Source organism: [Actinomadura] parvosata subsp. kistnae, from assembly GCF_900323885.1.
GTDB classification, from domain to species: domain Bacteria; phylum Actinomycetota; class Actinomycetes; order Streptosporangiales; family Streptosporangiaceae; genus Nonomuraea; species Nonomuraea composti.
Map to the genome: position 1 here is coordinate 168,578 of NZ_OOHJ01000005.1, position 56,049 is coordinate 224,626.

The following is a 56,049-nucleotide window of genomic DNA, read 5'->3' on the forward strand; positions in this document are numbered from 1 at the left end:
TGAAGGTGAGGAAGTCGCGCAGGTCCCGCCGGGACTCGACGGGGATCATGGGCGCCGCACCGCGGGGCCGCCGCCCGGCTCGGTGGACAGCGGCGTGAACGTCTCGATGTGCGCCATCTCGCCGCCCTCGGCCCGCCAGATCCCGTTGCTGTAGCCCTCGGGCTCGGCGTTGTAGAGCCGGATGTAGCCGCCGGTCGCGTTCTTCGTGCCGTCCGTCACCCACCGCATGAGCCTGCGGTGGTGCCGGGTGCGGGCGAAGCGCAGCAGCGCGTCGCGGTCCTCGAAGAAGGCCAGCGTGCCCAGCGTGTACGGGAACTCCCAGTAGATCTTGTGCCAGCGGTAGCCGCGCATGCGCTTCATGTCGCGCACCATCCGGAACCACGTCAGCGTGAGCGTCAGGATCGACAGCGGCCCCCGGTAGCGGGTCGCCCCGACGAACATCGCCGTCGCCTGCCCCTGCGGCGGTGTCCTGCTGAAATCGGTGGTCCTCATGCGTCCTTCACCAGATAGACGTTCTTCATCTTCGTCAGCCCCGCGAACGGCCCCTCGCCCGGCCCGAACACCCTGATCCGCAGGTCGGCGGCCGTCGGGTCCTCCTTCAGCGACTCGGCGAAGTCGCGCGAGACCGCGCTCAGGTGCGCCACGACGCCCTTGCGGCAGATCTCGGCCAGCGCCCGCTCGTCCACCTCGCCGCGTACCTCCAGGTTGATCACCGGCCGGTACTCCAGGCCGGGCAGCTCCTCCAGCGACAGGCAGAAGCGGTGGATCGCGGCGGCGTACGGGTTGCCCTGGTAGAGGCCGTACTCGACGTCCTGCGGGTAGAGGTTCGCCCCCATGTAGGAGATCGTCGAGTCCTTGCGGCCGAACAGGAACAGCAGCGGCAGGTTCATCCGCTCGTCGGTCCACATGCGCGCGTACTCGTCGTCGCCGAGGGCCCGCCGCACGTCGGCGAGCGTCCGCAGCCGCGCCTCGTCGCCGACGTTGTAGCGCAGCTTGGGCTGCAGGCAGCTCTTGGTGTTGATCGTGCACAGCAGCTCGCCGTCGGCGTTCACCTCCAGGAACGTCTCCAGCGGGTTGTAGTGGAAGATCATCGGCAGCCGCTGCTCGCCCGGCCCGAGCAGCAGGTCGCGCAGCCGCTGGTCGGTGGCCAGGCGCTTGCGCAGCCGTACGCTGAAGCCGCTCTCCGCCCCCATCCCGATCGTCAGGTCGCTGGCGCCGTAACCCGAGCGGACCTCCTCGAAGCGCTCCTCCAGGTAGTCGCGCAGCGCCTCCGTCATGCCCTCGCCGCCGACCATGCCCCGGATGCGGTACTCCCGCCACGGGAAGCCCGCCTCGTCGAGGCGGTCGCGCAGATGCTTCAGGAACGGCGGGTACGCCGCCACCACGTAGTCGTAGCCGGGCCCGAAGTGCTCCAGCGTGTCGGCGATCTTGTCCAGGTCGGGGCCGGTGTTCTTGACCATCGCGATGCGGGCCATGGCGGCGCCGGTGGTCGTGCCGGTGGCCCAGGCCCCCATCGAGTACGCGTTGATCACGAACAGCCGCTTCCCCGGGAAGACCAGCTCGATGTAGCCGGCGGCGTTGCGGTAGATGCCCTTCAGCTCGCGCGGCCCGCGCACCCAGTTGTACGGCTTGCCGCTCGACCCCGACGACTCGTCCACGATCACGCCGGGACGGTGCAGCCGGCCCTCCTGGCAGCGGCTGGCCTCGTCGTAGGCGCCGGCGTAGTTCTGCTTCGTCGTCTCGGGGAAGTCGGCCAGCCCGCGCGCCCGCTCGGCGCCGTGCGCGCGCAGGAAGTGGCGGTAGGCGGGCACGTCCACCGCCGCGAACTGGCAGGCCACCCGGGCGTGGCGGGCCGCCACCCAGTCGAGCGCGGGATGGTAGCCACGGGCGACCATCCGCCAGATGGCGGGATGCAGGGCGCCCAGCCGGTACGCGCCGGTGAGGGTCCAGGAGTAGGCCTGGAGCCGGGCTCGTCGCCAGCGCTGGCGGGGGGTGAGCGGCCCAAGAGCAGGGCTGAGGCGGATCATGACCCGTGAGACTAGTGGGATCGACTGAAAAATCACTTGTCGTCCACTTTCACGGTGGGATCCTTCGAGGAAAGAACCTTTCCGCATTGCCTTCTACCGTGGTTGTCGTCGGACGGAAGAAAGGCACCACCCGTGATCGAACTGTCGTGGCCCCAGGTCAGCGCGCGGCGGCTGCAGCGCGCCGGGCTCCTCACCGCGCAGGGCGGCGGCCCGGAGGAGACCGTCGCCGCCATGTGCGGCGCGCACGCCCAGGTCATGTCCGCCGCCGAGCTGTCGGTCGGGCTGCGCCTCAACGGCTTCACCCGGGCCCACGTCCGGGAGGCGCTGTGGAAGGAGCGCGGCCTGGTCAAGACGCACGGGCCGCGCGGCACCGTCCACCTGCTGCCCGCCCGCGACCTGCCCAACTGGGTGAACGCCCTGTCGTCGATCCCCGTCAAGCCCGGTCCCGCGTACATGCGGATGACCGACGAGCAGACCGACCAGGTGGTGGCCGCCGTCCGCGACGCGCTCAAGGGCGCCGAGCTGACGATGGACGAGCTGAGCGAGGCGGTCGTCGCCGCCACCGGGCCGTGGGCGGGCGACCTCGTCATGCCCGCGTTCCAGACGTACTGGCCGCGGTGGCGGCAGGTCATGCACCTGGCGGCGCACCGGGGCGCGTTCGTGTTCGGCGCGGGCCGCGGGCGCAAGGTCACCTACACCGCCGCCCCCGACGCGCCCCCGGCCACCGGCGGCCCCGCCTGGCTCGCCAGAAGCTTTCTGTGGGCGTACGGGCCCGCCACACCCGCCGAGTTCGCCCAGTGGGCGGGCGGCCCCGTCGGCTGGGCGAACGCGGCGTTCCAGGGCGTCGAGCTGGAGGAGGTGCGGCTGGCGGGCCGGCGCGCCTTCGTGCTCGCGGGCGACACCGCGATGCCCGCCGAGCCGCCCAGAGGCGTGCGGCTCCTGCCGTACTTCGACGCTTACGTGGTCGCCGGCCGGCCCCGCGAGCTCCTGTACGCCGGGGACGCGGCCCGGCGGGCGCTGGCCGGCGGTCAGGCGGGCAACTTCCCCGTGCTGCTCGTCGACGGGAACGTGGCCGGCGTCTGGCACCAGCGGCGCTCCGGCAGCCGGATCGACATCACGGTGGAGCCGCTGCGCGACCTCACGCGGGCTCAGGAGGAGGAGCTGCAGGAGCAGGTGCTGCGGGTGGGCCAGGTGCTGGAAGGCCGCCCGCGCCTCACCATCGGCCCCGTCACCGTCGGGCCGCACGCCTGAACCTTCCCTATCGCTCCCTTTCATCGGGCATAATAGGGAGCGTTATGGAGCATTACACCGTGGAGCAGGTGGCGGAACTGCTCGGGCTGCACGTCAAGACCGTGCGCAACTACGTACGGGACGGGCGGCTGCCCGCCGTACGGATCGGCAAGCAGTACCGCATCACGAAACAGGACCTCGCTTCCTTCACCGGCCTGCCCGTCGCCGCCGCGCCCGCCACCCGGCCCCGGCACGCCGAGGTGTCGAGCATCGTCCAGATCGACGGCATCGGCCGGGGCGACATGGACCGCGTCAGCACCATGGTCACCGGGGCTCTGGGAGGCGAGCCGCACGGTGTGCGCGTGCAGTTCGTCTACGACGAGGAACGCGAACACCTGAAGATCATCGTGCTGGGCGGGCTGGAGACCAGTGCCCAGGTGCTGCGCCTCATCGACGCACTGGTACGGGCCTGATGGGCGGCGTCTACTCCGCGCCGGAAGGCAGGCAGGCCGTCGAGCACCGCTACCGGGAACTGCTCGGGCACTGGCCGGTGCCGCACGAGCAGGTGCGCGTGCCGACCGCGCTGGGGGAGACGTTCGCCGTGACGTGCGGGCCGTCCGGGGCGCCGCCGCTGCTGCTCCTGCACGGCTCGGCCGCCAACAGCGCCATGTGGCTGGGCGACGTCGCCACCTGGGCGCGCCGCTTCCGCGTCCACGCGGTGGACCTCCTCGGCGAGCCGGGTCTGAGCGCGCTATCCCGCCCGCCCCTCCACCCGGACATCCACGCGGGCTGGCTCGACGAGGTGCTGACCGGGCTCGGCGTGCAGCGCACCTCCATCGCCGCCGTGTCGCTCGGCGGCTGGATCGCCCTCGCCTACGCCACCCAGCGGCCCGAGCGGGTCGAACGGCTCGTCCTCATGTGCCCGAGCGGCATCGGCAGGCAACGCGTCCTGCCCCTGCTGCGGGCACTCCCGCTGGCGGCGCTGGGCGGCGAGGCAGGCCGCCGCCGCACCCTGCACCTGCTCCTCGGCCCCCACGCCGCCACGCTTGGGGAGACCGCCGGCGGGCTGGGCGGTGAGCTGGGGGCGTTCGTGTTGCTGGTGCATCGGCACTTTCGGCCGCGCCGGGGCAAGGTGCCCCTCTTCGCCGACGAGGAGCTGCGCCGACTGGCCATGCCGGTGCTGGTCATCGCCGGCGAGCGCGACAGCCTGCTCGACTCCCGCGACACCGGGCGCCGCCTGGCCCGCACCGTGCCCGGGGCCGACGTGCGCGTCCTGCCCCGCACCGGGCACCTCCTGCCCCCGCAAACCCAAGAGATCATGACCTTCCTGGAGGACCCCCATGCCTGACGGCTACCACTACGCGGACGGCGAGCCCCTGAAGAACACCGCCGACGTGCTCGACCTCATCGGCGACGCCTGGGGCAGCGGGGCCCGCTGGGTGGCCGTGCCGATCGAGCGGCTGCCCGCCGACTTCTTCAAGCTGAGCACCGGCGTGGCCGGCGAGATCACGCAGAAGTTCGCCAACTACCGGATCGGCCTCGCCATCGTGGGCGACACCACCCGGCACGCCGCCGCCAGCGACGCGGTGCGCGCCTGGATGATCGAGGCCAACCGGGGCGAGCACCTGTGGTTCGTACGCGACGAGGCCGAGCTGGCGACCCGCCTGGCAGCCCGCCAGTGATCTTCTCGCGGAGGCTCAGCCCTTCACCCCCGTGCGCCCGTCCTCGCAGAGAGGTCCTTCGCCGCCGTGCGCCCGGTGACGCCCGTCGGAGGGGCGGCTCTTAGCCCCGTACGCCCGGTGACGCCCGCCCTCGCGGAGGGACGGCCCGTCGCAGGCGTGCGGCTGGCCGGTGAGCTCCGGTCGTCAGTCGAGCGGCCACACCTTGCGGCCCTTGGTGAGGATCCGGCCCATGACCGAGCGGGCCTGGACGAGCTTGCCCGCGACGTCACCGAGCACGGTGTTACGGCGGCCGACCTGGACGACGTTCTCGCCCTCAGCGATGTCGCCGACCACGTCGTTGCGGTAGCCGATCTGGACCACATACTGGGCCTTCCCGATGAAGGTGGCGTTGTCCACCATCACCGCCGTGCCGGACACCTGGCCCACCAGGGTGCCGCCCCGGATGACGACGTCGCCGTCCACGTCGCCGACCCTGACCTCGCCCGGGCCGACGACCTCGGTCTTCGCCTGCCCCACGGGCGCGACCGGTGCGGCGCCGGCGCTGTGCAGGCGCCAGGCGTAGAAGCCGGTGGCGGTCAGGCCGAGGGCGCAGGCGAGAGCGGCGGCGGCCGCGGGGACGGACTGGTCGCAGTTCAGTGCGGGGAACTTCTTCTCGGGCTCAGCGGGAGCCGGGTCGGCCTGGCGCTGCTCGTACGTGATGCTGCCGCAGCCGGCCGCCGCCGGTGAGGCGCCCAGCAGCAGGACCCACGCCGCTGCCATGGCGGTGAGCAGGCATCGCGCCAGCAGCCGCGGCGCGCACTCGTTCATCGGCAAGTCCTTCGGGCCTGGAGGTCGGTGGTGGAGGCGCTCACGGGCCGGCTCCGGCGAGGGCGGCCCTGACCGCCTGGACGCGGGCTCGTGACGTCGCCTCGTCCGGCGCGAGCGGGTCGGCTTCGCCGCGCAGCCGGTGCCAGTGGTCGGTGGCGAGGTCGAGCTGGGCCGCGTGCAGGCGGGCCAGACGGCGGTAGGCGGCGATGCCGTGGCGCGGGCTGCCGGCGGCGCGCAGGGCGTCCACCTTGAGCCGGAAGCGCCGGGCGGGGGAGAGCAGCACGGCCGCCTCCGGCTCGGTGATCGCGGCGCGGGCGGCGTCCGGCAGGTTGGCCAGCGCCACTCGCAGGCCGCCCTCCTGGCTGCGCAGCCCGCGGCGCAGCAGCAGCACGTACAGGACCACCAGCGGGCCCTGGAACAGCAGGAACTGGGCGGGCGTCAGCACCAGGGCGTGCACGGTGTCGTTGACGGTGAACCACTTGTGGGACTCTTTGCCGACGTAGTCGAGCATGCTGTTGTTGCAGAAGTGCGCGCCGGCCGCCACGCAGAAGCCGAGGGCGATCGTGGTGACCTGCTGCGAGCGGCTGTGCAGCTGGCGGGCGATGCCGAAGCCGGCGCCGACGACGGCGGTGAACGCGGTGTGCGCGGCCATGAGCCCGGCCACCTGCCGGCCCCAGAAGTGGAAGCCCGCGCTCGCGCCGTCGAAGTACGCCATGTAGGTGAGGCTCTCGCCGAAGTTGAAGCCGAGACCGACGGCGGCGCCGAGCACGATGCCGGAGACGACGGAGTCGACGTGCCGCCGGTACAGCAGGAAGAGGATCGCGACCCCCGCTCCCTTGCCGAGCTCCTCGAAGAACCCGGAGATCATCGGCAGGCCGATGTTCTTCAGGTACGTGACGTCCAGGACGTTGTCGGGGAGCGGGAAGTGCAGGAGGGAGAAGTCCGACCACCACTCGTTCATCGTCGCGCCGAACCCGCCGGCGACGATCGCCCCCCATCCCGCGCCGCCCAGCAGCAGGGGCACCGGCATCCGGCGGAAACGCTGCGCGCAGTGCACGAGCCCCAGCGCGTAGACGGTCGTGGGCACGCACACCAGGAAGGCCGTCGCCCAGGCCCCCGGCCACATGATCAGGTCGACGATGAGCGGGGACTTCAGGGCCGGCACCGCCAGCAGCACCGCGAGGAGTGCCCGACGGTAGCGCCGAGCCAGCACCGCACGACGGTCCGCCGGGACCTGCCGGCGCTTCGCGTACCGCAAGTGCCCCCATGCCACGGCGGACAGGACCGCGAGCAGCGCCCACCCGGGCGGGTACGGCCAGTGCACGTACAGGCCGGCCAGCGTCACCAGCTCCTCCAGCCCCGGGATGTCCAGGGCCGTCATGTCCACCTGCCGGGGCCGGACCAGGCTGATCACCATGGTCAGCGCGACCACCATGTGCAGCGACACGAGGACGAGCAGCGCCGCGCGCTGACGCCGGCAGGCCGGCAGAAGGCGGGGGTCCTCGGTCATGCGTTACCTGCCGGAGGCGGGGGTGGCGGCGCGGGCGCGGACGGCTGGCCAGGGAGGCGCGGCAGATCCTCCACGGTCGTGTGCCGGTCGATCACACAGCTCACGGCCAGCCCGAGCGTGAGCAGGCCGCCGGCGGTCATCGACGCGAACGTCCGGAAGAAGCGCAGGTGCGGCCGGGCTTCGAACCCGGCGGGCTCTTTGATGTGCGTGGGTGCGGGCGGGCCGGCGGTGTGCGGGCGTCGATCGCGCCTGAGCCTCTCCGGCCTGTTCGTGTAGATGAAGACGCCGGCCGCCACGATGACGAGGGCCATCATGAGGCGCTGGATCACCGCCACGAGGGTGTCGTGGCTCTCGCCGCCGGCCGGGGCGCGGCCCGGCTGCATGAAGAACTCGCCGACAGGCTCGGTGTCGCTGACCCGGCAAGGTCCGGCGGAAGGGACGGAGATGGCCAGGTTCGTGGCGTGGAGTTGATACATGCCCGGAGCGGCTTTCCCGGGGTCCAGCGTTCCGTGGCCGGTCATGAAAATGCGATCGCCCGCCGCCGTCCCGCTGAGAGGGACCGTTATTTCCGGTTTTTCGCCGGGCTGCAGAAACAATGTCACGTTGCCGGTGACCTGAGTGGGTATGCCGTGAATTTCCCCGCCGGGAAAAGTCTGCCGCGCGGCGGGGACGTTGCTGATGTCGAGCCGCACATGAAACCGGGCCGCGCCGGGCGAATCCGCCATGACGACCGATGGCGACTGGACGGTCAGCTCTCCCGTGGCCCCTCTGTCGCAGGTCACCAGGGCGCTGGGTGCCTGGAAGGTGGCGAAGATTCCCAGGACGCCGATCACAAATGGGGCGTATCCCATGAATACACCTCCCGGAAGTGCTCGGCGGCGGGGGCTGCTATTTCACGGGAGAATATACCGGCTGTTCAAGAAGCTCAGTGAATTTTTTGCGGGGGGCATAATTCAGCCCTTGGCGATGGTCGCCTCGAGGCCGTCGAGCAGCACGTTCAGGCCCATCGTGAACGTGTCGTCCTCGCCCGCCTCGTCGTCCTGCGACTCCACCCACGCCACCATCGGATAACGCTCCGCGAACCCGGGCGCGACCTCCTCCAGCAGGTGCGAGCGCGTCCGCCACCACTCCTCGTCCGACACCCCGGTGGCCGAGGGCGCCAGGCGCGACTCCGTGACGGTCCTCGCCGCGCCCCGGACGAAGTCGAACAGCAGCGCCACCACCCCGCGCGTCCGGCGCGGCCCCAGCCCCGTGCCGCGCAGGATCGCCACCACGCTCTCCAGCGCCGCGAACTCGTTCGGCCCCAGCACCGGCCGCGCCTGCGACACCTGCAGCACCCAGGGGTGACGCAGGTAGAAGTCCAGCGTGTGCCCGGCCCACGAGGCCACGGCCGGGCGCCAGCCGGCGCTCACGTCGTACTTCGTGGGCAGCTCGGCCAGCACCCGGTCGTACATGAGGTCGATCAGCTCGCCCTTGTTCGGCACGTACGTGTACAGCGCCATGCCGGTGCGGCCCAGCCGCTCGCCGACCTTGCGCATGGACAGCGCGGCCATGCCCTCGCGGTCGGCCACCTCGATCGCGGCCTCGACGATCACGTCGACGCTCAGGGCCGGCTTGGGGCCGGGACGCACCTCTTCCGGCTGCTCGCCGCCGCGCCACAACAACGCCATCGACCGTCGCGCATCACCCTGACCTGCGAAGACGGTCAACGCGGGACTCCCGGGGGCGGACAATGCCTTACGGCATAAGGCTATCAGCCGCGTGGATCATGCGAGCGTACGCTCACTGTGCGGCGCGACACGAACGGCCCGGCGTGCGGCCGGGCGACGAGCCGGAAGGCGGGATCAGGCGGGCCGGCGGGCGGCCACGGCGGCCAGCATCTCCCAGGCCGCCTCCGGGCGGAGCGTCTCCGCCGGATCCTCGTGGAACGGGTCCAGCACCACCGTCTCCGCGCCCAGCAGGCGCAGCTCCTCCAGGTCCTCCACGACCTGCTCGATCGTGCCCTCCCCGGCCCGCCGCTCCGCGCCCGTCACCGGCTTGGGTGTGATCCGCAGCAGGATGCGCGGGGCCAGCGCGGGCGCCGGCCGTTCCTGCTCGGCCGCGATGTCCTGAAGGCGTGACCACGTCTCGCGCAGCCAGGGCAGGGTGTTCCTGAGCGGATGCCACGCCTGGCCGAAGCGCACCGCCCGGCGCAGCGCGGCCGGGCTGCCGCCGCCGATCCACAGCGGCACGCCGCCCCGGGCCCGGTAGTCGCGCTCGTCGGCCCACGCGTCGCGCATGGCGGCCAGGTACTCGTCGGTGAGTTTGCCGCGCCGCTCGTGCGCCACCCCCAGCGCCTCGAACTCCTGCCGCGCCCACCCCGCCCCGACGCCCAGCACCAGCCGGCCGCCGCTGAGGTCGTGCAGGTTGGCCGCCATCCGGGCGACGAGCAGCGGGTGACGATAAGGGACGATCAGCACCGTCGTGCCGAGCGTGATGCCGGTGGTCGCGCCGGCCAGCCAGGAAAGGGTGGTGAACGGCTCGTAGAACGGCGGGGGGTACTGCTCGGCGACGTCGGGGGTGATCACGACGTGGTCGGAGACCATGAGCAGGTCGAAACCGAGGCCCTCGACGGTCAGGGCCCAGCGCCGCAGCACGTCCGGGGTGGTGCCGGGGCCGAAGTTGGGGACATTCACACCGAGTCGCATCCGATCAGGCTATCCACCCCCCACCCCACCGGGGAAAGCGGCCCACGGCCGCTCTGTGATCGGGCCATGCCCCGCATCGGGCCGGAAACGGCGGCTGTCCCGGCCCCGCGCGAGGCGGGTACCGGGACAGCCGTACGCCGAAAGCTCAGCTTTCGTCAGTCGACGGTGACATCGCTGTCGTCGTCGTCATCGTCATCATCGTCGTCGTCGTCGCCCGCCCAGTTTTCCCTGTAGTTCTTGGACTCGAAGGCCTTGCAGACGTCGGCGTCGCGGGTGCCGGCGAAGACACCGTGCTTGGTGACGTGCTGGTAGGTCGAGTCGTCGTTCATGCCCAGACCGCAGTGGTGCGGGTGCTTGGCCCAGAACTCGGACCAGACGTAGTCCTTGCCGTCGTCGGCGGCCGCGGAGCCGGCCGTGCCGAACAGTACGGCCGCGGCGAGCAGCGCCCCGCCGGTGGCGGTGAGGCTCTTTCTCATGATCTCCCCCTGTAATCACGGAGTGCCATCGGCCATCACTATACGTAGCGATCTTGGCGCTTCCAGTAGCGCCACACCGACTTTTCCCTCAATAGACCACCGGGGAAGGACGAGCACCCCTCGCGGCCGTCACCCCGCCTTGCCGAAGAACTCGATCAGCGCCGGCCCCATCACCCCCGCCTCGACGTCGTGGAACCCGCCCGGCAGGCTCCGCCGCACCGCCCCCGGCACCGCCTCCGCCATGTCCCTGCACGCCGTACGCAGGAGGCCGGGGCTGGCCTCGCTGTCGAGCACCAGGACCGGCGCGGTGACGCCGGCGTACCGGGCGGGATCCCCGCCGTTCGCCACCGCCGTGTCGTACGCGAGCGTCGGCGCGATGCCCTCCAGCACCGCCCGGAACGGCGACTCGCGCATCCCGGCGATCATCTCCTGCGGCAGCCCGATCGCCGCCTGGAACGCCTCGACGGCCTCGCCCCTGCGGCCCGCACGCACCAGCTCGCGCAGCCGTTCCAGCAGCTCCGCGTCCGCGTCGCCCCCGGCGGGCGGCGGCTCGAACAACGCCAGCCCCGTGATCCCCGCGCCCCGCAGGCTCGCCTCCAGCGCGAGGATCGCCCCCGAGGAGTGGCCGAACACATGAGCGTTGCCGCCGGCGTGCCCGACGAGGGCCACCAGGTCGTCGACCTCCGCCTCGACACTCGCCCGCGCCCACTCCTCGGCCGTGCCGCCCGTGTCGGGATGGCGGGCGTCGGTGCTCTCGCCCCGGCCGCGCCGGTCGTAGGTGTAGACGGTGAAGGCGCTGGCCAGCTCCGCCGCCAGCGCGTCGGAGGGGCCGGCGCCGCGCACGCACATGGCCCCGTCCACCAGGATCATCGCGGGCCCCTCGCCCGTCCGGGTGAAGGCGATGCGGGTGCCGTCGCGGGAAGTCACGGTGTTCATGGTGATCCTTTCGTCCGGAGGCCCTACCGACGAAGGGAACAGCACCGCACCGACATTTTCCGCCTCACTCGGCGGGGCAGCCTGTGCCCGGCCGCGGGAGGGTCAGGTCGGTCAGGTACGCGGTGGCGTACCGGATCGGGCACTTCTTGCCCGACAGGTACATGACGTGGCCGGGCCCGTCGTAGGGGACGGTCACCGATCCCGGGATCATGCTGGTGAAGCTGTCGGTCGAGGTGTGGTCGACCCACGTGGTGCCCACCCCGAGGAAGGGCGGCAGACCTCGGGTGGGCAGGGGGCGGGACGGGTTGGCGACCGGCAGCGGCCAGCCCGCGCAGCCGAGCGCGTCGATGGCCGCTCCCGCGTACTCGGGCGCGATCTTCCGCGCCTTCCTGCGGAAGTCCTCAAGCTGCGCGTAACCGGTGTAGCCGCGGTCGTCCCCGCAGCTCATCACCTGCGCTCCGGGCGTCGCCGCGTGACGCGCGGTGAACAGGGCCTGGTCGGCGAATCCTGACCCGTCCCCGCGCCGCGCCCTGTCCATCGCGTCCGCGACGGCGAGCCAGTCGGCGTTCCGCGGCCCGGGATCGAGGGGGACGATGGAGGTCAGCAGCCAGCCGGTCAGCTTCCCCTCGCCGTAGGAGGACGAGGTGACCGGGATGGGATGGCGATCGGCGTCCCGCAGCAGCTTGAGCCACACCGCCTCGGCGTCCTGGCCGTGCAGCGCGCAGGCGGGAGTGCGCGCGCACCAGGCGGCGAACCTGCCGAGCATCCCGCGCAGCACGGGCAGGCCGCGCAGTCGTTGCGCGGGCCAGCCCTCGACCTGGTTGTTGACGCCGTCGACGTACATGGCCCGGATCCGCTGCGGGAACAGCCTGGCATACGCGGCGGCCGCCGTCCCGCCGATGCCGCCGGCCATGAAGCTCACCCGCTCCTCGCCCAGCGCCTCACGGATCGCCTCGGTGTCCCGGGCGATCGACAGGCCGTCCAGGTGTGCGAACAGGCCCGTCGTGTCCGCCTTCCGGCACTGCTCGAACGCGTCGCTCATCGCCGCCGCCAGCGCCGCGAAGTCCTTCGCGTCGCGCGGGTCGTGCAGGGACGCTCCGGGCTGCGTGCACGCCTGGGGCATGTGCGCGATCCACGTGGTGGTACGCGTGTCGAAACCGACCAGATCGAACCTGCGCCGCAGCTCGGCGAGGTCCGCCGCGGAACGGGCCGGCTCCTGGATCCCGTAGCCGCTGGAGATGCCCACGACGCTGCCGATGCGGCGGGCGGGCTCGGTGGCCGGCAGGCGGGCCACGTCCAGCGTGATCTTCTGCCCCTGCGGCCTCGACCAGTCGGCCGGCACCTCGATCGAGGCACACCGCATCTGCGCGGGCACGCCTTCGCCCGCGCAGTCCCGCCACGCCAGTCGTCCGTCGTCTTGGTCGATCCCGGCAGCAGAAGCCGCCGGGGCCGTCGCCGCCAGCACCGCCGCCATGACGGCGATGACCGGCCACGTGCGCCTGCCGCTACGGCGTCTCCTCAGGGGCACCGCCCGAATCTTGATCATGATCCAAGCGTGCCGTCGCGGCCCGGCGGTTTCTTCCTCCCCCGAAACGATTCCGCCGGAGGCGATTCAGGATCCTCGTCCTAATCCGCAGGGTGGACCTCGGGGAACGGGAGACCTTCCCCAGGAACGTCGTCCCCCGCCCTGAGGAGGCGGTGGGGTCAGCCGGTCGCGTAGTCCGGGGTCATGACGGCGGCCAGGGTCAGGTGGGAGGCGGCCTCCTCGTGGCGGCCCTGGCGCTGGAGGGTGCGGCCCAGCAGGTGGCGGGCGTAGGAGTCGTCCGGTGACTCGGCCACCAGGGACTCCAGTGCCGTGCGCGCCCGGTTGAGCTGGGCCGAGGCGAAGTACGCGCGGGCCGCCAGCAGCCGCACCCCGCGGTCGTCGCCGTGCGCGGCCATCAGGGGGCGCAGCAGCGTCAAAGACCCGAGGGGGTCGCGCTGGTCGAGCAGCGACTCGGCGTACCGGAGCCGCTCGACCTCGTCGGGCAGCCGCCGGGGCGTGTGCCGCGCGGCGTCCTCAAGGAACTCGCGCAGCGTCGCGGGCGGTTGCGCGCCCTCCAGTGCGAGCCCGTTCGCCACGATCGTCGGGGACGTGCGCACGCCCTTGGCCTTGCCGACGAGCAGCAGCTCGCGCACCAGCTCGGCCCCGGGCAGGGTGCCGAGGGTGGGCCGGCCGGTGTAGCCGGCCTCCTCGGCCAGGCCCGCCTCGGCGGCGATGGCCGTCAGGACGGTGAGGTCGCTGATGTCCTGGACGTCGACGAAGTGGGCGCGCAGCACCCGCTCCACCACGCGGTCCTGCAGCTCGGCGCCGCCCTTCTCGTACGCCAGCGCGATCAGCCGGTGCGCCTCCAGCGTGCCGGCCCGCCACCCGGACCCCCACTGCTCCCCGAGCCCTTCGTCGGCGGCCACCTGGGCCACCCGCGCCCGGTTCTCGGCGGGGGAGAGGCCGGGCGCGCAGGCCCGCAACGCCTCGTCGGCCACGGGGTCGGCGAGCAGCTCGGCCATGGGGACGGCGCGCACGGGCGCGGACGGGTCGATCTGGTACGGCCGCCAGACCACCTCGACCGGCTCCCCTTCCCAGGAGGCCAGCGCCTTCTCCATGCGGCGCTTCCCGATGTGAGCCCATCCGCAGACGACGTCCGCCCAAATCTCCACTCTCATGCCGCCCAAGATAAGCGACAAATGTTGAATAGTCAACACATGTCGCGTAAGCGATGAATGTCGTATAGTGAAGGGCGTGAACCCCGACGATCCACGCGCCCAGCGCACCCGCGCCCGCCTCAAGGCGGCCATGCTGGAGCTGGCCCTGCAGCAGGAGCTCACCTCCATCACGATGTCCGCGTTGGCCAAGCGCGCCGAGGTGAACCGGGCGACGGTCTACCTGCACTACCCCGACGTCGACGCGCTGGTCACCGACGCCATGGAGGACGCCGTCGCCGCCGTGGCCAGGGCCGCCGCCCTGTGCCCGCTCGACGCGCCGCGCGAGCGGGCGCCGGGGCCGCTGGTGGAGCTGTTCGAGCACGTGGCCGTCAACGCCGCCCTCTACCGGCGCATGCTCGGGGCGCACGGCAGCGCCCGCTTCGCCGCCCGGATGCGCGAGCGGCTGACCGACGAGCTGGCGCGCCGCTTCGCCGACGGCCGGCGCCCCGCCGGGTGGGAGGACGTGCCGGTGGGCATGCACGCCGCGTACCTGGCGGGCGCGCTCGTCGGCGTGATCGCCCACTGGGTCGCGGACGGCGGCACCAGCGAGGAGGCGGCGCTGGCGTTCTGGCGGCTCTTCCGCACCGGCTGCCAGGCCGCCGCAGGACAGTAAGCCCAGGCCCCATGCCTGGCCACCAAGGGTGAGTGCCTGCCCAGGTGGTGCGAAAGGTCGGAGGGGGCGATACCGCAGCCGGCCCGGCATGGCCGATAATGTCCACGGTTGTCTTCGCGCGATTGATGGGGGTCCGTATGCGCCTCGCCAAGGTCCGTGCCGCCGCTTCCCGGCGAGGGCGCGCCACGCTGTAGCCGGTCGCCGTCGGGCTCGTGCCGGCGGGCGAATGCTCCTCGTCCGAAGCGGTCGCTCGCATAACCAACCGACCGTTTCCCTCTTCGCTCCGAGGAGCCCTTCAGCATGCCTTCATGCCCCCGTTCCCCGCAGTCCCGCCCCTCCCCGCACGTCAGGTGACCGTCCGCCATGCTCCCCGATGACCTCAGAACCGCCCTCGACCAGGCCCTGGCCCGCTTCACACCCCAGGAGCTGTCGGACGCGGTGACCCGCCTCACCGAGCGTTACCGCGTGGCGGGCGTCTCCCAGGGCGGCAACCACCTGCGGACGCGCGCCGACGTCGCCGCCTACGCGGCCTACCGCATGCCCGCCACGTACGCCGCCGCCGCGGCCGCCCTGCGCCAGGCCGCCATGCTGACCCCCGGCTTCGAGCCCTGCAGCCATCTCGACGCCGGCGGCGGCACCGGGGCGGCGATCTGGGCGGCGGCCGGCATCTGGCCGTCCGTCGAGCGGGTCACCGTCGTCGAGCACGACGCGCACGTCATCGACCTGGGCCGCCGCCTGGCCCGTGGCGGCCCGCGCCCGCTGCCCGCCACGACCTGGCGCCAGGCGCCCATCACCGCGGGCCTCGACCGGCCGCCCGCCGACCTGGTCACCATGTCGTACGCCCTGGGCGAGCTCCCCGAGCGGGACCGCCCGGGGGTCGTGAAGTGGCTGGCGGAGGGCGCCGCCATGGTGGTGATCATCGAGCCCGGCACCCCGGCCGGGCACGCCACGGTCGCCGCCGCCAGGGATGTGCTCGCCGCGCAGGGCCGGACGATCGTCGCCCCCTGCCCGCACGACGGCGCCTGCCCGATCCGGCAGGGCCGGCACTGGTGCCACTTCTCCGTGCGCCTGCCCCGGACGTCCCTGCACCGCCGCATCAAGGCGGGCACGCTCAGCTTCGAGGACGAGAAGTTCTCGTACGTGGCCGCCACGACCGGCACGTGGCCGCGCCCGGCCGCCCGCGTCCTGCGCCATCCGCAGAAACGCAAGGGCGTGGTCGCGCTGCGCCTGTGCACGGAGGGCGACGGGCTGTGCGACGTGATCGTCTCCAAGCGGCAGGGCGACCTCTACCGCGAGGCCCGCGACGTGGACTGGGGCGACGCCTGGCCTCACTAAAACCAATAGATGTTGACATAGAGTCGGAGGAATGGTTGGCTCCCGGGGGACACCAACCCCCGGGAAGGCCGCCGTCCGTGAGCATCGAGTTCCTGCTGACCTCGCTCGTCATCGTCGTCACCCCCGGCACGGGCGTGCTCTACACGCTCGCCGCCGGCCTGTCCCGCGGCGGCCGGGCCGGCGTCGTGGCCGCCGCCGGCTGCACGCTCGGCATCGTCCCGCACATGGCCGCCGCCATCACCGGTCTGGCCGCGCTGCTGCACGCCAGCGCCGTCGCCTTCGAGATCATCAAGTACGCGGGCGTGGCGTACCTGCTCTACATGGCCTGGAACACCCTGCGCGAGCGCGGCGCCCTCGACGTCGAGCGGGCGGCCGAGCCGCGCACCCCGCTGCGCGTGATCGCCGACGGCGTGCTCGTCAACATCCTCAACCCCAAGCTGTCGATCTTCTTCTTCGCGTTCCTGCCGCAGTTCGTCAGCGCCGGGGAGCCCGCCGCGCTGGCCCGCATGCTGGAGCTGAGCGCCGTGTTCATGCTCCTGACCTTCGTGGTCTTCGCCGGGTACGGCCTGTGCGCCGCCGCCGTCAGGAACCACGTCGTCTCCCGCCCCGGCGTGCTGACCTGGATGCGGCGCGGCTTCGGGGCCGCGTTCGTCGCACTCGGGGTCAAGCTGGCACTCACCGAGCAATAAGCCGGGATCCCTTCATCGGCGCCGGTAGCGAACACCGCCCGGCGCGCTCGCCGGACGTCCGGCGGACCATGGCTTCGGCATTATGGTTTGCCGTATGAATACGGATACGGAGAGTAGCGTCATGCGGACTCTCAGACACGATCTTCCGGCGTCACTCGTCGTCTTCCTCGTCGCGGTGCCCCTGTCGCTGGGCATCGCCATGGCCGCCGGCGCGCCCCTCGCGGCCGGCCTGATCGCCGCCGTGGCGGGCGGCATCGTCGCGGGCTGGCTGGGCGGCTCGCCCGTGCAGGTGAGCGGCCCGACGGCGAGCCTCACCGTGGTGATCGCCGGCCTGGTGCACACCTACGGCTGGCGCGCCACCTGCGTGATCACCATCCTCGCCGGCACCGTGCAGGTGCTGCTCGGCGTGTTCAAGGCGGCCCGCGCCGCGCTGGCCGTCTCGCCCGCGGTCGTCCACGGCATGCTGGCCGGCGTCGGCATCATCATCGCCCTCTCGCAGCTCCACGTCGTGCTCGGCGGCAGCTCCCAGCACTCGGCGCTGGCCAACATCACGCAGCTCCCCGGCCAGCTGATGAACCTGCACGGCCACAAGGTCATGGTCGGCGTGCTCACCATCCTGGTGCTGCTGGTCTGGGGCCGGCTGCCCAAGCACATCCGGGCGATCCCGGCCCCTCTCGCGGCGCTGCTCGTGGCCGCCGGCACCGCGTGGCTGTTCGGCTGGAACGTCACCCGCATCGACCTGACCGGCGCCATCGCCTCCTGGGCGCCGCCGGAGCTGCCGCAGGGCGACTGGCACCACGTCGCCGGAGCCGTCCTGCTGATCGCCCTGCTGGCCGGGGCTGAGTCGCTGCTGTGCTGCGTGGCCACCGACAGCATGCACGGCGGCCCCCGCGCCGACCTCGACCGCGAGCTGTCCGGGCAGGGCGTCGCCAACGTGGTCAGCGGCCTGCTCGGCGGGCTGCCCGTGGCCGGCGTGATCGTGCGCAGCACCACCAACATCCGGGCCGGCGCGCGCACCCGCTGGTCGGCCATCCTGCACGGCGTGTGGGTCCTGCTGTTCGCGCTCTGCCTCGGTGGAACGATCCAACTCATCCCGATGGAGGCCCTGGCGGCCCTGCTCGTCTTCATCGGCATCAGGACGATCAGCCTCGGCCACATCCGGAAGGTGCACGGCCACAACGAGGTGCCCGTCTACGTGATCACCATGGCCGGCGTGATCCTGGTCGGCCTGGCCGAAGGCGTGCTGGCCGGGCTCGCGCTGGCCGCGCTGCTGGCGCTGCGCCGCCTGACCCGGGTCACCATCGACAAGCGCGAGGAGCCCGACGGGCGCCTGCACACCACCGTCTCCGGCTCGCTCACCTTCCTCGGTGTGCCCCGCCTCACCCAGGAGCTGCGCGAGATCCCGGCCGGCGCCGCCGTCGACCTCGACCTCAACATCGACTTCATGGACAACGCGGCCTTCGAGGCCATCCACAACTGGCGTCAGGACCACGAGCGCCTCGGCGGCACGGTCACCATCGACGAGCTGCACGACGAGTGGTACACGATCGCCGCCAGCGGCGCCCGCATGTCCCCGGCCAAGAGCCCGCCCAAGGCGGCCGGCCGCTGGTGGCTGCCGTGGACGCACCGCGACTCCGACGCCTCCACGAGCGTGGAGTGCCGGCTCACGTGGGGCGCCGACGAGTTCCACCGGCGCACGGCGCCGCTGGTGCGGCCCATCTTCACCGAGCTGGCCGCCAAGCAGCAGCCCACCCACCTGTTCATCACCTGCGCCGACTCCCGGCTCATGCCCAGCCTGATCACCTCCAGCGGGCCCGGTGACCTGTTCACCGTGCGCAACATCGGCAACCTCGTGCCGCGCGCGGGCGCCGCGCCGAGCGACGACTCGGTGGCCGCCGCCATCGAGTACGCCACCCGCGTCCTCGGCGTGCACACCATCACGGTCTGCGGGCACTCGGGCTGCGGCGCGATGGCCGCCCTGCTTGCCGGGCCGGCCGCCACCGCCGAGCTGCCGCAGCTCAGCCGCTGGCTCCAGCACGGCGACCTCAGCCTCACCGGGCTCGGCGGCGACGACGCCGGCGACCGGCTCGACGTGCTGTGCCGGCTGAACGTGCAGCAGCAGCTCGAGAACCTCAGAACCTACCCCGGGGTGGACGAGCAGGTCGCGGCGGGCCGGCTGAAGCTGGTCGGGCTCTACTTCGACATCGCCTCCGCGCGGGTGGACATCGTGCCGCCACGCTCGCCCGACCTGCCGGTGGCCACCACCACGTCCCTGCCTCCTGAGCCGAGCCAGCGCTGAGAAGCGGGCCGGGTGCCGGGCGCGGCACCCGGCCCGCCAGGCGCTCGACATCGGGGATGATCGTCACCAGAATGGCGGAAAACGCCACACGGGGGATTGTCGGATGCCGGAGCCCGAGGAGACACGTCCGGACGACCCGGAGCGGATCGCCGGCCACACCGTGATCGGCCGCCTCGGGGAGGGCGGGCAGGGCACCGTCTACCTCGCCACCACCGCCGGCGGCGCGCGGGTGGCGGTGAAGCTGCTGCGCGCCGACCTGGCGGGCGACGCCGAGGCGGCGCAGCGGTTCGTCCGCGAGGTGGAGCTGGCGCGCCGGGTGGCGCCGTTCTGCACCGCGCAGGTCCTGGAGACCGGATTGGTGGAGGGTGGGCGGCCCTACATCGTCAGCGAGTACGTCGACGGCCCCACCCTGGCCGAGGTGGTGCGGGCGGAGGGGCCGCGCACGGGAGCGGCCCTGCACCGCCTGGCGATCAGCACCGTTACCGCGCTGGCGGCCATCCACCAGGCCGGCATCGTGCACCGCGACTTCAAGCCGGCCAACATCCTGCTGGCCGCCGACGGCCCCCGCGTGATCGACTTCGGCATCGCCAGGGCGCTCGACCTCACCTCGACGCTGACCGGGAGCGTGGTCGGCACGCCCGCGTTCATGGCGCCCGAGCAGTTCGGCCAGGCCACTCCCGGGCCGCCCGCCGACCTGTTCGCCTGGGCCGGCACGATGGTGTTCGCCGCGTCGGGCCGCTACCCGTTCGGGCAGGACCAGCTCCCGGCGGTGATCGGCCGCATCCTGACCGCCGAGCCGGACGTCGGCGAGATCGACGACCCGGCCCTGCGCGCGCTGGTGACGGACTGCCTGGCCAAGGACCCGGCCCGGCGACCCACGGCGGGCGAGGCACTGGCCCGGCTGCTGGGCATGTCACCCGGCACCACCCCGCCCGGCACCACCCCGCCCGGCACCACCCCGCCCGGAACCCCAGGCACCGCCCCGCAGGAGGCATCCGGCATCGTCCTGGCGGCTCCGAAGGCCCGAAAGGTCCGTGTCCGGGTGGTAGCGGTCGCCGTCACGGTCGCGGCGGCGCTCACGGCGCTCGCCCTGGCGCTCGGCCCCTTCGCCGCCCCGCAAGGCAAGCCGTCGGCCCCGGCATCCGCCGCTCCCCGGAACGGCGAGCCTTCGGGGCCGACCGCCGCCGCCACCTTCGCCCAGTCGGAGGAGAGCTTCCGGGTCCCGTCCACGACGATGCGGGTCTACGAGGACGACGACGACCCCGTCAAGCTCGTCTCGTACTACGGCGGCAACGGCGTCTACATCCGCGAGAAGGGCTCGCGGACCTTCAAGCGCCACAAGGAGTACAGCTACCCATATGTCCTGTCGCCCGACGGGAGCACGGCGCTGGCGCTCAACAACTACAACCCGGACGAAGGCCCCAAGACCGTCGCGATCATCGACCGCACGACCGGGGTGAAGGAGGTCGTCACCCTCTCCTCCCAGCCGGGCGTGTGGGCGTACGCGCCCCGGTGGTCCCCGGACGGGAAGTACGGCCTGGTGACGCTGGACCTGCCGAAGGCGCAGGACGAGGCGCGGCCGAGGCCGGGTTTCGCGATCATCGACGTCGAGCGGGCCACAGCCCGCGTGGTGCGGATCGAGGACTCGCCGGAGAGGGTCCAGCGCCTGTTCTGGGCAGGCGGCTCCGTCGGGCTGTGGGCCTCCGACGGCACCGTCCGCCTCTACGACCTGAACGGCCTCTTCCAGCGGAGCCTGCCCGACGCCCACGCCCCCGATCAGATCTACGACGACCCCGTCTCGCCGGACGGCACGCGGCTGGTCGCCCGGTGCACTGCCGACGGCACCGACCTGTGCGTGCGGCCCGTCTCCGGGCGGGGCGCGACGGTGACCGTGCCGTTCACGGGGGACCGGGTGATGGGCTGGTGGGACGACGACCACCTGTCCGTCTGGCGGCCCAACGGCAAGGGGTACGACGTCGTCGTGGTCGATCTGTCCGGCCGGCCGGTCCGGCTGCTGGCCACCACCACCGACAGGACGGCCGGCCTGTTCCACTTCGCCAGGGCGGGCGTCTGACTCCCGGCGCCCCCGGCGCGGGCGAGCCGGGGGCGCGTGTGGTTGCATGATCCCCGCCGTCCACGCGGCCTGCCCCCAGCCCTGCCGTGACGGCGAGAAAGGACACGTCGCAGGTGAAGCCCCCGTCCCATGTCGTCGATCTGATCGACGGCGCCCACCCGGCCCGGTCCGTCGTCCGCCTGCTCGCGCGCCGTCCCGGCCGCATGTCGCTCGCGCTGCTGGCGTTCGCGTTCAAGGAGGTCCCGCTCTGGTTCCTGCCGGTCATCACCGCCGCGATCATCGACGTCGTCGCCGGGCGCGGGTCGCTGACCGGCGTGCTGGGGTGGTTCGCGCTCGCGGGCGTCCTGCTGCTGCAGAACTATCCGAACCACCTCCTCTACACGCGCAACTTCATGACGGTGGTGCGCGACATCGGCGCCGACCTGCGCAACGCCCTGGCGGCGCGGCTGCAGAGCCTGTCCATCGGCTACCACACCCGCATGAGCTCCTCGATCGTGCAGAACAAGGTCGTGCGGGACGTCGAGAACGTCGAGCTGATGCTGCAGCAGGTGACCCATCCGCTGCTGTCGTCCACGATGGTCCTCATCGGCGCGGTCTCCATGACGGCGATCGCCGTGCCCGAGTTCCTGCCCGTCTACGCGCTGACCGTGCCGATCTCGCTCGTGCTGCGGGCCGCGCTCGGCCGGCGCTCCCGCCGCCGCAACGAGGCGCTGCGCCGCGAGATGGAGGGGCTGGCCGCCCGGGTCGGCGAGATGGCGTCGCTGATCCCCGTCACCCGCGCGCACGGCCTGGAGGAGACCGCGGTCACCAGGGTCGCCTACGGCGCCGACGGCGTGCGCCGGGCGGGCCTGCACCTCGACATGCTCAACGGGCACGTCGCCTCCCTGTCGTGGGTGACGATGCAGCTGCTGGGCGTCTGCTGCCTGGTGCTGGCCGCGACGTTCTCCCTCACGGGCCTGCTGCCGATCACGCCGGGCGAGGTGGTCCTGCTGTCGAGCTACTTCGCGCTGCTCACGCAGGGGCTCACCCAGCTGCTCATGCTCATCCCGGTCGGCGCGCGCGGCCTGGAGTCGATCCGCTCGATCGCCGAGGTCATCCAGGAGCCGGACCTGGAGCAGAACGAGGGCAAGCGGCCCGTCACCGCCGTGGACGGCGCGATCCGGCTCGAACGCGCCTCCCACCGCTACCCGGGAGCCGACGAGGACGCCCTGCACGCCATCGACCTCGACATCCCCTCCGGCACGACCGTCGCGTTCGTCGGCTCGTCAGGCTCCGGCAAGTCCACCCTGCTCAACCTGGTGCTCGGCTTCGTGCGCCCGACCGGCGGCCGCATCCTGCTCGACGGCGCCGACCTCCAGGAGCTCGACCTGCGGACCGTGCGCCGCTTCGTCTCCGTCGTGCCGCAGGAGTCCGTGCTGTTCGAGGGCACCATCCGCGAGAACGTCGCCTACGGCCTGCCGGAGGTCTCCGACGAGCGCATCGCCCAGGCGCTGCGCGACGCGAACGCGTGGGCGTTCGTCCAGGACCAGCCGCAGGGCTGGGACACGGTGGTGGGGGAGCGGGGCGCCCGCCTGTCGGGCGGGCAGCGGCAGCGCCTCGCGATCGCCCGCGCGCTGGTGCGCGACCCGCGCGTCCTGCTGCTGGACGAGGCCACCTCGGCGCTCGATTCCGAGTCGGAGGAGCTGGTCAAGGAGGCGCTGGCCCGCCTCATGCGCGGCCGCACCACCCTCGTCGTCGCGCACCGGCTCTCGACGGTACGCCAGGCCGACCGGATCGTCGTGCTGCACCGTGACCGCGTCGTCGAGCAGGGCACCCACGACGACCTCCTCGCCGCCGACGGCCGCTACGCCCGGCTCCACCTCACCCAGGCCGGCCACGCCTGACCCCGCTCAGCCCGCCCCTGCCCGGCTCGCCCCCGCTCGGCCGCCCGCTCGACTGGCCCGCTCCCGCTCAGCCGCCCGCTCGACCGGCCCGCTCCCGCTCGGCCCGCTCAGCTCGCCAGCCGGGCCAGCAGCAGCTCCAGCGGTCGCGGCACCTGGCCCGGGTCGAGCGCCGCGGCCAGCAGGCGCGAGTAGCGGATCTTGCGGCCGGAGCCCGCCCCCATGAAGCGGCGCAACTGGTCGTGCGTGGCCCTGCCCCGCCACACGGGCTGCTTCTGCAGGGTACGGAAGGAGCCCAGCTCGCCCTCGGCCTCGACGATCCGCTCCACACCGTCGGTGCCGAGGGCGCGGATCAGCTCGTCCTCCAGGTCGGCCACGCACACGTAGAACCCGAGCGCCTCCAGCCCGCCCCGGTCGAGCCCGGAGCCGAGCCCGGCTCGTTCGAGCGCCTTGCGGTAGTCGCCTTCCTCGCCGGCGTCGCACAGCCCGGCCAGCCGCAGGCCGTGCCCGGCCGGGCCGAACCTGGCCACGTACGCCCCGATGTTGGTGGCGCCGCCCATCGCCTCGACGCGGACGCCTTCCTTCTCCAGGTCCAGGCCGCGGCGCTCGGCCAGCGCCTCGACGGCCGACTTGTCGCTGGTGCCCTCGACCAGGACCACGGTTCGCGTGTCGATCACGTGCCCAGCCTGGCACCGAATCCCGGAGGGTTCATCTCCTTTAGGCCGCGCGGCCCAGGTTCTCGCCGAAGAAGGCGGCGATGCGCTCGACGGCGGGGTCCACGTACTGCTTCCTGTCGTACAGGTCGACGTGGCTGGCCCCGTCGATCCAGCACAGCTCCTTGGGGCCGGTGGCCCGCTGGAAGGCGTCGACGCTCATCCAGGACGTCACGGCGCGGCTGCCGACGACCATGAGCAGCGGCCGGGAGCCGATCAGCGGGATCGGGGCGAAGGCGTCGAAGGAGGCCATCTTGTCGACGCTCTCCCAGGTGAGCGAGCCCGGCGAGCGCGGGTGCCGGCCGCGCTCGGTGCGGTAGTACTCGAAGCCTTCGGCGCCGTGCTCGCCGCCGATCGCGTACGCCTGCTCGACGGTGTCGGGGAAGAGGGCCAGCGCCGCAGGGTCCTCGCCGCGGGCCGCGGCGGTACGGGCGTGCGCGGCGGCGTCCAGCAGGCCGAGGAACACGGCCGGGTCCTGGGCGCCGTCGGCCCCCAGGCGGAACTGGCGGGCGACGTCCACCGCGCTGACCGTGGCGACCGCCTTGACGCGGCGGTCGCCGGCGGTGGCGGACAGGGCGTAGCCGCCGGAGGCGCAGATGCCGAGCAGGCCGATGCGGTCGGGGTCGACCTCGTCCCGCGTCGTCAGGAAGGACACGGCGGCCTTGAGGTCCTCGACGCGCTGGGCGGGGTCCTCCAGGCCGCGCGGCTCGCCGCCGCTCTCGCCCTGGTAGGCCGCGTCGTAGGCGAGCGCGACGAACCCCCGTTCGGCCAGGTGCGCGGCGTAGAGGCCGGCGGCCTGCTCCTTGACGCCGGTGCCGGGGTGGCCGACGACGATCGCCGGGCGCGGCTGCTCGGCGGGCCGTCGGGGAGGTGGAGGTGACCGGCGACGGGGATGCCGGCGCTGGGGAAGGTGACGTCGATCCTGGCCATGGGAGGCTCCGTTCCGTGGTTCGCGGCCCGGCTCGGTGCCGGGCACGGGTCCACCTTCGTCCTCTCCCCGGGCAGGCAAAAGCGGCGGGTTTCTGCCTGGGAAAGAACCTGCCCCCTCACGCGTACCGGCTCAGGCCGGACAATGGACGGCATGAGCAGCACAACCGGCCCCGGCGAGCTCGGCGCCTTCCTCAAGGCCCGCCGGGCGCAACTGGCCCCGCAGGACCTCGGCCTGCCCGAGCACGACTCCCGGCGCAAGGTCGCGGGGCTGCGCCGCGAGGAGGTCGCCCAGCTCGCCGCGATCAGCGTCGACTACTACACGCGGCTGGAGCAGGGCCGCGTCCGGGCCTCCGCCGCGGTGCTCGCCACGCTGGCCCGCGCGCTGCGCCTCGACGACGACCAGCAGCGCTACCTGTACGAGCTGGCCGGCAAGGCCGACGCCCGGCCCCGCAGGCGCCGCCCGGCGCAGCGCGTGCGCCCCGCCATGCGCCGCCTGCTCGACCAGCTCACCGCGACCCCCGCCCTCGTCCTGGGCCGGCGCCTCGACGTCCTGGAGTGGAACGCCGGCGCCGCCGCCCTCTACACCGACTTCGGACAGCTGCCCGCCGACCGGCGCAACTACCTGTACCTGCTGTTCACCGACCCCGTCATCCGGGACATGCACCTGGAGTGGCAGCACGACGCCCGCGACGCCGTCGCCGCCCTGCGCATGGAGTCCGCGGCGAACCCCGACGATCCCGAGCTGGCCCGGCTCGTCGGCGAGCTGTCGGTGCGCGACGCCGACTTCCGTACGTGGTGGGCCGAGCACCGCGTCAACAACGCCGCCTACGGCACCAAGCGCTACCGGCACCGCCTGGTCGGCGAGCTGACCCTCGACTGCGACACGTGGAGCAGCCCCGACGGCTCGGGGCAGCGCCTCATGGTGCTCACCGCCGAGCCCGGCTCGCCGTCGCACGACGCGCTGCGCATCCTCACCTCGTGGACGGCGGACGAGGCGGCCGGCAGCCGCGCCCGCTGACGCGTCAGAGGATGAACGTGAACAGCGGCGAGCCCGGCGGGATGCGCTCGACCGTGAGCGGGCTCGCCTTCATCCTGGCCAGCAGGCTCTCGAGGTCGCCGGCCCGTTCGAGCTCGATGCCGACGAGCGCCGGGCCGGTCTCGCGGTTGTTCTTCTTGATGTACTCGAAGGCGATGATGTCCTGGCCCTCGCCCAGCACCTCGTCGAGGAAGTGGCGCAGGGCGCCGGGGCGCTGCGGGAAGGTGACCAGGAAGTAGTGCCGCAGCCCGATGTGCACGAGCGAGCGCTCCAGCACCTCGTTGTAGCGGCTGACGTCGTTGTTGCCGCCCGAGACCACGCACACCACCGGCCCCTCCGGGCCGTAGGCGAGGACCTCGCGGGCCGCGGCGCCCGCGAGAGCGCCGGCGGGCTCGGCGATGATGCCGTCGGTCTGGTAGAGATCGAGCATCTCGGTGCACACCGCGCCCTCGTCGACCGCGACGATCTCGTCCACCAGATCCTTCACCAGCGGGAACGTGCTGTCTCCCACCGTGCCTACGGCGGCGCCGTCGACGAACGTGTCCAGCTCCGGCAGCGCGACGGGGCCCCCGTGGTCGAGGGCGGCGCGCATGCTGGCCGCCCCGGCCGGCTCCGCGCCGATGAGGCGGGTGCCGGGGGAGTGCTCGCGCAGCCACACGGCCACGCCGCTGATCAGGCCGCCGCCGCCGACCGGCACGACCACCGTGCCGGGCGCCTGCCCGCACTGCTCCAGGATCTCCAGGCCGACCGTGCCCTGCCCGGCCATCGTGCGGACATCGTCGAACGGGTGCACGTAGACCGCGCCGCCCGCCTCGCTGTCGGCGTGCGCGGCGGCGCTCGCCTCGTCGTACGTGCCGCCGCCGACCACGATCTCCACCCGGTCGCCGCCGAGCGCCGCGATGCGCTCGCGCTTCTGCCGGGGCGTGGTGGACGGGACGTACACGCGGCCGCTGATCCCCAGGCGCGCGCACGCGAACGCGACGCCCTGCCCGTGGTTGCCCGCGCTCGCGCAGACCACGCCGCGCCGCCGCTCCTCCTCGGTGAGCGAGGCGATCAGGTTGAACGCGCCGCGCACCTTGTACGAGCGGCACACCTGCGCGTCCTCGCGCTTGAGCAGCACCTGGCCGCCGAGCAGGCCGGACAGGCGCTCGTTCGGCTCCAGCGCGGTACGGCGGACCACCGGCCGCAACCGTTCGGCCGCCTGATCGATCATCGTGGCGGTGAGGCGGTTGCTCATGCACACTCCTGGGCGCTGTGGCGGATCAGGGAATACGCCATCCTATTCGCGCCCCGCCACTTCCTCGGCCGGACGAGCGAACGGCGGCCCTCTTCTCCTACGCCGCATAGTGGATGCCGCGCCCCGGGCTCCTGCGCCGCTCCCGGGCTCCTGCGGCTCGTCAGTGGGTGAGCAGGGAGTGGCAGTGGTGGGCCAGGAACGCCGCCACGACCGGCGCCAGCGCCAGCGCGGCGGGGCCGGCGAGCAGGGCCGCGACGGCCAGGCGCCCGGCGGCGCGCTCGCGGCGCCCGAGCGGGACCTGCGGGTGCAGCATCCGCCGGACCCGGGTCAGCGCCGTCTCGCCGCCCGCGCCCAGCGCGAACGCGGGGACGCGCCCGGTCGCGAGGCCGACCAGGGCCGCCGCGATGTGGACGCGCGGGTGCCGGCGGGCCGCCACGTCGTCGGCCAGCAGCTCGACCAGCCGCGCGACCTCGGCCCGCGCCTGCTCGAACAGCGGAAGGCGCGGGAAGGCCCGGGCCAGGGCCTCGGCGCCGGCCAGCACCAGGTGGTGCCGCCCGCGCAGATGCGCCCGCTCGTGGGCGAGCACGGCGGCGACCTGCTCGGGCGCCAGCGAGTGCAGCGCCCCGGTGGTGATGACCGCGTGCCCCTTGCGGCCCGGCAGACAGTAGGCCAGGCGCTCCTCGTAGTCGACCACCACCGCGTCGAGGTCGTGGTCGTGCTGCCCGAGCAGGGCCAGCGCGTCGGCGTGCCGGCGGCGTTCGCGGCGGGCGCGCAGCAGGACCGCCGCCCCCACGGTGGTGACCCGGGCCAGGACCAGGGCGCCGGCGGCCAGCCCCGCCCAGGTGCCGGTGGAGCTGAGCGCGGCCTCGTCGTGCAGCAGCGCGGCGCACGCCTCGAACAGCTCGGCCAGGCCATGCCCGACCACGGCGGCGGGCACGGCGGCGGCGAACGCCGACAGCAGCGCGGCGGCCACCACCGACACGCTGGCCGCCTGCCACATCGCGATGGCCAGCCGGGGCGCGCGGTCGGCCCAGGTGCCCCGCCTGAGCAGCCGCGGCAGCGCGAGGGCGGCGAACAGGCCGTACAGGGCGAGGACGATCGCCACCGTCATGCGCCGCGGCCCCCCGGCGGGTAGACCTGCAGCGCCGCCTCAAGGGCGCTGGCCTCCTCGGGGGTGAGCCGCTCGAGGAAGTGCACCAGCGTGGCCGCCCTGTTGCCGCTGCCGGCCAGCGACTCGCGCATCACCTCGGCTGTGTACGCCTCCTTCGACGACACCGCTTCGTAGATGTAGGCCCGGCCGGCCGACTTCCGCTTGAGCATGCCCTTGGTGTGCAGTTTGTCCATCACGGTCATGACCGTCGTGTAGGCGATGGTGCGGTCTTGCCTCAGGTGCTCCAGCACGGCCCGCACCGAGGCCGGCTGCCTGATCGCCCACATGTGCTCCATGATCGTGGACTCGAGCTCTCCCAGGCCACGCACCATCTGTACAGCCCCTCCCGCCTCGGTCCCTCCCATGTTACCGGCGATCACGTACGTCCGGGTGAGTCAGTTACTACGATGTTCGTTAGTAGGCGTTGCGATGGTACCGATAGGGGGTATACGTTTGGCCGCAACCAATGTGGCCGAATCGCCTGGAAGGTAGGCAATGTCCGAATCTATGCACCACGCCGGACATGGACAGCATGACCATGGCGGTCACGAGGGCGGGCAGCACGGGGCCGATCACGGCGCCGAGCATGGTGCCGAGCATGGTGCCGAGCATGGCCATCACGGGCCGATGAAGGCCACGTGGGGAGTCGCGGCGTCCGCGACGCTGCACTGCCTCACCGGGTGCGCCATCGGCGAGGTGCTCGGCATGGTGATCGCGACCGCACTCGGCTGGCACAACCTGCCCAGCATCCTCCTGGCCATCGCCCTGGCGTTCGTCTTCGGCTACGCGCTCACCCTGCGCGGCCTGTTCCGCGCGGGCGTCAAGTGGCGTCAGGCGCTGCGGCTCGCGCTGGCCGCCGACACGCTGTCGATCCTCGTCATGGAGATCGTCGACAACGGCGTCATGCTGATCATCCCGGGTGCCATGGACGCCGGTCTGGCCAGCGTGCTGTTCTGGGGCGCGCTGGCGTTCTCGCTGCTCGTGGCCTTCCTCGTCACCACGCCCATCAACAAGTGGATCATCGGCCGGGGCAAGGGGCACGCGGTGGTGCACGCGTACCACCACTGACCGCACCGCTCTCACGGGGGGCGTCGCCGCACCGCGGCGGCGCCCCTCTTTTTCGTGTCATGAAGCGCGCCGTGGAACCCAAACCGGACTTACGACCGTCCCTTCGTTAGAAGGGATCAGCCGAACGCCTACCCCCCGCCCCCGTCCCGTGACAACCCGCAGCCAAACTCCGCTTGGTCCACCACCGTTCGACACAAGGAGTACGACTCGGTGAATCCGCGCGCACTCGCCCATCGGGCACACCGGCACGGCTGGGACGTCCAGACCGTCCCCCGAACCTCAGGCCCCGTCGTCATCCTCCGGCGCGACGGCTGGCGCCTGGAGATCGCGTTCGACGGCCACGCACCCCAGAAGGCCACCGCCAACGGGCCCGGGCAGAACACCGGCAAGCAGCTCAATCTCCGCTCGATCAACGACTTCGTGCACCGGCCCGGCACGGAGCGCTTAATCCACCCGGGCCACGGCCGGCGGGCCCGCCGCGACGGCGAGGCGGGCGAGCGCCACAGTGGCGGGCCCAACGGCGGGCCCAGCAGTGGACGGGGCGTCCCGCAGAAGGCCGAGAAGTAGCGCCCCCACCCGTGTCCCCGCTACGGGCTCAGGCGACCCGCAGGGCCCACTCGACGCCGGGGCAGCGGTCCATCACGACGTCGAGGCCGGCGTCCAGCGCTCGCTGGGCGGCCGCCTCGTCGATCACGCCCAGGGGCAGCCAGACCGCCCCGGCGCCGATCGCGATGGCCTGGTCGATCACTTCCCCGGCGTGCTCCGAGCGGCGGTAGACGGCCACCACGTCCACCTTGTCCGGGATCTCGGCCAGCGTCGCGTAGCCCGGCTCACCCAGCACGGTCTCGGCGGCCGGATGGACGGGAATGATCCGCCGGCCGCGCCCCTTGAGCAGGCCCGCCTGGTCGTAGGCCGTGCGGTCGGGGTTGGCGGACAGGCCGACGAACGCCCACGTGCGGGCCTCGGTGAGCAGGCGGCGGATGACGTCCTCGGCCGCGTAACGGTTCCCCATGCTCCGGCCAACACCCGGATCGCGTCACGCATTTCCCTCGTACAAAAACGTCACCCCCGTCACGGACCGGCATACCTCGCGTCTGACGGGAAGGAGGACGGAGGCCGCCGGTCACGCCGGCGGGCAGGGGGATCTGACCGTCGAGAGGCTAGGAGGAGACACATGGATCCGTCAGGCCAGGAGACTGGCAAGGTCACCGGCACTCAGGACAAGGACTACAACCTGATCTGGTTCGTGGAGCAGTGCCTGAGCAACGTGCTGCGCCTGGAGAACTACATCGCCGACGCCGAGCGCGCCGGCGACGGGGAGCTGGCGAGCTTCTTCCGCCGCGCCCAGGCCGAGAGCCGCAAGGGTGCCGAGCAGGGCAAGGAACTGCTCAGCAAGCGCCTGCTCAAGTAGCCGCCCGCTCACGTAACTGCCCGTGATCCAAGGAGCGGCCGCCCCGTCCGGGGCGGCCGCTCGCACATGCCGCTCGCACATGCCGCTCGCACATGCCGCTCGCACATGCCGCTCGCACATGCCGCTCGCACATGCCGCTCGCACATGCCGCTCGCACATGCCGCTCGCCCGTGCCGCTCCCTCCCGCCGTCAGTGGGCAGGCAGCTCCCGCGCCCGCTGCTCCGCCCTGCTCGGCGTGGTGACCGAGGTGAGGGTGGCGGAGGTCTCGGCGCGGAACCAGACGTGCTTGTCCTCGCGCTGCATGCGCTGGATGCGCGGGTCCTCCACCACGCACACCTTGCGCACCGACTTGCCCGGCGCCAGGCGCCCCACGGACACGCGGCAGGTGCCGACCTTGTCGGTGATCCGGTCGGGCATCCAGAAGTCGCCGCCGTACAGGGTGACGTCGATCCGTTCGCCGATAGTGAGCTTCTCCGAGTCGTTCGTCAGGCGCAGGCCCACCGCGACCGGCCCGCAGACCCCAGGAGCGCACGGCGTGATCTGCGACACCTCCTGGTCGAGAAGGGCGGTGGTGTTGACGGTCACCGTGCGGGGGATGCCGCGCAGCCGGGCGGCGAGGTCGGCGTAGGCGTCCGCGGCCTCCTGGGCGGTGCCGGTGCGGACGGTCAGCCGGGCGGCCGCCTCCGGGGCGAGGCCCAGGTTGGTCAGCAGCTCGACCCCCGAGTAGCCGAGCAGCCGGTGCGGCGCCTCGGGGGAGAACCAGTACGTGCCGTTGCGGACCGCGTCCGTGCTGGAGGTGTCGAGCCGGGTCAGGTCCAGGTGCGGCGCTCCGGCGGGGACGCCGTCGGGCGGTGGGTAGGCGACCGGGCGGTCGGTCGGCGGGGCCACCCAGGTGGGGACCGCCGGCATCGGGGGCGCGGCGGTGCCGGTGGCGGCGGGAGTCTCGATCTCGGCCAGGTCCGCGGCGACCCGCTGCGGGCTCAGGCGGGCCAGGTCCAGCCCGTACAGCAGGTGGTTCCACTCGGCCACCCACTGGCCTGCGAAGTCGCGGAGGGGTAGCGCCGCGTGCCCCACGAGGCGCCAGTAGCGGGCGTCCGCCTTGACGAACTGGGTCTTGTCGTCGAGGCGCAGGACGGTCGCGGTGGCGCCGTCGATGGTGACGGTGCCGAAGACGGCGCCGTTGCCCATGGCGCGCAGGTCGGCCTCGACCCGGTTGTCCGGTGCGGGCCTTTTGACGGGGTCGAAGCTCTCGATGGGGCCCCGCCAGGAGCCCGTCCAGTGCAGCAGCGGCGCCGCGCGGACCGGCGCCGCCAGGTCGGCCGCCTTCAGCGCGGGCCGCTCGGGCGGTGGCTGGGCGGAGGTGCAGCCCGCCGCGAGGGCGAGCGCCGTCACCAAGCAGAGGGCGGGGCGCATCGAGCGCTTATCACTTACGGTGACCGTTCGTTGCCGTCTTTCGCGCATTGGGCATCAGGGTAGCGCGCGATCACCTTGTGAACGAGGCGCAGCCGGTACCACCACGAAGGCCCGCACGACCGCCGGAGACCTGCGCACTCGCGTCGCCTTTCCCGCAGCCGGCGAGCGGGCCCTGTTCGAGGCCGTCCACGCGGACGCGCCGTGCGCGCACGAGGCGTCCCCGCGCCTTGCGGACGGGACCTTGCGGACGGGGCCTTGCGGACGAGGACGGCCTCGCAGCGTCCGGCCTGACGCGTCAGGGGCGGCCGGCCTGCCGGGCGGTGAAGGCCAGCAGGGGTGCGGCGGTGCGCTCCGGGTCCTCCATGATCGGGGTGTGGCCCAGGCCGGGCAGCAGCTCGACCGTCGCGCCGGGAACGACGCGGTAGTCGCCGGCGGACGCGGGGTCCCACCTCCGGTCGTCCGCGCCGAAGAGCACCAGCAGCGGCTTGCCGAGAGCCGCCAGCCGGGCGGGCAGCGGCCCCTGCTTCAGGTACTCGGTGGTGCCCTGCATCGTCGCGGTCAAGGTGTGGAAGGTCATCAGGCGCACCTCGTCCAGCATCTCGCGCGGCACCTGGTAGCCGGGGCGGCTGAAGCCGCTGCTCGCGAAGTCGCGGAGCTGCTTGTCCGACGGCGGCCACTGGGCGGGGGAGATCGCGGCCGACTGCGGGGCCAGGTAGGCGTCCAGGGAGGGCCCGGTGTTGATGAGCGCGAGCGCCGTCACCAGGCCCGGCCGCTGCTCGGCCAGGGCGGTGGCGACGACGCCGCCGCTGGAGTGTCCGGCGACCACGGCGCGCTCGACGCCGAGCCGGTCCAGCGCCTCGCCGACGCGGCGCGCCTGGTCCCCGGTCCCGTAGCCGCGATCCCCAGGCTTGGCGGACCGGCCGTGCCCGAGCAGGTCGACCCGGATGACGTGGTGGGCCCCGGTCAGCAGCGGGACCATCAGCTCCCACGAGCGGGCCGAGGAGGCGGAGCCGTGGACGAGCAGGAGCGCGGGCGCGTCGCGGGGGCCGTCCCTGAACACGTGGAGGTCGCCGTCGTCCAGCGACACGACCGAGCTCTCGGCGGCGTCGTGCGGGGTGGTGTCAGGAAATGTCATGACGCCACTGTCGCCGCCGGTGCGCCGGCCTGGCTTGAACGAATGTTCCCTCCCACAGGTCGCCTAGCATGGGATCGTGCGGACATTCGTGCACGGATCGTCTGTGTGGGGCGTCGCGTCGCCCCGGCGGCCCAGCCGGGTGCCCGGGGTCACCATGGCCGGGTTCCGCGTGCCCGACCTCGACGCGCTCCGCATGGTCCCGCACCCCGCCGTCACCCTGATCCTGGAGTTCGGCGCGAGTCCGCCCGTCCTCCGCCACGCCGCCGGGCGGCAGGAGCTGGGCAGCATCGTCGCCGGGCCCGGCTTCGGCTCGGGCGGCGCGGTCTGGGCGCAGGGCGAGAACGTCGAGTGCGTGCAGGTGCGCCTGTCCCCGGTGATCGCGCGCGCCGTCCTCGGCGTCCCGCCCGCCGAGCTCGACGGCGCCGCGGTGCCCCTGGAGGACCTGTGGGGCCGGGAGGCACCGCGCGTCCGCGAGCGGCTGGGCGCGGCCACGTCCTGGCAGGAGCGGTTCGCGCTGGCGGACGCGCTGCTCGCGCGCCGGTTCGCGGCGGGGCCGCCCGTCGACCCGGAGGTGGCCTGGGCCTGGAAGCGGATCGTCGCGAGCCGCGGCCTGGCCCGCGTCGACGGGCTCGCCGGCGACGTCGGATGGAGCCGCAAGCGCCTGTGGGCCCGGTTCAGGGCCCAGCTCGGGCTGCCGCCCAAGCGGGCCGCCACGCTGATCCGCTTCGACCACGCCGCCCACCGGCTGGTGGCCGGCGAGGGCGCGGCCAGGGTCGCCGCCGACACCGGCTACGCCGACCAGGCCCACCTGCACCGGGACGTCGTGGCGTTCACGGGCGTGACCCCCGCGAACGTGGCGGGGGAGCGCTTCCTGGCCGTCGACCACCTCGCCTGGCCCCGGGGCGTCCTCAGCTGATGTCCGGCACCGTGCCCAGGTGCAGGGTGCCGTCCGGCAGGCCGGCCGTGGAGACGCTGAGCACGCTGCCGTTGGCGTCCACCCGCTGGGCGGCCGACCACGCTCCCGAGGCGGCGCGGACGCGGTGCCACACGCCGCTGCCCGGCACGATCGTGTTCAGGTGCAGGGTGCCGTCCGGCAGCGCCGCGGTGGAGACGCCCGACACGTCCCGGTTGTCGTCGGCCTTCACCGCCGCCGCCCACGAGCCGCCGGTGCCGCGGACCCGGTGCCAGACCCCGCTGCCCGGCAGCAGCATCATCACGTGCAGGGTGCCGTCCGGCAGCGCCGCCGCCGCGACCCTCGACAGCGCGCCGTTCGTGTCGATCTTCACCGCGTCGGCCCAGGCGCCGCCGGTGCTCCGGATCCGGTGCCACACGCCGCTGCCGGGGAGCAGCATCATGACGTGCAGGGTGCCGTCCGGCAGGGCCGCCGCCGCGACGTCCGTCAGCTCGCCGTTCGTGTCGACCTTGGTGGCGGTGGACCACGTGCCGTCGGCGGCGCGCACGCGGTCCCAGATGCCGCTGCCCGGCAGCAGCGTCTGCACGTGCAGGGTCCCGTCGGGCAGCGCCGCCGCCGACACGTCCGTCACCGACCCGTTCGCGTCGATCCGCGTCGCCGCCGACCACGTCCCGTCCGCGGCGCGCGAGCGGTGCCACACCCCGCTGCCGGGCACCACGTTGAGCACGTGCGCCGAGCCGTCCGGCAGCACGGCTGAGGCGATCTCGCTGGTCGACGGGTTGGTGTCGATCCGGGTGCCGGTCGCGGCCCACGCTCCCGACGCGGTGCGGGCCCGGTCCCAGACCGTGCCGTGCAGGGTGCGGTCCACCACGCTGTAGTACGGGCTCCACACCCGCGCCTTGTAGAAGACGGCCCCGGCCCTGGTCCGGCTGGTGTCCGGGCCGTAGAAGTCCACCGTGTCGGTGCACCAGGTGTTGGCCACGCACCGGCCAGGGGGCGACTTGGCGGAGTCCGACCTCGTCTCCACGACCTGCCCCGACGGCTGGTTGCCGACCGACTTCACGAACGTCCGGTCCGCCCCGCCCGGAGGCGGCGAGAACGTCCTCGTCCTCTTGTCGTAGAGCCAGACCTGGCTGTTGCCGCTGACCCACAGCAGGTCCGGGTCGTGGGCGTAGCCGTACACGTCGTGCCCCCAGGCGCTCGGCAGGACGGCCCGCCGGCCCGTGTCCTCCCGCAGCACCGGGGCGGCCGGCGTGCCGCCCACCACGAGCGCGGTCAGGATGTGCGCCTTGCTGACCGGGTCCTGCCCCGTGACCCACAACCGCTGGATCGAGGGGTCCCACAACACCGCGTGCGCCTGCGTCAGCGGGTACTCGCCGTAGGCCGAGGCGTTCGGCCCCTGCGAGGCGGCGTACACCCTGACCCATCCGCCGCTGCTCGCCGCCAGCGCGATGTTCCCATCCGGCAGCAGCTCGGCGGCGTGCAGGTTACCGGGGACGACCTTCGCCCACTGCCGGGCGCCGCCGGGATAGGACACGACCGCGGCGAACCCGTCGCCGTTCGCCACGGCGAAGCTCTGCCCGCCCGCCGGCCGTTCCCGCAGCTTGAAGTCGGAGTACCCGGCCGCGACGGCGAGCTCCGCGTCGGAGAAACCGCGCGCCTTCGTCGCCTGCCAGCGCCACTTGACGGCGGCGTCGTCGCTCCAGCTCGTGACCGCCGGGTCGAAGGCGAGAAGCTGCTTGCTCGTGTCGTCGCCCGCCGCGATCCAGTAGTCCCCGGCCGCCGCGGCCGCCGGGCTCGCCCCCGTACCGGGAAGGGCCAGCGCCACCAGGACGGCGACACATAACCTCGCGCTCTTCATGCCGGGCTCCTTCGTAGATGACCGAATCGCGCCCACCATGCGCGAGAAGCGACAGAAGATCAACCAGTCTTCGTGCCAAATTCCGCCCGAACCTGTCACGAGCCGGGCCGCTGTCCGGTCTCAGCGGCATGACCGCCGTACGGAGCGGCGGGGGCGAGCCGCCGCCGCCGACCAGAATCCGCCTGCGCATCCGGATGAGCGCGCGCCCCGTCGACGAGCCGCACCGCGTCTCCAGCCAGCTGGAGCTGCTGTTCGACCTCACCTTCGTGGTCGCGGTCGCCGCCGTCACCGCCCAGCTCGCCCACGAGATCGTCGAAGGGCACGCCGGCGCCGGCGTCGTGCCGTTCCTCCAGGTGTTCTTCGCCATCTGGTGGGCGTGGATGAACTTCACGTGGTTCGCCTCGTCGTACGACACCGACGACGTCGCCTACAGGGTGCTCACCATGGTGCAGATGGGCGGCGTGCTGGTGCTGGCCGCCGGGGTGCCGGCCGCGGGCGAGCACGGCGACTACCGGTTCGTCACGCTGGGGTACGTCATCATGCGCAGCGGGCTCGTCGCCCAGTGGTTGCGGGTCGCCGCCGAGGACCCGGCGCGCCGGCGCACCGCCCTGCGGTACGGCGGCGGCATCACCATCCTGACCGCCGCGTGGATGATCCACTCCTGGGTGGCGCCGGCGAGCGTCGAGCTGCCGCTCTTCGTGCTGCTCGCCGTGCTGGAGCTGGCCGTGCCGCGATGGGCGGAGCGGGCCGAGCCGACCACCTGGCACCCGCACCACATCGCCGAGCGGTACGGGCTGTTCGTGATCATCCTGCTCGGCGAGAGCGTGCTGGCCGCGTCCAGAGGCGTCGCCAGCGCGCTGGAGACGAGCGCGATCACCAGCCCCTTCCTGATGATCGCCGTGTCCGGGCTCGTGATGCTGTTCGCCCTGTGGTGGCTGTACTTCCTGGTCGAGGCCGGCGAAGGGCTCAGCGGGCGGCGCGACCGCTCCTACCGGTGGGGCTACGGCCACTACGGCATCTTCGCCGCGCTGGCCGCCCTCGGCGCCGGCCTCGAGGTCGCGGTCGAGCAGAGCGGGCACCACGTCGCGGCCGCCCCGCTCACCGTCGCCTACGCCGTCGCCATCCCCGTCGGCGTGTTCCTGCTGTTGTTGTGGCTGGTGCACACGCCGGTCGAGCAGGAGTCCGTCATCCGGCCCGCCGTCATCTCGGGGTGCGCCGCCGTCGTGCTGGCGCTGCCGCTCACGGCGCGCTGGATCGGCGTGCACGGCGTGGCCACGGCCATCGCGGCGGCGTGCGTCCTGGCGGTCGCGATCACGGTCGGCGCGAGCGCGCGCCGGCGGCGTCCGGCACCGGTCGCGGACGGGACCACCGTCACGGCGCCCCAGCCGTGACGGTCACCGCCGGACCGGGACGATCGCCACCGGGCAGGCGGCGTGGTGCACCACGGACTGGCTGACCGAGCCCAGCAGGAGTGCCTCCAGCTCATGCCGGTGGCGGGAGCCGACGACGAGCAAGGACGCGCCGGCCGCCGCCCGCATCAGCGCCCTGCCCGGATGGCCGGTGAGCGTCTCCCGCACGACGTCGACCGCCGGGTAACGCTCCCGCCACGGGGCGAGCGCCCGCTCGGGCACCGTCTCGCCCCGGTGACCCGTCCCACCGTCGCCGACGTGGGCGAGTGTCATGGTGGTCGCCGCTCGGGCGGCGTGCGCGAAGGCGAAGGCGAGCAGTTCCCCGGTCCCGTCCTCGCCGGCGATCCCGACCAGGACGGGGCCGTGCGCCGGGGCGGGCCCGCGTACGACGACGACCGGGCAGGCGGCCTCGGCCGCGAGCCGGGCGCCCACGGACCCCAGCAGCAGCCCGCCGAGCTCGCCGAGCCCGCGGCTGCCCACGACCAGCAGCTCGGCCTGCCGCGACCGGTGCAGCAGCGCGACCGCCGGCTCGGCCTCCGGCAGGTCGGAGGTCACCTCGACGCCGGGAGCCACCTGCCGCGCGCGCTCCAGCGCGGCGGCCAGCACCCGCTCGGCGGCGTGCAGCAGGCCGCCCTCGGCCGGCGCTCCCGGCGCGGGCCCCAGGGGCACCTTCATGAGCGGCCAGATGAAGGCGTGCACGATCAGCAGCGGCCGGCCGCGACGGCCCGCCTCGCCCGCGGCCCACTCCACGGCCCGCAGGCCCTCCTCGGAGCCGTCCACGCCCACGACCACCGCGCTCATCCTGTGCCGTCCCTTCGCCACTCCGGCCCCCGTCCGCCGGGAGGCACTACGAGAGACCGGACGGCGCCCGCTTTCGTGACACCGGCAGAACGGATCTAGCGCGCACTCGCCCGCGCGGCCTGCTCGATCACGCGGGTGACGGTGCGGGGCGCCGTCATCAGGCCGACGTGCCCGGACTCATCATGATTCGGCTCATAGCTCGTCAGGAGGGTCCCGGGTGGCGGTCGCGCCAGATGAGGAAGACGGCGCACGACACCAGCGCCCAGGCCGCCAGCACCAGGAACGGCATGAGCCGCTGGTGCCCGCCGAAGTACACGGCGGTGTGCTGGGCGTTGATCGAGGCGCCGGGCGGCAGCCAGCGTCCGATGGTGCCCAGGGGCGATGGCAGCAGCGGCCACGACACCGCCCCGCCCGAGGACGGGTTCCCCAGCAGCACCATCAGCCCCCAGGTCGGCACCATCGCCCACCGCCGGACGAGCGTGTTGAACATGGTGAACACCATGCCGGAGGTGAACATGGTCAGCGCCAGGATGAACCACGACTCCAGCAGCGGCAGGTCGAGCGCGCCGAGCACCCAGTCCACGGCGGCCACGATGGACAGCCCGCCCAGCGCCGCGTACGCCGCCGTGAACGCGATCCGCTGCCACGCGGTCAGCGCCCCGGCCTGCACGCTGAGCTGCACGGCCCCGATGAACCCGATGACCACCGCCGCGAGCGTGATGTAGAACAGCGCGAGCCCGCGCGGGTCGCCCCGCTGCAGCGGCTTCATGTCCCGCACAGTGAGCCGCACCCCGACCCGCTGGGCCACCTTGGGCGCCGCCTCGCTCAGCAGTTGCGCCACGGACGCGCCGGAGGCGCCCGACACGTACAGCGTCACGTCGTCGCCGCGCACCACGATGACGCCGAAGACGCGCTGCTCCTCCACCGCCTGGGCGGCCCGTGCGAAGGTGCCCTCGAAGGAGAGGGCCAGCGAGGCGTTCAGCCTCTGCTCCAGGCCGGCGGCGAACGCCTTGCCGCGTACGGTCTGGTGGCTGACCCCCACCACCGCGACGGGGACGCGGTGCGGGGTCGGGTCGGCCATGGCGTAGGTGTAGGAGCCGGCGAAGAGCCCGGCCGCGGCCGCGAGGATCAGCACGAGCACGCTCGCGGGCAGGAACGGCGACGCCTTGAAGGCCGCCCACCAGTGGCCTGTCCGGTCGTCGTCCATGCCTGCCACGCTAGGCAAGGGCGGGCCGTCGTCCGGCGGCTGACACGCGTCCCTGACAGAGCCTTGGTGTCGGCGCTCAGACCTCGCGCGGCCCTCCCGTCACCGCGGCCAGCTCGCGGCGCAGCGCGTCGTCCAGGCCGCCGCGGCTCCAGTACCAGCGGCACAGCGCCGGCGGCCGGTCGGGCGAGCGCTCGTCGACGAAGGCGAACCGGTCGGGCAGCCACAGGTGGGCGCCGGCGCCGAGCACGTTGAACTCGGAGAAGCCGCGCGGCGGCCGGGAGGTCACGTACGCCTCCACGCTCATCCCGTGCATGGCCCGGCAGTGCGCGCGCACGGCCGGGTACAGCTCGCGCGGATAGACGAAGGGCGGCACCCGCATGTAGTCGTGCTCGACGGGCCGGCCGAGGAAGTGCTCGGTGGGGCCGGTCCACGGCCGGTGCCGGCCCAGCGCGGAGACGGGCAGGCAGACGAGGCGGATGCGGTGTCCCGCCATCAGCAGGCCGGGGTCGCACGGCCGGTCGATCATCATGTCGGCGTCCAGGTGGCAGATGAGCCGCGCGTCGGTGTAGTCGTCGGCGTGCAGCTTGGTGACCTGCTGCCCGAGGTAGTCGTCGGGGTAGTCGCGGCAGACCTCCACCCGCGCCGTCTCTCCCGCCACTCTCCGGACGGCCGGCGCCCCGCGCCTCGGCGTGATCACGACGACCTCCGCGAAGCCGCGGCACCAGTGCCGGATGCCCGCCAGGCAGAAGCTCAGCCACTCGGCGTCGCGGTGGTAGGTGCGGATGACGATGGCGGCCCCTGGCCGGCCGGGCGTGCCGGGGTTAGCCTCGGGGGCGTGGCCGTGCCCGCCTTCTGGTGCCGAGTGCCGAGCCGGGGCAACGTGGGTGACCGGCTCACCCCCTGGCTGATCAGGAAGATCACCGGGGTGCCCGCCCGGTGGGTCCCGCCGCACGCCCCGGGCGTGAAGTTCTTCGTCAGCGGCAGCATCGCCGCGCTCGGCGGGCCGGGGACGGTGGTGTGGGGCGCGGGCGTCATGCGGGCGGACGACGTGCTCGACCCGCGGATGGGGTTCGCCGCCGTCCGCGGGCCGCTGACCAGGGAGGCGGCGCTCAGGGGGACGGCCTGCCCCGCCGTCTACGGCGATCCCGGGCTGCTGGTGCCCCGGTTCCACCGGCCTCGTGTCCTGCGCGGCCGGGGGCCGGGGGTGGTGCCGCACTTCGCCGACAAGGCCGCGGCCGGGCTCGGCGTGCCCGCCGGATGGTCGCTCATCGACGTGCAGCGCCCGGTCGAGGAGGTCGCCGACCGGATCGCCGCCTGCTCCCTGGTGGCGTCGTCGAGCCTGCATGGCCTCATTCTCGGCCACGCCTACGGCGTCCCGGCGGTGTGGATCAGGTTCCGGGACCTGCCGAGCGGCGACGACAGCAAGTTCCACGACTACTTCCTGTCCGTGGGGGTGCCCGTGCCGCCGCCGTACCAGGTGGGGCGGACGGGGGCGGGGCTCGATCTGGCGCGCGTGGCCGAGTACGCCACCCTGCCGGTCACGCCGCCCGATCTGGACCTGATGGTGGGGACATGTCCCTTCAGGTGATGGCCGTGCTGGGCCGGATCCGGGACGCGGACCTGCACCGGGAGGGCGGGATCCGGTGCCTGCGGCTGTTCGGGGCCTGCCGGGACGTCCTCGACGGGCTGCGCCGCGAGACGGCCCTGCTGCGGGCCCGGGCGGCGCCGTCCTGCCCGGGCGAGCCGGGCCACGTCACCGCCTGGACCAGGCCGCGGGGACGGGTCGCGCAGTACAGCCTGCTGACCGCGTCGGGGCGCTACGACGACTTCTCCCGCGACCACGACCTGTCGTCGTTCGGCAAGCGGTTCTGGGAGGCGGACCGCTACCCGCTCCTGGCCTCTCTCGTCGGGGCGCTGCCCGACCTGGTCAACGTCCGGCTGCTCGTGCTGGCGCCGGGCGCGGCGCTGCCGCCCCACGAGGAGCACGCGCTCGTCCGGGCGGACAGCGGCACGATCGGCGTACGGGCCCGCTTCCACCTGCCGCTGGAGACCGAGCCGGCGGCGACGATCACCCTCGACGGAGCGGTGTACCACCTGGAGGCGGGCACGATCCACCTGGTGAACCACGGCTGCGTGCACGCCGCCGAGAACGCCGGCACTGCCGACCGTGTGCACCTGGTGTGGGACCAGCTCATGACGCTCGACGCGGCCACGGTGATGTTCGGGCAGGCGGCGGGCCCGCCCGGGTTCGCGCGGCTGGGGCTGGTGGAGCCGTCCCCGATCGGGCACCGGCCGGTGCGGGAGTGGGAGCGGCTGGCCCCGCCCGTCACCGAGGCCGAGGCGGCGAAGCTCGCCTTCCTGCGGCCCCAATAGGGGGCCCAGTGGCGGGGCTCAGTACAGCGTCCTGCGGAACGCGGCGGGCACGTAGTGGAACAGCAGGGAGGTGTGGGCGTTGCCCGGCGGCAGCTCGGGGCGGTGGTGGGGGAGCCGGGTGCCACGGAACAGCACGCCCTGACCGGGCCGCTGGGTCAGCGCCACCGTCCCCGAAGGCAGGTCGAAGCGCAGCGGCCAGCCGCCGCCGATGCCGGGGCCCCGCTCCTCCAGCAGCACCGACAGGGTGAACTCGCACTGCTCCCTGTCCACGTGCCGCTCCAGCACCGCGCCCGAGCGGTAGGCCGAGACGTAGCTGTAGGAGGGCCGCACGGGCTCGGCCGCCACCCGGCGCACCAGGTGGACGAGCTGGTGGTGGACGAAGCGGGAGATGGGCTCGTTCTGGCGGCCGTACCGGCCGGCGACCTGGGCGTCACCGAGCTCCCAGCCGCCGCGTTCGATGAGCTGCTCGTAGTAGCGGGCCAGGCCGAGGCGCACGGCCACCGGCAGCACCTCGTCGAGCGCGCACAGCCCGTCCCCGGCGAACCTCTTGGCCGCGTCCGCGAAACCGTCCCCCTGGTCGGGCTCGACCAGCGCGCCGGCGCCCGCCAGTCGGCCGCGCAGGCGCGCGGGCAGCTCCAGCGGCGCGAGCGTGCCGGACAGCAGCGCGCGCACGGGCAGGAAGTCCGCCTCCTCCAGCCAGTACGGCCACAGGCACCCCGCCCGGTCCGCCACCCACAGGACGGGATGGCCGGGCAGGAACCGCTCGCGGAACCTGGTCCGCCCGGCCAGGGCGAGCGGGATGCTCACCCCCGTCTGGAGCGTCGCCGACGCGGCGAGCCGAGGCCGTGCGAGCTCCACCTCGGGCACGTCACGCAGCAGGGAGGCGAACAGGACGGGCCGGGCCGGTCGAGGGCGGATCATGGTGCTCTCCTGGGGCAGGCGCCGCAGCGTGGCGGCGTGGGCGTCGAGGACGGAAGGCCGGAAGCCGGGCGTGCGCCGCCACTTGCCGGCGACGGGCGGGGAGATCGCGGTCGCGGACAGCGGCAGGTCGGCGGGCGTCTCCCGGCGGGACAACCCCAGCCGCTCGGACAGGGCGCCGAGCACGGCGCCGGGGGAGCGGCGCAGGTCGGCGTAGTCCACGTCGATCCACCGCCCGTCCGGGACGAGCGGGCGCGCGTCGAGCACGGCGTCGACGGCCGCGGCCCACTGGTGGGCGGCGACGACGCCCGGCTCGGCGCCGTCGAGCCGCCGCCAGCCTTCGGGCAGCAGCAGGTGCCAGGGGCCGCGCGACCAGCCGGGCAGCTCGGGCACGTTGACGAACCGGGGGTCCCGCCAGGCGGCCACCATGCTCGCCACCGTCTCCTTGGGGTCCCTGCGCAGGAAGACGACGTCCGCGCCGGGCAGCGCGGCCAGCAGGAACGGCAGCCGCAGGCAGTTCTCCGGCGTCCGCTCGACCAGGCGGGCGCCGCCGGGCGGCAGGTCGGCGCGCAGCCCCCAGCGCACGATCCGGCCCGCGTCGCGGGCGTCGGCCGCGGTGAGCGCGTGGGAGTTGTACCCGCGGGCCGCCGGGTGCAGCTCGGGCACGCCCTCGATGACCGCCTCGCTCTCGCCGGGCAGCGCGCACACCTCGGGGTGCCCGGCCAGCGCGTCGAACAGCAGGGTGCCGCCCGACCTGGGCGGCGCCACGATGATGACCGGCCGGTCGAACGGCTCGTCCACGACGGGCCGCACGTCGGCGGCCCCGTGCCGAGCGGCGAAGGCGTGGGCGTGGCCGGCCGAGCCGAACAGGTAGCGGCGGCGCACCCCGCGCGCGTCCCCCGTCACCGCCCGGGCCAGCAGGCCCGCGACGGCGGGGAACGGCGCGTGGTGCGCCCGGCGCAGCCACGACCGGGGGCGGGGCGGCCCGTGCAGCACGACCGCCCACGCGGTGTCAGCGGTGGGGGAGGAGGCGGTCAACGGCGGTGGATCCACCCCGTGATGCTGAACCGGCTGTCGTCGAACTGCTTGCTCGGCACCCGCACCGGCAGCACCTCGTGCTCGTGCCGGGCGGGGAAGTACACGGCCAGGTTGGCCCGCGGCATGATCGTCTGGCTCCGGTCGGTGGGCACCATCCGGCCCTCCACCACGTCCGTCTCGAACACGCGCAGCTCGCCGCCGGCGAACTTGCGCGGCTCGCGGCTGAACAGGTAGACGAAGGTCAGCTCGCGGGTGTCGCTGCCGTCGGTGTCGCGGTGCATGCGGAAGTAGTCGCCGTCGTTGCTCGCGGTGACCTGCAGCTCGATCTCGCCGAGCGGGAACGCCGGGTGCCCCAGCCGGGCCATGACCTCTTCGAGCTGCTGCTTGATCCGCTCCTTGAACAGCGACTCGAAGCGGCCGAGGTCGTCCAGGGTGCGGCCGCGGCGTACCCGCTCGTTGAAGAGGGGCGTGGGGGAGCCGGGCTCGATGATCGTGCCGGGGGTGAAGCCGTGCACGTTCTTCAGCACGTGCTCCAGGAGCTGGGCCTGCTCGTCCCTGGTGAGGAACTCGCGCAGCACCAGGGCCACCTCGCCGGCCGGGTCGATCACCTCGATGCGGCCCGTGCCGGTGGGCACGCCGCCGGGCTTGCTGTAGTGGCCGCCGCGGACCAGGCGGGTGATCTCGGCCGCGACCTCCGGCCGGTCGATCATCCAGTCGGCGCGGGAGGCGGCCTGGACGGTGTGGTGGAAGACGGCTCCCCGCGCGTACGCGGCCCGGTCGAGCGCGCCCGCCATCACGTCCACGGTGTCGGTCTCGGACAGGCCGAGCCGTTCGAGCAGGCGGCGGGCGGGCGTGCGGTAGGTGAAGTAGCGGGCGGCCTCGGTGAGGAAGACGTCCTGCGTCGCCTCGAACCCCGTCTCCCGCAGGACGTGGTCGGCCATCATCGACCCCTCGGCCACCAGGTAGTGGATCTCCGCGTTCGGGTCGGTGGAGATGAACTCCAGCGCCTCCTTGATCAGCGCCGACTGCAGGCCGATGTTGCCGAGCTCCTCGTCCACGAGGTAGATCGTGCTCAGCCCCCAGCACGCGTCGGCCACCAGATGCGTCTGCAGCAGGCCGACCACGTTGCGCGCGCCCAGCCCCCACGGCGGCCATGGCCGGTCGCGGACGGCCGCGAACAGCTGCGAGTCCCCCTCCGACAGCAGCGGCAGCACCACCTCGTCCATGACGTGGGGCGCGCCGAGCCGCCGGAAGAAGGAGCGCAGCGCCGCCTCGGCGAGCGGGCTCAGCTCGTCGAAGATCTCGATCCTGGTGGCCGCGTTCCGGCCGGCGTAGAAGCCGTTCGTCTCGGTCATGGTTGACTCCCGTTCGATCGCTGGCTGGTCTGAAAGGCGTGAAGGTCGAGGCCACCCCCTTCCTGCGCGTCTCCGACCCGGCGGGGCGCCCGCTCCCGTGGGTGCTGGTGCGCGCGCCCGTCACCGGCCGCGCCCGGCACGCGCGGCTGGCCGCGCTCGCCCGGGACGGCCACCGGTTCGCCGGCATGACCAGCTACGCGGGCTTCCCCGGCCCCGGCTGGCGCGACGAGCGCGACTACGGGCTGCTGTGTGAGGCGTGGTTCCACTGCTTCCGCCACCCCGACCGGCATCTGCCGCCGCACGGCCCCCGCGCGCTGGTCAGCGAGTCGGACTTCACCGACCCCAGGCGCGTCGATCCCGCCCGGATCGCGGCGGCGCCGCGCGCCGACGTCGTCTGCGTGTGCGCCGCCCACCTCGCCGACCTGAAGAACTGGCCCCTGGTACGGCGCTGCCTGCCCCGCCTGCTCGCCGCCGGGCTGCGCGTGCTGGTCGTGGACCCGCCGGAGCGCGCGGCGCCGCCCGGGGCCGAGTTCACGCCCCGGCTGCCCTGGCCGCACCTGCTCGCCGCCGTCGCCGGGGCCCGCTGCCTGCTCGTGCCCGCCGTCCTGGACGCCTCCCCGCGCGTCCTGGCCGAGGCCCTCTGCCTGGACGTGCCGGTCGTGGTCAACCGGTCGATCCTCGGCGGCTGGAAGTACGTCAACGCGTTCACCGGCGTGTTCTTCGACGGCGCGGACGACGTTGTCCAGGCGGTGACGGCGGCCTGCTCGGGGACGCGGCGGCCGCGCGCGTACTTCACCGCCCACCACGGGCCGCTGCGGGCGGGCGCCGCCGTGCTGGCCGTCCTGCGCCGCCTCCAGCCTGACCTGCCCGCCGTGTCCCATGTGCTGCTCACCGCGGACGACGGCGGCGCTCGGCCGGAGAGACGTTGACGACCAGGCGCGGCCCGCCCGCCATGGGGGAGCGGTGGATCCACGCCGCCCGCGCCGGATGCTCGCTCCAGTGCCGGCGCACGTCCAGGTGACGGAAGAAGACCACCGCGCCCGGCGGCACCGCCCTGATGGCCGCGCCCGGCCGGACGAAGTCCGGGCACGCGTCCATCACGGCCGGCACCTCGCCCCCGCCCCTGGCCAGCCGCTCCCGCCTCGACAGGTACGCGTAGAAGCGGCGCACGTCCTCGACGTCCTCCGGCTCCACGTACTCCGTGCACGCCCCGTTGTAGACGCGCAGCGCCCCGAACGGCGGCGCCTGCGGCGCGACGGTGTCCACGTGGAAGCCGCACCTGCCGGTCGGCGCCTCGGTGAAGGCCCGCACCAGCACCCGCCTGATGCCGCCCAGCTCGCACACCCGCTCCACCAGGTCGAGCAGGTCGGCCAGCAGCGCGTACCGCAGCGGCGCCTCCAGCGCGGCCAGCGCCGCGCGCGCCCAGACGGTCACCTGCCCGGCCGTCACCCCCTCCAGCGAGACGCGCGGCACCGTGAGCCGGCCCGTCTCGACCGCGCCGGCCAGCGCGCCCAGCCAGCCCTCGCCGGCCTCCTCCACGATCACCGCCGTCACCCCGTCGTCCGACGCCGGCGCGGCGGCGTGGGCCCGACCGGTGACCCGGCACACCCCTGCGATGGCCATGCGGCCTCCTCCCGCGTGCGCGGCTACAGGCCCGAGACGGTCCAGGCGATCCCGTACCAGGTGTCGGCGGTGCCCGACCAGCGGCGCACGACGATCTCGTACGTCTGGCCCGGCGCCGCCGCGAACTCGGCGATCTCGTAGCTGTTGTCCCAGGAGCCGCTGCTCGCCACCCAGCCCCCGCCGGGCGCCCTGACGATCAGGTCGAGATCGACGGCCAGGAAGGAGACGATGGGCAGGCCGAACAGCGGCAGCTCCAGGACCGAGCTGTCCCACGCGAGGGCGACCTTCACCCGCGGCGCCAGCATGCGCCGCGGCACGCTCACCCGGTGGACGAACGTGGCCATGCGGTCGCCGCCGATGTCGGACGAGCGCAGCGTGCCCACGTCCCAGCCGCGCCGCGCCCCGGAGGAGTCCCTGACCTGGCGCGAGCGCGCGATCAGGGCGGCCTCCTGGCCGTCGAGAGCTCCGGAGCCGTCGCTCGCGTCCACGTGCGCCGCGAGGTCGCTCTGCCAGTCCGAGCCGCCCGGGTTGCGGCCGGCGGCGGCCAGCATGATCGCGCGGCAGCCCTCCGGCCACGACCGCAGCACCGCGTCCGCCTGCTGGATCAGCGCCACGCAGCCGGCCACCGCCGGGGCCGCGAGGCTCGTCCCCGACATGGTGGTGCCCACCGCGCTCACCCCGACGCCGTTGGCCGCCAGCTCCGGCAGCTCCCGGTCCGCGTGCGGGGCGGAGGGGTTGCGGAAGACCGAGTCGCCGGACATCGCGCCCGCCGTGTCGTCGTGGTTGCCGACGGTCAGGCCGTTGTAGCCCTTGTGGTTGACGTACTCGTCCTCGGGCGGATGGATGTCGTCGGCGTCGCCCTCCCAGTAGTTGCCCGCCGCCTGCACGATCGTCGGGTACGGCCAGTGCAGCGCCAGCCAGTCCTTGTAGACGTCGTCGAAGGACAGCACGGCCGAGCCCGGCTCGCTGGCCCGGTGGAAGCTCTGGCTGACCACGGTGCAGCCCTGGTCCCGCACCGCCCAGCGCAGCGCCTCCAGCCCGTAGTCGTTGGCGGAGAACAGCTCGCAGCCGGGCGCGTGGCCGTGCGGCCGGTCCGCCTCGACGTTCTTGACGACGGCGTGCGTGAGGCGGGCGTGGGTGCTGGTCGAGGGCGTCGCGGTGAACGAGCCCGCGATGTCCAGGTCCTTCACGTCGTCGGGCCCGCTCTCCCAGACGGCCACCCGCACGCCCCGCCCGGTGAGCGACAGGTTCTGCTGGGCCAGGTCGGACCTGGCCGCCTTCATCGAGTCGCCCAGGTCGTCCCGGCCCTCGCGCTCGTGCGGGAACAGCGCCGCGACCTCGTCCCGCCCCGCCAGGTCGGTGATCCGGTCGCGGGTCATCGTCGCGTAGACGACCGGCGCGACCGGGTCCGTGACGGCACGGTGGTCGTCGAACGCGTGCGCGACCAGATCGCGCAGGTGCCGCGTGACCCGCGCGACCTGCTCGCCGAGACGGCGCTCCTCCGGGCCCGGCTCGTCGGCGGCCCGCTCCGGGTCCTTGTCGAAGCGCGGCGTGTCCTCCGGCAACCTGGCCCAGATCGCCACCGGGATCCGCTCGTCGTCGCGCGCCCGGCGCAGCCGCTCGCCCAGCGTCTCGTGGATCCTGCCGTGACGCTCGGCGTACCGCCGGCTCACCTCGCCCAGCACCGCCTCCGCCTCGACCCTGCGGCCGTTCTCGTCGAAGGCCAGCTCCACGGGCTCGCCGGTCTCCTCGTCCGTGGCCTTGACCAGGTCGAGGAACGGCCCGTCCGGGCGCGTGCCGAGCGGCACCCGCGTGGTGCCGACCTCGCCGAGCACCACCCTGGCGTGGCCGTCCACGCGCAGCCGCGCGCCCAGCTCCAGCGGCCGGTCGATCACCGTGAACGGCACGTCGAACGGCTCGGTGAGCCGGTGGCCCTGCGTGCTCAGCAGCTCCCCGACGACCAGGCGGTGCCGGCCGTGCGGCAGCTCCCCGTCCGGACGCACCAGAGCCGTGCGGCCGTCGGCGGTGACCTCGACCCGCACGCGCCGGCCCCGGATGCCGATCGCCCCCTGCGCCGACCTCGCGTCGATCGCCTCGTCGCACGAGACGGTGATCTCGGTGTCCCGGGTGATGAGCGCGCCCGCTGGAACGCTGACAGAGATGTGGACGGACATGGCACCCCGCCTTCCTGGCTGAACCGGTACCGGGCCCGTGAAAAGAATGACCCCTGGCAAACCTGGCGAACTAGCCAGAGTCCCTGACCGTTCAGTAGCAAAAGCGGCACGCTGCGGAGAGCGGCGAAGATCACCCCCTCCCGGATCGCCGTCCCGTCGGGCATACTGATGCCGCCCGACCATGATCACTGACCCGAGCGGGGGCCGTTTGTGCTGAACGCCGACCACGATTCCGGGCAAGGCGTCAACCGGCGCCGGCTGCTGACCTCCGCCCTGGCCTTCGGCGGCCTGTCACTCGGGCTGACGGCGCTGCCCACGAGCGCGCAGGCCAGGTCCTCCCGCACCCGCCGCGCGGGCACCTGGGAGAACGTCGTCGAGAAGTCGTCCTTCGCCAGCCGCACGGCCTTCGACCGGGAGTGGAACCTCCTCTACCCCTGGGACGGCGACCGGACCACCCACAACGGCGCCGCCACGATGAAGGAGAGCCAGATCTCCCTGTCCGGCGGCGTGCTGACCCTGACCGCCACCCGCCTGTCCGCCTCGCCCGGCCTCAGCTCGCACCCGCCGCACGCCCCGCTGTGGTGGAACTCCGGCGCCGTCCACGCCAAAGAGCAGATCATCGTCAACGACCAGTTCCCCGAGTACGACATCGAGGGCGAGTTCAGGGCCGACACCGGGCCCGGCGTCTGGCCGGCGTTCTGGACGACCGGCGTCTGGCCGTCCTGGCCGCCCGAGTCCGACATCCTCGAGTACGTCGGCGCGCCCACCAACCTCTTCAACACCCGGAACAAGACCGCCACCGGCGACGCGCGAGAGCACCAGGACGGCGACAGCTACGTCACCCGCACCGCCGTGCCGGTCGCCGACCCCGGCGCGGAGTTCGTCAAGTACCGCGTCTGGATGTACAAGGACGGCGACGACGTCGGCCTCGAGTACTACCTCGGCGGCGACTGGGTGGCCGACCACGTCGGCAAGGGCTGGGCCGGCGTCCCCATGTGGCTCATCATCAACCTGCAGATGGGCAGCTACGCGTCGGGCCTGAACGGGCCGGGCGACGCCGGCTGGGCGGACCAGCTCCCGGGCCCCACCACCGACACCCGCCTCCAGGCCCGCAACGTGTGGGTCGGCCGCACCCGCGCCTGGTGACCCCCTGAGTCCACCGGCGGCCTGTCAAGAGTGTGTCGCGACACCATGTCAGGGACGGCTCCCGGCATCTAACGTGCGCTGCAACCCCCCAGAAGAGTCGTGCCAGCAGCGAGGAGCCGTTCCATGGCCGCCACTCTTTTCACCCGCGCTCTCGTCACCCTCCTCCTGGCCGTCCTGCCGTGGGCGGCCCTGTCCGTACGGCAGCCCGCCCGGGCCGCGTCCCTGACCCAGGTCACCTCGTTCGGCGCCAACCCCGGCAACCTCACCATGTACGCCTACCGCCCCGACGGGCTCGCGAGCGGACGCCCGCTCGTCGTCCTGCTGCACGGCTGCACCCAGAACGCCGACGGCTACTTCACCAACTCCGGCTGGCGCAAGTACGCCGACCAGTGGGGCTTCACCCTCGTACTCGCGCAGACCGGCAGCGCGAACAACTCCACCGGCTGCTTCAACTGGTTCCAGACCGGCGACACCACGCGCGGCCAGGGCGAGGCCGCCTCCATCCGCAGCATGGTCTCCTACGCCGTGTCCACCTACGGCTCCGACCCGCGGCGGGTCCACGTCAGCGGGCTCTCGGCGGGCGGGGCCATGGCGGCGGTCATGCTGGCCACGTACCCCGACGTGTTCGCGTCCGGCTCGATCGGCGCCGGCCTGGCCTACCGGTGCGCCACCAGCCTCACCCAGGCGTCCAGCTGCCAGTACGGCCCCACCAGCCGGACCCCGCGCCAGTGGGGCGACCTGGTCCGCGCCGCCCACTCCGGCTACCCGGGCCCGTACCCGCGCGTGGCCATCTGGCAGGGCCAGTCCGACTACACCGTGGTGCCCGCGAACGGCAGGCAACTGCGCGACCAGTGGACCGACGTCCGCGGCGTCTCCCAGACCCCGACCGCCACCCGCTCCCTCACCGGCGGCACCACCCTGACCGTGTACGGCGACGACGACGTACGCCTGTACGAGATCGCCGGCCTCGGCCACGGCCTCCCGGTCGACCCGGGCAGCGGCGCCGACCAGTGCGGCGCCACGGCCGCCTTCTTCCTGGACGCCATCTGCTCCGCCTACCACGACGCCCGCTTCTTCGGCCTCGACACCGACGCCCCGACCCCCACTCCCACGCCCACCCCGACCCCCACCCCGACGCCCACGGTGCCGGGGGCGTGCGTGCGGGCCAGCAACTACGCCCACACCACCGGCGGGCGCGCCCACCAGGTGAGCGGCTACACCTACGCCAACGGCTCCAACGACCCGATGGGCCTGTGGAACACCTTCACCATCCACAGCCTCCGCCAGACCGGCCCTGACCACTGGGTGCTCGCCGACGGCGAGTGCTGAGCGCCCCCTCAGCAGGTGTCTTTCCGCCCGGCCTCAGCCGCGCCGTCCGCCCGGCCGAGGCCGGCGTCGCGGGCCCGGCGTCGGGAGTCGCGGGTCCGGCGTCGGGCCCCGGCATCGGTCGGGGCCCGGCATCGGTCGGGGCCCGGCATCGCAGGCCCGGCAGCGCCGGTCGCTCCGGCACGGACGCAGTCCCCCACCCGCGCCCGTCACTCCCGCCCTCCTCACCCGCGCCCGTCACTCCGCCTTCGCCCTCGCCCCGCCCTTCGGCCACGCCCTCACCCCCGCCTTCGCCCTCGCCCCGCCCTTTGCCCCGCCCTCGCCCCCTCCTTCGCCCTCACCCGCGCCCTCACCCGCGCCCTCACCCGCGCCCTCACCCGCGCCCTCACCCGCGCCCTCACCCGCGCCCGTCACTCCCGCCTTCGCCTCGCCCCGCCCTTCGGCCACGCCCTCACCCCCGCCTTCGGCCATGCCCCCGCCTTCGGCCACGCTCTCGGCCACGCCCCCGCCCCAGGCGACGCCCCACCCCCGACCACAGCCACGAGGGCTTGGGCGAGCGCCCGCCACCCGTGGCCCTGCCGGTTCCTGCCCATCGGGTGCAACCACTGCGGCGTCCCCACGCGCCCGTAATAGAGCAGACCTTACAAACATTCCCAGATTTCCCCACGAGCACGTTGATCGTCCCTTAGCCGGCGTGCTAGTAATGAAGGAAACCTTCGTAAGACAGGAGTCGCCCATGCCGGTCGCGACCGCGTTACGGTGGCCCGGATGTGACAACGCCCGCGACCTGGGCGGCCTGCCCACCTCCGACGGCGGCCGCATCAGGAAGGGCGCCCTGTTCCGCTCCGACCGCCCGCGACCGGCCGGCGTCGAGGCGGTGCTGGCCTCCGGCGTACGGCTCCTCATCGACCTGCGCCTGCCCGCCGAGTGCGCGGCCGACCCGAGCCCGCTCGCCGGCCACCCCGTCTACCGCAACCTGCCGGTGCTGCGCGAGGAGGACACCGTCCTGGAGGCCATGGCCGAGACGCTGCCCGGCATCTACCGGGCCATCCTCGACCGGGGCGCCGACCGGATCGCCCGCGTCCTCGCCGCCATCGCCATCGCCCCGCCCGGCGGCGTGCTCGTGCACTGCCACGCCGGCCGCGACCGTACGGGGCTCGTCGTCGCCCTGGCCCTGACGCTGGCCGGCGTCCCCGACGAGGAGATCGCCCGCGACTACGCCCGCACCGCCGCCTGCCTGACCCCGGACCCCGGCGAACGGGCCCGCCGCCTGGCCGCGCAGATCACCGCCGACACGATGCTGGAAACCCTGGCCTACCTGCGCGAACGGTACGGCGGCGCGGTGCCGTACCTGGGGCTCGACGAATCACTCACGAGCCGGCTCAAAACCCGCCTGACCGAAGCACAGCCCGCTTCAAGCACCGCCGAATGAAGCACCGCCGGGTGAGGCGCCGCCGCTTCAAGCACCCCGATTGCAGCACAGCCGATCAAGCACCGCCGATTCAAGCAGCGGCAGGACCTTCAGGAGACGCATCGTGCTCAAGCGATTAGCCGCCCCGCTCCTCCTCCTAGCCTCCCTCCTCATCGTCCCCACTCCGGCCCAGGCCGCCACCGGCCGCGCGCTGACCGCCGCGGAGCTGGCCCAGGTGCGCCCGCTGACGTTCACCTCGACCCTCGCCGCCCGCGACACCGTGGCCGCCACGCTCCCGGTGACCAAGGTGAGCATGAGCACCGTCATCGGCGGCGGCTACACCACCCGCGCCATCTGCCACCCCACCAACCTCAGGCTCTCCGCCACGGTCACCGGCTTCTGCTGGAACACCACCGACGACACCACCGCCAACTGGTTCCCGCAGGGCATCACCGGCAGCGGCGACGGCGTGAACGGCTCCGTGCTCTACCCGCCCTGCGAGGGCTGCGCGGGCCGCAAGATCGTCGCGGTGAGCTGGCGCAGCGGCGCCTCCCACGAGTACGGGGCGAACCGGCTGGCCAGGGTCACGTTCGTGGACGTCACCGCAGGGACCGCGGGCGCGCCGTACCGGCACGCCCTGCTCGTCGAGCCCGACGGCAGCGCCGAAGGCTTTCGCGAGATCGCCAGCCACGCCGACGGCATCTCCTGGTACGGCAACAAGCTCTTCCTCGTCACCGGCGGCGACCCGGACGTGTCCGGCGGCGACCGGCTGGTCCGCGTCTTCGACCTCACCCACTTCTGGCGCATGAGCTCCACCACGTCCGGGAACGTCGGCTGCGCCGGCGGCGTCTGCTCGGCCGCGTTCTCGGGCTTCGCCCTGCCGCAGATCGGCTACTACCGGCTCAGCCCCTCCGCGGTCTGCGCCAGCCTCGACCTGACCAGGCCATGCCTGAACGGGGTCTCGCTCGACCGCTCCGGCACCGACCACCTGACCACCGTCGAGTACCGCAAGGGCGGCTCCGGCGGCAAGATCCTGCGCTGGCCGCTCGACGCCGCCACCGCCCTGCTCAGGACCGGCTCCGACGGGCTCGTCCGCCCCACCGAGGGGTGGTTCAGCCCGGTCTGGGACGTCCAGGGCGGCGTGTTCACCGGCGGCCGTGGCGTCCTCGTCGGGCTGTGCCCGGAAGGGTCGCCGTCCGTCACGTACATGCCGGGCGGGACCGCCAGCGTCTACGGGGAGTTCAGGAAGTCGTGCCTGCACCGCGTCACGCTCTCCGCCGACCGCGCCACGCTCGACGTCCACTACCTGACGACCGCTCCGGGCAACGCGCAGAACGTGTCCTACTGGCCGGCGAGCGGGGAGATGTGGCTGGTGAACGAGTTCCGCGGCGACTACGACGGCGTCTACGACAGCGACCGCCTGGTCCTGGCGGTGACCTGCCCCAACCTCGACTGCTGACCGACCTCCACCCCTTCCCCGCCTCCACCCCTTCGCGACCGCTTCCCCGCCTCCACCCCTTCGCCACCTTCGCCCCTTCGCCACCTTCGCCCCTTCCCCTGCCTTCGCCCCTTCCCCTGCCTTCGCCCCTTCCCCTGCCTTCGCCCCTTCGCCTGCCTTCACCCCTTCACCACCTTCACTGCTGCCGGGCTCCGCAACGGCCTGCCTGTGGGCGCCGCGCCCCGCTGCAGGTCAGCTCACCAGGGCGAGGTAGTCCGACACCGCCGAGACGTCGCCGGCATCGGAGATCAGCCCGACATGCCCATCCGGACGGATCACCACAAGAGTGCGGCCGGTGGCCCCGTAGGCGCGGGCAAGATGACCTTCGGCGTCGGCGACATCACCGGGTCCGACCGGCCGCCCGACGACCCGGAAGATCCGGAGCCCGGACGGAGGCGCTTCGACCGCGGGCACGGCCCCGAAGCACAGCAACGTGAAGTGCCCGCCGCGCGTCAACTCGAACAACCGCCGCTCACCACCTACGGTCATCAGCCCGGCCGCGTCAGGAGCACGGTCCCCGGCCCGCAGCGGTGAGCCCTCGACGCGGTCGCCGCCGTGGAGTGCCGCGCCCGTGTCGCGGTCGCCGGTTCGCAGTGGAGAGCCTCCGTCGCGGTCGCCGGCGTGGGGCAGGGCACCCTTGTCGCGATCGTCGGCGTGGGGCAGGGCACCTGGGTCGCGGTTTGCGGCTCGGAGCAAGGCAACCCTGTCACGGTCGTCGGCCGCGACAGGGGCGCTCTCCTCGCGGTCGTCGCGGGCCAGGGTGGAGCCGCGGTAGCTCACGCCGAGCTGCGTCGTGCTCGCGTCGCGGCGGGTGACGAGCCCGTTCTGCGCGAGCGTCTGCTTGAGCCGCGCGTCCGAGAGCGCGAGCACGCTGGCGCCGACCGGCCGCCGTTCGGCCTCGTAGCTGTAGAGCAGCGCGGGCGAGGCACCTTTCGCGACCGCGGCCAGTTTCCAGCCGAGGTTGTGCGCGTCCTGGATGCCGGTGTTCATCCCTTGACCGCCGGCGGGGGAGTGGATGTGCGCCGCGTCCCCGGCGAGGAACACGTCACCCTGGCGGTAACGAGCGGCGAGGCGAACGTTGGCCCGCCACAGAGACGCCCACCGCGGCTCGTGGAGGCGCAGGTCGGTGCGCCCGCTGCGCCGTTCGAGGATGGCCTGCATGTTGGCGAGGCCGAGCCCGGGATCCTGACCTGGCGCGATGCCCGCCTGATACTGGAAGAGGCCGGTAGAAGGCAGCGGGCAGAGGGTGACGAGACCCTCCTCGTGCCGCCACATGTGCCAGGCGTCGCGGTCGAGCCCGTCGACCTCGACGTCAGCGACGATCATCCGCACCTCCTCGCGGGTCTCCCCGTCGAAGGCGATGCCGGCCTGCTTACGGACGACGCTGTGCCCACCATCGCACCCGACCAGCCAGCGCGCGTTGATCGTCTCGGTCGCACCACCCTTGACGACCACCGCCGCCACACCCTCTTCCAACTGCTCGAAGCCGCCGAGCGCAGTGCCGAACTCGACGGCACCGCCCAGCTCCGCCAGCCGCACCCGCAGCGCTTCCTCGACCCGCCACTCGGGCGTGATCAAACTGGCCGGATAGGGGACGTCGGGACGAGCCACGGCCGTCCCACCGCCGCTCACCGTCACCCGCCCATCCGGAGCGGCCGAACGAATGGGCATCGCCATCCGCCCGTGAGCGATCACCCGTTCGACGACACCGAGATCGTCGAACACCTCCAGCGTGCGCGGCTGAACCCCCTTGCCCCGCGACCCGGGCTGCGGCCCGCCAGCAGCCTCGACCAGGCGAAAGGACACGCCGGCACGGGCCAGCTCGCAGGCCAGCGTCAACCCGGTAGGCCCGGCACCGACGATCAGCACTGGCACCATCGTGCTCGTCGTCTCGATCATCCGCACTCCTCGCAAGA

At 73.4% G+C, this 56,049-nt stretch carries 53 protein-coding genes (1 of these 53 running past the window's edge); 23 read left to right on the top strand and 30 right to left on the bottom strand.

Features of this window, described 5'->3' with window-relative positions; all coding sequences use genetic code 11:
* The 3 genes in view from KIS93_RS02135 to KIS93_RS02145 are tightly spaced (each overlapping or abutting the next) and all read right to left on the bottom strand, a layout consistent with a single transcriptional unit that may run on beyond the window.
* On the bottom strand, window positions 1–49 hold the 5' end (the start) of the coding sequence (locus KIS93_RS02135; protein ID WP_080037810.1) for a hypothetical protein. 1,019 nt of this gene lie to the left of the window's left edge; only the first 49 of its 1,068 coding nucleotides appear in the window; its start codon is at window positions 47–49; the stop codon falls past the left edge of the window.
* Window positions 46–492, bottom strand: a complete 447-nt coding sequence (locus KIS93_RS02140; RefSeq protein ID WP_080037811.1) for a DUF4188 domain-containing protein — start codon at window positions 490–492, stop codon at window positions 46–48. The genes KIS93_RS02135 and KIS93_RS02140 overlap by 4 nt, the downstream gene beginning before the upstream one ends.
* Entirely contained in the window at window positions 489–2,027 is a 1,539-nt protein-coding gene (locus KIS93_RS02145; RefSeq protein ID WP_080037812.1) for a phenylacetate--CoA ligase family protein, read from the bottom strand. Before KIS93_RS02145 ends, KIS93_RS02140 begins: the two co-directional genes overlap by 4 nt.
* A 132-nt stretch (window positions 2,028–2,159) precedes the next feature.
* Between KIS93_RS02145 and KIS93_RS02150 the strand changes: the two genes are divergently transcribed.
* Genes KIS93_RS02150 through KIS93_RS02165 form a run of 4 tightly spaced genes read left to right on the top strand, consistent with a single transcriptional unit; the run spans window position 2,160 to window position 4,939 of the window.
* On the top strand, window positions 2,160–3,278 hold the full coding sequence (locus KIS93_RS02150) for a winged helix DNA-binding domain-containing protein (protein WP_222107178.1): 1,119 nt from the start codon (window positions 2,160–2,162) through the stop codon (window positions 3,276–3,278).
* Window positions 3,279–3,322: 44 nt separating this feature from the next.
* A complete protein-coding gene (locus KIS93_RS02155) occupies window positions 3,323–3,730 on the top strand; it encodes a helix-turn-helix domain-containing protein (protein WP_080037813.1) in 408 nt (135 codons plus the stop codon).
* Window positions 3,730–4,605, top strand: a complete 876-nt coding sequence (locus KIS93_RS02160) for an alpha/beta fold hydrolase (protein ID WP_080037814.1) — start codon at window positions 3,730–3,732, stop codon at window positions 4,603–4,605. Before KIS93_RS02155 ends, KIS93_RS02160 begins: the two co-directional genes overlap by 1 nt.
* Window positions 4,598–4,939, top strand: coding sequence for a DUF4180 domain-containing protein (locus KIS93_RS02165; protein WP_080037815.1), 342 nt, complete (start codon window positions 4,598–4,600; stop codon window positions 4,937–4,939). The genes KIS93_RS02160 and KIS93_RS02165 overlap by 8 nt, the downstream gene beginning before the upstream one ends.
* A gap of 183 nt (window positions 4,940–5,122) precedes the next feature.
* Here the strand turns inward: KIS93_RS02165 and KIS93_RS02170 are convergent, their stop codons facing one another.
* From KIS93_RS02170 to KIS93_RS02210, 9 genes are all read right to left on the bottom strand, one after another.
* On the bottom strand, window positions 5,123–5,746 hold the full coding sequence (locus tag KIS93_RS02170) for a hypothetical protein (RefSeq protein WP_080037816.1): 624 nt from the start codon (window positions 5,744–5,746) through the stop codon (window positions 5,123–5,125).
* A gap of 40 nt (window positions 5,747–5,786) precedes the next feature.
* Window positions 5,787–7,256 carry a PrsW family glutamic-type intramembrane protease gene (locus KIS93_RS02175; protein ID WP_080037817.1) on the bottom strand — a complete coding sequence of 490 codons (1,470 nt, stop codon included), beginning with the start codon at window positions 7,254–7,256 and terminating at the stop codon, window positions 5,787–5,789.
* A complete protein-coding gene (locus KIS93_RS02180; protein WP_080037818.1) occupies window positions 7,253–8,089 on the bottom strand; it encodes a hypothetical protein in 837 nt (278 codons plus the stop codon). The genes KIS93_RS02175 and KIS93_RS02180 overlap by 4 nt, the downstream gene beginning before the upstream one ends.
* Window positions 8,090–8,209: 120 nt before the next feature.
* Complete coding sequence (locus tag KIS93_RS02185; protein ID WP_080037819.1) at window positions 8,210–8,965, bottom strand: TetR/AcrR family transcriptional regulator; 756 nt, start codon at window positions 8,963–8,965, stop codon at window positions 8,210–8,212.
* 135 nt (window positions 8,966–9,100) lie between these two features.
* The gene (locus KIS93_RS02190; protein WP_080037820.1) at window positions 9,101–9,943 is read right to left on the bottom strand and encodes an LLM class flavin-dependent oxidoreductase; all 843 of its coding nucleotides are present in this window, start codon (window positions 9,941–9,943) and stop codon (window positions 9,101–9,103) included.
* A 155-nt stretch (window positions 9,944–10,098) separates the two neighbouring features.
* On the bottom strand, window positions 10,099–10,419 hold the full coding sequence (locus KIS93_RS02195) for a hypothetical protein (RefSeq protein ID WP_080037821.1): 321 nt from the start codon (window positions 10,417–10,419) through the stop codon (window positions 10,099–10,101).
* Between the two features lie 129 nt (window positions 10,420–10,548).
* Entirely contained in the window at window positions 10,549–11,355 is an 807-nt protein-coding gene (locus tag KIS93_RS02200; protein WP_080037822.1) for an alpha/beta fold hydrolase, read from the bottom strand.
* 64 nt (window positions 11,356–11,419) lie between these two features.
* Complete coding sequence (locus KIS93_RS02205; protein WP_080037823.1) at window positions 11,420–12,901, bottom strand: alpha/beta fold hydrolase; 1,482 nt, start codon at window positions 12,899–12,901, stop codon at window positions 11,420–11,422.
* 158 nt (window positions 12,902–13,059) lie between these two features.
* Entirely contained in the window at window positions 13,060–14,058 is a 999-nt protein-coding gene (locus KIS93_RS02210; protein ID WP_080037824.1) for a DsbA family protein, read from the bottom strand.
* Window positions 14,059–14,134: 76 nt separating this feature from the next.
* Between KIS93_RS02210 and KIS93_RS02215 the strand changes: the two genes are divergently transcribed.
* The 6 genes from KIS93_RS02215 to KIS93_RS02240 all read left to right on the top strand — a co-directional run bounded on the left by KIS93_RS02215 (window position 14,135) and on the right by KIS93_RS02240 (window position 22,990).
* Window positions 14,135–14,710 (top strand): TetR/AcrR family transcriptional regulator, encoded by a 576-nt coding sequence (locus KIS93_RS02215; RefSeq protein WP_186403537.1) that lies wholly within the window; start codon window positions 14,135–14,137, stop codon window positions 14,708–14,710.
* 363 nt (window positions 14,711–15,073) lie between these two features.
* Entirely contained in the window at window positions 15,074–16,045 is a 972-nt protein-coding gene (locus KIS93_RS02220) for a small ribosomal subunit Rsm22 family protein (protein ID WP_080037826.1), read from the top strand.
* Window positions 16,046–16,122: 77 nt separating this feature from the next.
* The gene (locus KIS93_RS02225; protein ID WP_080037827.1) at window positions 16,123–16,734 is read left to right on the top strand and encodes a LysE family translocator; all 612 of its coding nucleotides are present in this window, start codon (window positions 16,123–16,125) and stop codon (window positions 16,732–16,734) included.
* 121 nt (window positions 16,735–16,855) lie between these two features.
* Window positions 16,856–19,033 (top strand): SulP family inorganic anion transporter, encoded by a 2,178-nt coding sequence (locus tag KIS93_RS02230; protein WP_230466076.1) that lies wholly within the window; start codon window positions 16,856–16,858, stop codon window positions 19,031–19,033.
* Window positions 19,034–19,136: 103 nt separating this feature from the next.
* The gene (locus KIS93_RS02235; protein ID WP_080037829.1) at window positions 19,137–21,107 is read left to right on the top strand and encodes a WD40 repeat domain-containing serine/threonine protein kinase; all 1,971 of its coding nucleotides are present in this window, start codon (window positions 19,137–19,139) and stop codon (window positions 21,105–21,107) included.
* A gap of 113 nt (window positions 21,108–21,220) precedes the next feature.
* The gene (locus KIS93_RS02240; RefSeq protein WP_080046612.1) at window positions 21,221–22,990 is read left to right on the top strand and encodes an ABC transporter ATP-binding protein; all 1,770 of its coding nucleotides are present in this window, start codon (window positions 21,221–21,223) and stop codon (window positions 22,988–22,990) included.
* A 107-nt stretch (window positions 22,991–23,097) separates the two neighbouring features.
* Here KIS93_RS02240 and KIS93_RS02245 read toward each other — a convergent pair whose 3' ends face one another.
* Together KIS93_RS02245 and KIS93_RS02250 are read right to left on the bottom strand one after the other, a co-directional pair.
* The gene (locus KIS93_RS02245) at window positions 23,098–23,664 is read right to left on the bottom strand and encodes a TOPRIM nucleotidyl transferase/hydrolase domain-containing protein (protein WP_080037830.1); all 567 of its coding nucleotides are present in this window, start codon (window positions 23,662–23,664) and stop codon (window positions 23,098–23,100) included.
* Window positions 23,665–23,704: 40 nt separating this feature from the next.
* Window positions 23,705–24,676, bottom strand: a complete 972-nt coding sequence (locus tag KIS93_RS02250; protein ID WP_222107179.1) for an alpha/beta hydrolase — start codon at window positions 24,674–24,676, stop codon at window positions 23,705–23,707.
* Window positions 24,677–24,781: 105 nt separating this feature from the next.
* On the opposite strand from KIS93_RS02250, the gene KIS93_RS02255 reads away from it, so the two are divergent.
* Window positions 24,782–25,648 carry a helix-turn-helix domain-containing protein gene (locus KIS93_RS02255; protein ID WP_080046613.1) on the top strand — a complete coding sequence of 289 codons (867 nt, stop codon included), beginning with the start codon at window positions 24,782–24,784 and terminating at the stop codon, window positions 25,646–25,648.
* 4 nt (window positions 25,649–25,652) lie between these two features.
* Here KIS93_RS02255 and ilvA read toward each other — a convergent pair whose 3' ends face one another.
* The 4 genes from ilvA to KIS93_RS64435 all read right to left on the bottom strand — a co-directional run bounded on the left by ilvA (window position 25,653) and on the right by KIS93_RS64435 (window position 28,674).
* A complete protein-coding gene (gene ilvA / locus KIS93_RS02260; protein WP_080037832.1) occupies window positions 25,653–26,903 on the bottom strand; it encodes a threonine ammonia-lyase IlvA in 1,251 nt (416 codons plus the stop codon).
* Between the two features lie 160 nt (window positions 26,904–27,063).
* The gene (locus tag KIS93_RS02265) at window positions 27,064–28,014 is read right to left on the bottom strand and encodes a M56 family metallopeptidase (RefSeq protein WP_080037833.1); all 951 of its coding nucleotides are present in this window, start codon (window positions 28,012–28,014) and stop codon (window positions 27,064–27,066) included.
* The gene (locus tag KIS93_RS02270; protein ID WP_080037834.1) at window positions 28,011–28,385 is read right to left on the bottom strand and encodes a BlaI/MecI/CopY family transcriptional regulator; all 375 of its coding nucleotides are present in this window, start codon (window positions 28,383–28,385) and stop codon (window positions 28,011–28,013) included. The genes KIS93_RS02265 and KIS93_RS02270 overlap by 4 nt, the downstream gene beginning before the upstream one ends.
* An 82-nt stretch (window positions 28,386–28,467) precedes the next feature.
* The gene (locus KIS93_RS64435; RefSeq protein WP_246005158.1) at window positions 28,468–28,674 is read right to left on the bottom strand and encodes a hypothetical protein; all 207 of its coding nucleotides are present in this window, start codon (window positions 28,672–28,674) and stop codon (window positions 28,468–28,470) included.
* Window positions 28,675–28,680: 6 nt separating this feature from the next.
* Between KIS93_RS64435 and KIS93_RS02275 the strand changes: the two genes are divergently transcribed.
* Window positions 28,681–29,121 carry a DUF4396 domain-containing protein gene (locus tag KIS93_RS02275; RefSeq protein WP_230466077.1) on the top strand — a complete coding sequence of 147 codons (441 nt, stop codon included), beginning with the start codon at window positions 28,681–28,683 and terminating at the stop codon, window positions 29,119–29,121.
* Window positions 29,122–29,331: 210 nt separating this feature from the next.
* Entirely contained in the window at window positions 29,332–29,688 is a 357-nt protein-coding gene (locus KIS93_RS02280) for a hypothetical protein (protein ID WP_080037836.1), read from the top strand.
* A gap of 28 nt (window positions 29,689–29,716) precedes the next feature.
* Here KIS93_RS02280 and KIS93_RS02285 read toward each other — a convergent pair whose 3' ends face one another.
* Window positions 29,717–30,133 (bottom strand): CoA-binding protein, encoded by a 417-nt coding sequence (locus KIS93_RS02285; protein WP_080037837.1) that lies wholly within the window; start codon window positions 30,131–30,133, stop codon window positions 29,717–29,719.
* A 162-nt stretch (window positions 30,134–30,295) separates the two neighbouring features.
* On the opposite strand from KIS93_RS02285, the gene KIS93_RS02290 reads away from it, so the two are divergent.
* Window positions 30,296–30,532, top strand: a complete 237-nt coding sequence (locus KIS93_RS02290; RefSeq protein WP_080037838.1) for a hypothetical protein — start codon at window positions 30,296–30,298, stop codon at window positions 30,530–30,532.
* Between the two features lie 189 nt (window positions 30,533–30,721).
* Here KIS93_RS02290 and KIS93_RS02295 read toward each other — a convergent pair whose 3' ends face one another.
* Entirely contained in the window at window positions 30,722–31,924 is a 1,203-nt protein-coding gene (locus tag KIS93_RS02295) for a hypothetical protein (protein WP_155126811.1), read from the bottom strand.
* A gap of 316 nt (window positions 31,925–32,240) precedes the next feature.
* The gene (locus KIS93_RS02300; RefSeq protein ID WP_080037840.1) at window positions 32,241–33,080 is read right to left on the bottom strand and encodes an alpha/beta fold hydrolase; all 840 of its coding nucleotides are present in this window, start codon (window positions 33,078–33,080) and stop codon (window positions 32,241–32,243) included.
* Between the two features lie 76 nt (window positions 33,081–33,156).
* On the opposite strand from KIS93_RS02300, the gene KIS93_RS02305 reads away from it, so the two are divergent.
* Window positions 33,157–33,996 carry a helix-turn-helix domain-containing protein gene (locus KIS93_RS02305; protein WP_080037841.1) on the top strand — a complete coding sequence of 280 codons (840 nt, stop codon included), beginning with the start codon at window positions 33,157–33,159 and terminating at the stop codon, window positions 33,994–33,996.
* Here KIS93_RS02305 and KIS93_RS02310 read toward each other — a convergent pair.
* Window positions 33,989–35,854 (bottom strand): DUF6528 family protein, encoded by a 1,866-nt coding sequence (locus tag KIS93_RS02310; RefSeq protein ID WP_186403538.1) that lies wholly within the window; start codon window positions 35,852–35,854, stop codon window positions 33,989–33,991. The genes KIS93_RS02305 and KIS93_RS02310 overlap by 8 nt on opposite strands.
* Window positions 35,855–35,982: 128 nt before the next feature.
* Between KIS93_RS02310 and KIS93_RS02315 the strand changes: the two genes are divergently transcribed.
* Window positions 35,983–37,245 (top strand): low temperature requirement protein A, encoded by a 1,263-nt coding sequence (locus KIS93_RS02315; RefSeq protein WP_222107180.1) that lies wholly within the window; start codon window positions 35,983–35,985, stop codon window positions 37,243–37,245.
* Window positions 37,246–37,248: 3 nt separating this feature from the next.
* Here the strand turns inward: KIS93_RS02315 and KIS93_RS02320 are convergent, their stop codons facing one another.
* The 3 genes from KIS93_RS02320 to KIS93_RS02330 form a co-directional block, all read right to left on the bottom strand.
* The gene (locus KIS93_RS02320) at window positions 37,249–38,064 is read right to left on the bottom strand and encodes a universal stress protein (protein WP_080037843.1); all 816 of its coding nucleotides are present in this window, start codon (window positions 38,062–38,064) and stop codon (window positions 37,249–37,251) included.
* Window positions 38,065–38,266: 202 nt separating this feature from the next.
* Window positions 38,267–39,271, bottom strand: a complete 1,005-nt coding sequence (locus tag KIS93_RS02325) for a hypothetical protein (protein WP_080037844.1) — start codon at window positions 39,269–39,271, stop codon at window positions 38,267–38,269.
* A gap of 76 nt (window positions 39,272–39,347) precedes the next feature.
* The gene (locus KIS93_RS02330; RefSeq protein WP_155126814.1) at window positions 39,348–39,968 is read right to left on the bottom strand and encodes a hypothetical protein; all 621 of its coding nucleotides are present in this window, start codon (window positions 39,966–39,968) and stop codon (window positions 39,348–39,350) included.
* Window positions 39,969–40,106: 138 nt separating this feature from the next.
* On the opposite strand from KIS93_RS02330, the gene KIS93_RS02335 reads away from it, so the two are divergent.
* Together KIS93_RS02335 and KIS93_RS02340 are read left to right on the top strand one after the other, a co-directional pair.
* Window positions 40,107–40,859, top strand: coding sequence for a polysaccharide pyruvyl transferase family protein (locus KIS93_RS02335; RefSeq protein WP_080037846.1), 753 nt, complete (start codon window positions 40,107–40,109; stop codon window positions 40,857–40,859).
* A complete protein-coding gene (locus tag KIS93_RS02340) occupies window positions 40,844–41,644 on the top strand; it encodes an aspartyl/asparaginyl beta-hydroxylase domain-containing protein (RefSeq protein WP_080037847.1) in 801 nt (266 codons plus the stop codon). The genes KIS93_RS02335 and KIS93_RS02340 overlap by 16 nt, the downstream gene beginning before the upstream one ends.
* An 18-nt stretch (window positions 41,645–41,662) precedes the next feature.
* Here the strand turns inward: KIS93_RS02340 and KIS93_RS02345 are convergent, their stop codons facing one another.
* Window positions 41,663–43,615 carry a sulfotransferase family protein gene (locus KIS93_RS02345; RefSeq protein ID WP_155126817.1) on the bottom strand — a complete coding sequence of 651 codons (1,953 nt, stop codon included), beginning with the start codon at window positions 43,613–43,615 and terminating at the stop codon, window positions 41,663–41,665.
* On the bottom strand, window positions 43,597–44,955 hold the full coding sequence (locus tag KIS93_RS02350; RefSeq protein ID WP_080037849.1) for a 2OG-Fe(II) oxygenase: 1,359 nt from the start codon (window positions 44,953–44,955) through the stop codon (window positions 43,597–43,599). The genes KIS93_RS02345 and KIS93_RS02350 overlap by 19 nt, the downstream gene beginning before the upstream one ends.
* A gap of 38 nt (window positions 44,956–44,993) precedes the next feature.
* Between KIS93_RS02350 and KIS93_RS02355 the strand changes: the two genes are divergently transcribed.
* Window positions 44,994–45,884 carry a glycosyltransferase gene (locus KIS93_RS02355; protein WP_080037850.1) on the top strand — a complete coding sequence of 297 codons (891 nt, stop codon included), beginning with the start codon at window positions 44,994–44,996 and terminating at the stop codon, window positions 45,882–45,884.
* On the opposite strand, the gene KIS93_RS02360 is transcribed toward KIS93_RS02355, so the two are convergent.
* Window positions 45,844–46,578 carry a DUF1826 domain-containing protein gene (locus KIS93_RS02360; protein ID WP_080037851.1) on the bottom strand — a complete coding sequence of 245 codons (735 nt, stop codon included), beginning with the start codon at window positions 46,576–46,578 and terminating at the stop codon, window positions 45,844–45,846. The two genes, KIS93_RS02355 and KIS93_RS02360, sit on opposite strands and share 41 nt — an antisense overlap.
* Window positions 46,579–46,601: 23 nt before the next feature.
* Window positions 46,602–48,752, bottom strand: coding sequence for a S8 family serine peptidase (locus tag KIS93_RS02365; RefSeq protein WP_080037852.1), 2,151 nt, complete (start codon window positions 48,750–48,752; stop codon window positions 46,602–46,604).
* A gap of 210 nt (window positions 48,753–48,962) precedes the next feature.
* Here KIS93_RS02365 and KIS93_RS02370 point away from each other — a divergent pair, with 210 nt between their 5' ends.
* The 4 genes from KIS93_RS02370 (at window position 48,963) to KIS93_RS02385 (ending at window position 54,094) form a co-directional block, all read left to right on the top strand.
* Window positions 48,963–49,898, top strand: coding sequence for a LamG domain-containing protein (locus KIS93_RS02370; protein WP_222107181.1), 936 nt, complete (start codon window positions 48,963–48,965; stop codon window positions 49,896–49,898).
* Window positions 49,899–50,021: 123 nt separating this feature from the next.
* Window positions 50,022–51,227, top strand: coding sequence for an extracellular catalytic domain type 1 short-chain-length polyhydroxyalkanoate depolymerase (locus KIS93_RS67220; RefSeq protein ID WP_080037853.1), 1,206 nt, complete (start codon window positions 50,022–50,024; stop codon window positions 51,225–51,227).
* 733 nt (window positions 51,228–51,960) lie between these two features.
* Window positions 51,961–52,656 (top strand): tyrosine-protein phosphatase, encoded by a 696-nt coding sequence (locus KIS93_RS02380; protein WP_080037854.1) that lies wholly within the window; start codon window positions 51,961–51,963, stop codon window positions 52,654–52,656.
* A 103-nt stretch (window positions 52,657–52,759) separates the two neighbouring features.
* Window positions 52,760–54,094, top strand: a complete 1,335-nt coding sequence (locus KIS93_RS02385) for a hypothetical protein (protein ID WP_080037855.1) — start codon at window positions 52,760–52,762, stop codon at window positions 54,092–54,094.
* 231 nt (window positions 54,095–54,325) lie between these two features.
* Here the strand turns inward: KIS93_RS02385 and KIS93_RS02390 are convergent, their stop codons facing one another.
* Complete coding sequence (locus tag KIS93_RS02390; RefSeq protein ID WP_222107182.1) at window positions 54,326–56,032, bottom strand: FAD-dependent oxidoreductase; 1,707 nt, start codon at window positions 56,030–56,032, stop codon at window positions 54,326–54,328.
* Window positions 56,033–56,049 lie beyond the last annotated feature (17 nt).

Bases quoted from the DNA above. Each gene is read 5' to 3' on its own strand.
- KIS93_RS02200 (WP_080037822.1), bottom strand. From the start codon at position 11,355: ATGAACACCGTGACTTCCCGCGACGGCACCCGCATCGCCTTCACCCGG.
- KIS93_RS02235 (WP_080037829.1), top strand. From the start codon at position 19,137: ATGCCGGAGCCCGAGGAGACACGTCCGGACGACCCGGAGCGGATCGCC.
- KIS93_RS02265 (WP_080037833.1), bottom strand. From the start codon at position 28,014: ATGACGGTGGCGATCGTCCTCGCCCTGTACGGCCTGTTCGCCGCCCTC.
- KIS93_RS02325 (WP_080037844.1), bottom strand. From the start codon at position 39,271: ATGGACGACGACCGGACAGGCCACTGGTGGGCGGCCTTCAAGGCGTCG.
- KIS93_RS02270 (WP_080037834.1), bottom strand. From the start codon at position 28,385: ATGGTGCGTGGCCTGGGAGAGCTCGAGTCCACGATCATGGAGCACATG.
- KIS93_RS02285 (WP_080037837.1), bottom strand. From the start codon at position 30,133: ATGGGGAACCGTTACGCGGCCGAGGACGTCATCCGCCGCCTGCTCACC.
- KIS93_RS02300 (WP_080037840.1), bottom strand. From the start codon at position 33,080: ATGACATTTCCTGACACCACCCCGCACGACGCCGCCGAGAGCTCGGTC.
- KIS93_RS67220 (WP_080037853.1), top strand. From the start codon at position 50,022: ATGGCCGCCACTCTTTTCACCCGCGCTCTCGTCACCCTCCTCCTGGCC.
- KIS93_RS02195 (WP_080037821.1), bottom strand. From the start codon at position 10,419: ATGAGAAAGAGCCTCACCGCCACCGGCGGGGCGCTGCTCGCCGCGGCC.
- KIS93_RS02310 (WP_186403538.1), bottom strand. From the start codon at position 35,854: ATGAAGAGCGCGAGGTTATGTGTCGCCGTCCTGGTGGCGCTGGCCCTT.
- KIS93_RS02140 (WP_080037811.1), bottom strand. From the start codon at position 492: ATGAGGACCACCGATTTCAGCAGGACACCGCCGCAGGGGCAGGCGACG.
- KIS93_RS02145 (WP_080037812.1), bottom strand. From the start codon at position 2,027: ATGATCCGCCTCAGCCCTGCTCTTGGGCCGCTCACCCCCCGCCAGCGC.
- KIS93_RS02160 (WP_080037814.1), top strand. From the start codon at position 3,730: ATGGGCGGCGTCTACTCCGCGCCGGAAGGCAGGCAGGCCGTCGAGCAC.
- KIS93_RS02380 (WP_080037854.1), top strand. From the start codon at position 51,961: ATGCCGGTCGCGACCGCGTTACGGTGGCCCGGATGTGACAACGCCCGC.
- KIS93_RS02230 (WP_230466076.1), top strand. From the start codon at position 16,856: ATGCGGACTCTCAGACACGATCTTCCGGCGTCACTCGTCGTCTTCCTC.
- KIS93_RS02290 (WP_080037838.1), top strand. From the start codon at position 30,296: ATGGATCCGTCAGGCCAGGAGACTGGCAAGGTCACCGGCACTCAGGAC.
- KIS93_RS02170 (WP_080037816.1), bottom strand. From the start codon at position 5,746: ATGAACGAGTGCGCGCCGCGGCTGCTGGCGCGATGCCTGCTCACCGCC.
- KIS93_RS02365 (WP_080037852.1), bottom strand. From the start codon at position 48,752: ATGTCCGTCCACATCTCTGTCAGCGTTCCAGCGGGCGCGCTCATCACC.
- KIS93_RS02320 (WP_080037843.1), bottom strand. From the start codon at position 38,064: ATGAGCGCGGTGGTCGTGGGCGTGGACGGCTCCGAGGAGGGCCTGCGG.
- KIS93_RS02205 (WP_080037823.1), bottom strand. From the start codon at position 12,901: ATGATCAAGATTCGGGCGGTGCCCCTGAGGAGACGCCGTAGCGGCAGG.
- KIS93_RS02390 (WP_222107182.1), bottom strand. From the start codon at position 56,032: ATGATCGAGACGACGAGCACGATGGTGCCAGTGCTGATCGTCGGTGCC.
- KIS93_RS02165 (WP_080037815.1), top strand. From the start codon at position 4,598: ATGCCTGACGGCTACCACTACGCGGACGGCGAGCCCCTGAAGAACACC.
- KIS93_RS02315 (WP_222107180.1), top strand. From the start codon at position 35,983: ATGACCGCCGTACGGAGCGGCGGGGGCGAGCCGCCGCCGCCGACCAGA.
- KIS93_RS02155 (WP_080037813.1), top strand. From the start codon at position 3,323: ATGGAGCATTACACCGTGGAGCAGGTGGCGGAACTGCTCGGGCTGCAC.
- KIS93_RS02190 (WP_080037820.1), bottom strand. From the start codon at position 9,943: ATGCGACTCGGTGTGAATGTCCCCAACTTCGGCCCCGGCACCACCCCG.
- KIS93_RS02220 (WP_080037826.1), top strand. From the start codon at position 15,074: ATGCTCCCCGATGACCTCAGAACCGCCCTCGACCAGGCCCTGGCCCGC.
- KIS93_RS02275 (WP_230466077.1), top strand. From the start codon at position 28,681: ATGAAGGCCACGTGGGGAGTCGCGGCGTCCGCGACGCTGCACTGCCTC.
- KIS93_RS02210 (WP_080037824.1), bottom strand. From the start codon at position 14,058: ATGAGAGTGGAGATTTGGGCGGACGTCGTCTGCGGATGGGCTCACATC.
- KIS93_RS02360 (WP_080037851.1), bottom strand. From the start codon at position 46,578: ATGGCCATCGCAGGGGTGTGCCGGGTCACCGGTCGGGCCCACGCCGCC.
- KIS93_RS02175 (WP_080037817.1), bottom strand. From the start codon at position 7,256: ATGACCGAGGACCCCCGCCTTCTGCCGGCCTGCCGGCGTCAGCGCGCG.
- KIS93_RS02350 (WP_080037849.1), bottom strand. From the start codon at position 44,955: ATGACCGAGACGAACGGCTTCTACGCCGGCCGGAACGCGGCCACCAGG.
- ilvA (WP_080037832.1), bottom strand. From the start codon at position 26,903: ATGAGCAACCGCCTCACCGCCACGATGATCGATCAGGCGGCCGAACGG.
- KIS93_RS02255 (WP_080046613.1), top strand. From the start codon at position 24,782: ATGAGCAGCACAACCGGCCCCGGCGAGCTCGGCGCCTTCCTCAAGGCC.
- KIS93_RS02340 (WP_080037847.1), top strand. From the start codon at position 40,844: ATGTCCCTTCAGGTGATGGCCGTGCTGGGCCGGATCCGGGACGCGGAC.